Origin of the sequence: Streptomyces sp. AP-93 (assembly GCF_022808175.1) — a bacterium.
GTDB lineage: Bacteria > Actinomycetota > Actinomycetes > Streptomycetales > Streptomycetaceae > Streptomyces.
The window spans coordinates 112,858-170,528 of the sequence record NZ_JALGBX010000008.1 but is presented as its reverse complement, the minus strand read 5'-3'; the positions used below and the strand labels follow the sequence as shown (position 1 = coordinate 170,528).

General features: G+C 70.7%; 49 protein-coding genes and 2 tRNA genes (2 of these 51 only partly in view). 45 read left to right on the top strand and 6 right to left on the bottom strand.

Going from position 1 to position 57,671, the window contains the following annotated elements; all coding sequences use genetic code 11:
• The 5 genes from tig to MTF69_RS15770 form a co-directional block, all read left to right on the top strand.
• Nucleotides 1-162, top strand: partial view of a trigger factor gene (gene tig / locus MTF69_RS15790; protein WP_243334856.1) — the final stretch only. 1,233 nt of this gene lie to the left of the window's left edge; the window shows 162 of its 1,395 coding nt (coding positions 1,234-1,395); the start codon falls outside the window, past its left edge; its stop codon occupies nt 160-162.
• 309 nt (nt 163-471) lie between these two features.
• The gene (locus MTF69_RS15785; RefSeq protein WP_243334854.1) at nt 472-1,089 is read left to right on the top strand and encodes an ATP-dependent Clp protease proteolytic subunit; all 618 of its coding nucleotides are present in this window, start codon (nt 472-474) and stop codon (nt 1,087-1,089) included.
• An 86-nt stretch (nt 1,090-1,175) separates the two neighbouring features.
• Entirely contained in the window at nt 1,176-1,847 is a 672-nt protein-coding gene (locus MTF69_RS15780) for an ATP-dependent Clp protease proteolytic subunit (RefSeq protein ID WP_279345806.1), read from the top strand.
• Between the two features lie 153 nt (nt 1,848-2,000).
• The gene (gene clpX / locus MTF69_RS15775) at nt 2,001-3,287 is read left to right on the top strand and encodes an ATP-dependent Clp protease ATP-binding subunit ClpX (RefSeq protein WP_243334850.1); all 1,287 of its coding nucleotides are present in this window, start codon (nt 2,001-2,003) and stop codon (nt 3,285-3,287) included.
• 168 nt (nt 3,288-3,455) lie between these two features.
• Nucleotides 3,456-3,737: a hypothetical protein gene (locus MTF69_RS15770; protein WP_243334847.1), complete on the top strand. Its 282-nt coding sequence runs from the start codon at nt 3,456-3,458 to the stop codon at nt 3,735-3,737.
• Between the two features lie 57 nt (nt 3,738-3,794).
• Here MTF69_RS15770 and MTF69_RS15765 read toward each other — a convergent pair whose 3' ends face one another.
• Nucleotides 3,795-4,751: a hypothetical protein gene (locus MTF69_RS15765; protein WP_243334845.1), complete on the bottom strand. Its 957-nt coding sequence runs from the start codon at nt 4,749-4,751 to the stop codon at nt 3,795-3,797.
• 127 nt (nt 4,752-4,878) lie between these two features.
• Between MTF69_RS15765 and MTF69_RS15760 the strand changes: the two genes are divergently transcribed.
• Entirely contained in the window at nt 4,879-7,527 is a 2,649-nt protein-coding gene (locus tag MTF69_RS15760; protein WP_243334843.1) for a valine--tRNA ligase, read from the top strand.
• Between the two features lie 100 nt (nt 7,528-7,627).
• On the opposite strand, the gene MTF69_RS15755 is transcribed toward MTF69_RS15760, so the two are convergent.
• A complete protein-coding gene (locus tag MTF69_RS15755; RefSeq protein WP_243334842.1) occupies nt 7,628-8,209 on the bottom strand; it encodes a vitamin K epoxide reductase family protein in 582 nt (193 codons plus the stop codon).
• A 152-nt stretch (nt 8,210-8,361) separates the two neighbouring features.
• Here MTF69_RS15755 and MTF69_RS15750 point away from each other — a divergent pair, with 152 nt between their 5' ends.
• Nucleotides 8,362-9,513, top strand: a complete 1,152-nt coding sequence (locus tag MTF69_RS15750) for a sensor histidine kinase (RefSeq protein ID WP_243334840.1) — start codon at nt 8,362-8,364, stop codon at nt 9,511-9,513.
• Between the two features lie 20 nt (nt 9,514-9,533).
• Here MTF69_RS15750 and MTF69_RS15745 read toward each other — a convergent pair whose 3' ends face one another.
• Complete coding sequence (locus tag MTF69_RS15745; protein ID WP_243334838.1) at nt 9,534-10,583, bottom strand: rod shape-determining protein; 1,050 nt, start codon at nt 10,581-10,583, stop codon at nt 9,534-9,536.
• Between the two features lie 118 nt (nt 10,584-10,701).
• On the opposite strand from MTF69_RS15745, the gene MTF69_RS15740 reads away from it, so the two are divergent.
• The 20 genes from MTF69_RS15740 to galE all read left to right on the top strand — a co-directional run bounded on the left by MTF69_RS15740 (nt 10,702) and on the right by galE (nt 36,033).
• The gene (locus MTF69_RS15740; RefSeq protein WP_243334836.1) at nt 10,702-12,216 is read left to right on the top strand and encodes a folylpolyglutamate synthase/dihydrofolate synthase family protein; all 1,515 of its coding nucleotides are present in this window, start codon (nt 10,702-10,704) and stop codon (nt 12,214-12,216) included.
• Between the two features lie 3 nt (nt 12,217-12,219).
• The gene (locus MTF69_RS15735; RefSeq protein WP_243334834.1) at nt 12,220-12,579 is read left to right on the top strand and encodes a DUF4233 domain-containing protein; all 360 of its coding nucleotides are present in this window, start codon (nt 12,220-12,222) and stop codon (nt 12,577-12,579) included.
• A gap of 159 nt (nt 12,580-12,738) precedes the next feature.
• Nucleotides 12,739-13,149, top strand: a complete 411-nt coding sequence (gene ndk / locus MTF69_RS15730) for a nucleoside-diphosphate kinase (RefSeq protein ID WP_214950910.1) — start codon at nt 12,739-12,741, stop codon at nt 13,147-13,149.
• Nucleotides 13,150-13,445: 296 nt separating this feature from the next.
• Nucleotides 13,446-14,465, top strand: a complete 1,020-nt coding sequence (locus MTF69_RS15725) for a rod shape-determining protein (protein WP_069923827.1) — start codon at nt 13,446-13,448, stop codon at nt 14,463-14,465.
• A gap of 164 nt (nt 14,466-14,629) precedes the next feature.
• On the top strand, nt 14,630-15,577 hold the full coding sequence (mreC, locus tag MTF69_RS15720) for a rod shape-determining protein MreC (RefSeq protein WP_243334833.1): 948 nt from the start codon (nt 14,630-14,632) through the stop codon (nt 15,575-15,577).
• Nucleotides 15,578-15,589: 12 nt separating this feature from the next.
• The gene (mreD, locus tag MTF69_RS15715; protein WP_243334831.1) at nt 15,590-16,294 is read left to right on the top strand and encodes a rod shape-determining protein MreD; all 705 of its coding nucleotides are present in this window, start codon (nt 15,590-15,592) and stop codon (nt 16,292-16,294) included.
• Between the two features lie 13 nt (nt 16,295-16,307).
• Nucleotides 16,308-18,488, top strand: coding sequence for a penicillin-binding protein 2 (gene mrdA, locus MTF69_RS15710; protein WP_243334829.1), 2,181 nt, complete (start codon nt 16,308-16,310; stop codon nt 18,486-18,488).
• Nucleotides 18,489-18,503: 15 nt separating this feature from the next.
• The gene (rodA, locus tag MTF69_RS15705) at nt 18,504-19,706 is read left to right on the top strand and encodes a rod shape-determining protein RodA (protein WP_243334827.1); all 1,203 of its coding nucleotides are present in this window, start codon (nt 18,504-18,506) and stop codon (nt 19,704-19,706) included.
• Between the two features lie 81 nt (nt 19,707-19,787).
• The gene (locus MTF69_RS15700; protein WP_243334826.1) at nt 19,788-21,314 is read left to right on the top strand and encodes a CYTH and CHAD domain-containing protein; all 1,527 of its coding nucleotides are present in this window, start codon (nt 19,788-19,790) and stop codon (nt 21,312-21,314) included.
• Nucleotides 21,315-21,387: 73 nt separating this feature from the next.
• On the top strand, nt 21,388-23,313 hold the full coding sequence (locus tag MTF69_RS15695; protein WP_243334824.1) for a TIGR03960 family B12-binding radical SAM protein: 1,926 nt from the start codon (nt 21,388-21,390) through the stop codon (nt 23,311-23,313).
• A 158-nt stretch (nt 23,314-23,471) separates the two neighbouring features.
• The gene (locus MTF69_RS15690) at nt 23,472-23,702 is read left to right on the top strand and encodes a type II toxin-antitoxin system VapB family antitoxin (RefSeq protein WP_243334822.1); all 231 of its coding nucleotides are present in this window, start codon (nt 23,472-23,474) and stop codon (nt 23,700-23,702) included.
• A complete protein-coding gene (locus tag MTF69_RS15685) occupies nt 23,690-24,121 on the top strand; it encodes a PIN domain nuclease (protein ID WP_243334820.1) in 432 nt (143 codons plus the stop codon). Before MTF69_RS15690 ends, MTF69_RS15685 begins: the two co-directional genes overlap by 13 nt.
• A 51-nt stretch (nt 24,122-24,172) precedes the next feature.
• Nucleotides 24,173-25,252 (top strand): hypothetical protein, encoded by a 1,080-nt coding sequence (locus MTF69_RS15680; protein WP_243334818.1) that lies wholly within the window; start codon nt 24,173-24,175, stop codon nt 25,250-25,252.
• Between the two features lie 135 nt (nt 25,253-25,387).
• Complete coding sequence (locus tag MTF69_RS15675) at nt 25,388-26,179, top strand: TIGR03936 family radical SAM-associated protein (RefSeq protein ID WP_243334817.1); 792 nt, start codon at nt 25,388-25,390, stop codon at nt 26,177-26,179.
• Nucleotides 26,180-26,420: 241 nt separating this feature from the next.
• Nucleotides 26,421-30,458: an Rne/Rng family ribonuclease gene (locus MTF69_RS15670; RefSeq protein WP_243334815.1), complete on the top strand. Its 4,038-nt coding sequence runs from the start codon at nt 26,421-26,423 to the stop codon at nt 30,456-30,458.
• 490 nt (nt 30,459-30,948) lie between these two features.
• A complete protein-coding gene (gene rplU / locus MTF69_RS15665; protein WP_214950890.1) occupies nt 30,949-31,269 on the top strand; it encodes a 50S ribosomal protein L21 in 321 nt (106 codons plus the stop codon).
• 13 nt (nt 31,270-31,282) lie between these two features.
• A complete protein-coding gene (rpmA, locus tag MTF69_RS15660) occupies nt 31,283-31,537 on the top strand; it encodes a 50S ribosomal protein L27 (RefSeq protein WP_030013081.1) in 255 nt (84 codons plus the stop codon).
• A 180-nt stretch (nt 31,538-31,717) separates the two neighbouring features.
• Nucleotides 31,718-33,160: a GTPase ObgE gene (gene obgE, locus MTF69_RS15655; RefSeq protein ID WP_243334813.1), complete on the top strand. Its 1,443-nt coding sequence runs from the start codon at nt 31,718-31,720 to the stop codon at nt 33,158-33,160.
• A 129-nt stretch (nt 33,161-33,289) separates the two neighbouring features.
• A complete protein-coding gene (locus MTF69_RS15650; protein ID WP_243334812.1) occupies nt 33,290-34,912 on the top strand; it encodes a glycosyltransferase family 2 protein in 1,623 nt (540 codons plus the stop codon).
• Nucleotides 34,913-35,043: 131 nt separating this feature from the next.
• The gene (gene galE / locus MTF69_RS15645; RefSeq protein WP_243334810.1) at nt 35,044-36,033 is read left to right on the top strand and encodes a UDP-glucose 4-epimerase GalE; all 990 of its coding nucleotides are present in this window, start codon (nt 35,044-35,046) and stop codon (nt 36,031-36,033) included.
• An 83-nt stretch (nt 36,034-36,116) separates the two neighbouring features.
• On the opposite strand, the gene MTF69_RS15640 is transcribed toward galE, so the two are convergent.
• Together MTF69_RS15640 and MTF69_RS15635 are read right to left on the bottom strand one after the other, a co-directional pair.
• A complete protein-coding gene (locus MTF69_RS15640; protein WP_243334808.1) occupies nt 36,117-37,292 on the bottom strand; it encodes a glycosyltransferase in 1,176 nt (391 codons plus the stop codon).
• A complete protein-coding gene (locus tag MTF69_RS15635; RefSeq protein ID WP_243334806.1) occupies nt 37,289-40,168 on the bottom strand; it encodes a bifunctional glycosyltransferase family 2 protein/CDP-glycerol:glycerophosphate glycerophosphotransferase in 2,880 nt (959 codons plus the stop codon). Before MTF69_RS15635 ends, MTF69_RS15640 begins: the two co-directional genes overlap by 4 nt.
• A 153-nt stretch (nt 40,169-40,321) precedes the next feature.
• On the opposite strand from MTF69_RS15635, the gene MTF69_RS15630 reads away from it, so the two are divergent.
• From MTF69_RS15630 to MTF69_RS15600, 7 genes are all read left to right on the top strand, one after another.
• The gene (locus tag MTF69_RS15630; protein WP_243334805.1) at nt 40,322-41,323 is read left to right on the top strand and encodes a glycosyltransferase family 2 protein; all 1,002 of its coding nucleotides are present in this window, start codon (nt 40,322-40,324) and stop codon (nt 41,321-41,323) included.
• Nucleotides 41,323-41,781 (top strand): GtrA family protein, encoded by a 459-nt coding sequence (locus MTF69_RS15625; RefSeq protein WP_243334802.1) that lies wholly within the window; start codon nt 41,323-41,325, stop codon nt 41,779-41,781. Before MTF69_RS15630 ends, MTF69_RS15625 begins: the two co-directional genes overlap by 1 nt.
• A gap of 114 nt (nt 41,782-41,895) precedes the next feature.
• On the top strand, nt 41,896-43,023 hold the full coding sequence (proB, locus tag MTF69_RS15620) for a glutamate 5-kinase (protein ID WP_243334800.1): 1,128 nt from the start codon (nt 41,896-41,898) through the stop codon (nt 43,021-43,023).
• Between the two features lie 34 nt (nt 43,024-43,057).
• A complete protein-coding gene (locus tag MTF69_RS15615; protein ID WP_374323179.1) occupies nt 43,058-43,519 on the top strand; it encodes a hypothetical protein in 462 nt (153 codons plus the stop codon).
• Nucleotides 43,520-43,686: 167 nt separating this feature from the next.
• The gene (locus MTF69_RS15610; protein ID WP_243334798.1) at nt 43,687-44,964 is read left to right on the top strand and encodes a glutamate-5-semialdehyde dehydrogenase; all 1,278 of its coding nucleotides are present in this window, start codon (nt 43,687-43,689) and stop codon (nt 44,962-44,964) included.
• A gap of 77 nt (nt 44,965-45,041) precedes the next feature.
• Nucleotides 45,042-45,602: a hypothetical protein gene (locus tag MTF69_RS15605; RefSeq protein ID WP_243334796.1), complete on the top strand. Its 561-nt coding sequence runs from the start codon at nt 45,042-45,044 to the stop codon at nt 45,600-45,602.
• Nucleotides 45,603-45,670: 68 nt separating this feature from the next.
• Nucleotides 45,671-46,870 (top strand): hypothetical protein, encoded by a 1,200-nt coding sequence (locus MTF69_RS15600; RefSeq protein ID WP_243334795.1) that lies wholly within the window; start codon nt 45,671-45,673, stop codon nt 46,868-46,870.
• Here MTF69_RS15600 and MTF69_RS15595 read toward each other — a convergent pair.
• On the bottom strand, nt 46,854-47,981 hold the full coding sequence (locus tag MTF69_RS15595; RefSeq protein WP_243334792.1) for a M48 family metallopeptidase: 1,128 nt from the start codon (nt 47,979-47,981) through the stop codon (nt 46,854-46,856). The two genes, MTF69_RS15600 and MTF69_RS15595, sit on opposite strands and share 17 nt — an antisense overlap.
• A gap of 141 nt (nt 47,982-48,122) precedes the next feature.
• Between MTF69_RS15595 and MTF69_RS15590 the strand changes: the two genes are divergently transcribed.
• From MTF69_RS15590 to MTF69_RS15540, 11 genes are all read left to right on the top strand, one after another.
• A complete protein-coding gene (locus tag MTF69_RS15590; RefSeq protein WP_243334790.1) occupies nt 48,123-48,290 on the top strand; it encodes a hypothetical protein in 168 nt (55 codons plus the stop codon).
• An 89-nt stretch (nt 48,291-48,379) separates the two neighbouring features.
• Complete coding sequence (gene nadD / locus MTF69_RS15585; RefSeq protein WP_243334788.1) at nt 48,380-48,997, top strand: nicotinate-nucleotide adenylyltransferase; 618 nt, start codon at nt 48,380-48,382, stop codon at nt 48,995-48,997.
• 24 nt (nt 48,998-49,021) lie between these two features.
• Complete coding sequence (locus MTF69_RS15580) at nt 49,022-50,764, top strand: LCP family protein (protein ID WP_243334786.1); 1,743 nt, start codon at nt 49,022-49,024, stop codon at nt 50,762-50,764.
• A gap of 140 nt (nt 50,765-50,904) precedes the next feature.
• Entirely contained in the window at nt 50,905-51,351 is a 447-nt protein-coding gene (gene rsfS / locus MTF69_RS15575) for a ribosome silencing factor (RefSeq protein WP_243334784.1), read from the top strand.
• Nucleotides 51,348-52,022: a histidine phosphatase family protein gene (locus MTF69_RS15570; protein WP_243335086.1), complete on the top strand. Its 675-nt coding sequence runs from the start codon at nt 51,348-51,350 to the stop codon at nt 52,020-52,022. The genes rsfS and MTF69_RS15570 overlap by 4 nt, the downstream gene beginning before the upstream one ends.
• Nucleotides 52,023-52,133: 111 nt before the next feature.
• Nucleotides 52,134-52,206, top strand: a tRNA-Ala gene (locus tag MTF69_RS15565).
• A 136-nt stretch (nt 52,207-52,342) separates the two neighbouring features.
• Nucleotides 52,343-52,576 (top strand): hypothetical protein, encoded by a 234-nt coding sequence (locus tag MTF69_RS15560; RefSeq protein ID WP_007264019.1) that lies wholly within the window; start codon nt 52,343-52,345, stop codon nt 52,574-52,576.
• Nucleotides 52,577-52,761: 185 nt separating this feature from the next.
• Nucleotides 52,762-52,834 (top strand) — tRNA-Ala (locus MTF69_RS15555).
• A gap of 257 nt (nt 52,835-53,091) precedes the next feature.
• A complete protein-coding gene (leuS, locus tag MTF69_RS15550) occupies nt 53,092-55,980 on the top strand; it encodes a leucine--tRNA ligase (protein WP_243334782.1) in 2,889 nt (962 codons plus the stop codon).
• 162 nt (nt 55,981-56,142) lie between these two features.
• Nucleotides 56,143-56,829, top strand: coding sequence for a hypothetical protein (locus MTF69_RS15545; RefSeq protein WP_243334780.1), 687 nt, complete (start codon nt 56,143-56,145; stop codon nt 56,827-56,829).
• A 442-nt stretch (nt 56,830-57,271) separates the two neighbouring features.
• A protein-coding gene (locus tag MTF69_RS15540) for a DegV family protein (RefSeq protein WP_243334778.1) crosses the window boundary here: on the top strand, nt 57,272-57,671 show its beginning. The gene runs 446 nt beyond the window's last position; the window shows 400 of its 846 coding nt (coding positions 1-400); it begins with the start codon at nt 57,272-57,274; its stop codon lies beyond the right edge, outside the window.

Genomic DNA, 57,671 nt, shown 5'->3' with positions numbered 1-57,671 from the left:
GGCAAGGCCCTCGCGGCCGTCGTCGAGGCCGCCAAGGTCACCGACACCAACGGTGAGGTCGTCGACCTCTCCGACGACGAGGACGAGCTCGAGACGGCCGCCGAGACCGTCGAGAACGTCGTCCAGGCCGACGGCGAGATCGCGGCCGACGAAGCCAAGTAACACCCGGGGTCACCCCCACCCAGCAGTACCAGAGCACGGCCCGGAGGGCCCGTACGCCATCGCGTCCGGGCCCTTCGGCCTTCCCGCGGAACCCCCTCCGGGAGGCCCTCCGGGAAGGGCATGTGACCTTGCGCTCCGAGCGAACAGTTCGGGAAGCGGGATGGCGTTGTCCTAGCTGCGCGTTAGGGTCCATGAATACGAGGGCACGGGAGTACCCGACGCCGGTGGACATCGTCCGCACGGCAGGTCCGCGCCCCAGAACGAGACGCTGAGACGGCACATGGCCGTCGGAGACGAGCAGGTGGATACGTGACGAATCTGAAGCCTTACGCCGCGGGTGAGCCGTCCATCGGTGGCGGCCTCGGCGACCATGTCTACAACCGGCTGCTCGGCGAGCGCATCATCTTCCTCGGCCAGCAGGTCGACGACGACATCGCCAACAAGATCACCGCGCAGCTCCTGCTCCTGGCCGCCGAGCCGGAGAAGGACATCTACCTGTACATCAACAGCCCCGGTGGCTCGGTGACGGCGGGCATGGCGGTCTACGACACCATGCAGTACATCCCGAACGACGTCGTCACCATCGGTATGGGCATGGCGGCCTCGATGGGCCAGTTCCTGCTCACCGGCGGCACCGCGGGCAAGCGCTTCGCGCTCCCGAACACCGACATCCTGATGCACCAGGGCTCCGCCGGTATCGGCGGCACCGCCTCGGACATCAAGATCCAGGCCCAGTACCTGCTGCGCACGAAGCAGCGCATGGCTGAGATCACCGCGCACCACTCCGGCCAGACCGTGGAGACGATCATCCGCGACGGCGACCGCGACCGCTGGTACACGGCGGAAGAGGCCAAGGCCTACGGCCTCATCGACGAGATCATCTCCGCCGCGTCGCTGGTCCCGGGCGGCGGCGGCACCGGGGCCTGATCCCGGCCCCGGCATAGGGGGTCCCGTACGGGGACCCCTGCGCCCGCCCGCACCAGGCAAGCCTCAGCCCGCAGAACGCCACCAGGATGGTGAACACCCACATGCACATGAACAACCTTTCTCCCGCGAGCGGCCTCTACACCGGCGCGCCGGTGGACAACCGCTACGTCGTGCCGCGCTTCGTGGAGCGCACCTCGCAGGGCGTCCGCGAGTACGACCCGTACGCGAAGCTCTTCGAGGAGCGCATCATCTTCCTCGGCGTGCAGATCGACGACGCCTCCGCCAACGACGTCATGGCGCAGCTGCTGTGCCTGGAGTCGATGGACCCGGACCGCGACATCTACCTGTACATCAACAGCCCCGGCGGCTCCTTCACCGCGCTGACGGCGATCTACGACACGATGCAGTTCGTGAAGCCGGACATCTCGACGGTCTGCATGGGCCAGGCGGCCTCCGCCGCCGCGGTCCTGCTCGCCGCCGGCGCCCCCGGCAAGCGCATGGCGCTGCCGAACGCCCGCGTGCTGATCCACCAGCCCTCGGGCGGCACCGGCCGTGAGCAGCTTTCCGACCTGGAGATCGCGGCCAACGAGATCCTGCGCATGCGCGACCAGCTGGAGAACATGCTGGCCACGCACTCCTCGACGCCGATCGAGAAGATCCGCGACGACATCGAGCGCGACAAGATCCTGACGGCCCAGGACGCGCTGGCGTACGGCCTGATCGACCAGGTCGTCGCGACCCGCAAGACTTCGAACTGATCCTTGCCGCCAGTTGGCGCGGGCACGTCGCCGGATTGGGCGATGTGAACCACGTCAAGGGGGCCCCGTACGGGGCCCCCGGCAAGGTACCGTCGGATATGAGGCACCAGGAGCGCTGAACCAGGCGTCTCCCAGGCGAAGGGGAAGCACCTCGTGGCACGCATCGGTGACGGCGGCGACCTGCTCAAGTGCTCGTTCTGCGGAAAGAGCCAGAAGCAGGTGAAGAAGCTCATCGCGGGACCCGGTGTGTACATCTGCGACGAGTGCATCGACCTCTGCAACGAGATCATCGAAGAGGAACTCGCGGAGACCTCCGAGGTCCGCTGGGAAGAACTTCCCAAGCCCCGTGAGATCTACGAGTTCCTGGAGAGCTACGTCGTCGGCCAGGAGCCGGCGAAGAAGGCGCTCTCCGTCGCGGTGTACAACCACTACAAGCGCGTCCAGGCCGGCGAGAACGGCGGCGGGACGGGCCGTGACGACGCGATCGAGCTCGCGAAGTCCAACATCCTCCTGCTCGGCCCCACGGGCTCGGGCAAGACGCTGCTGGCCCAGACGCTGGCCCGGATGCTCAACGTCCCGTTCGCCATCGCGGACGCGACGGCGCTCACGGAGGCCGGGTACGTCGGCGAGGACGTCGAGAACATCCTGCTCAAGCTGATCCAGGCGGCCGACTATGACGTCAAGAAGGCCGAAACCGGGATCATCTACATCGACGAGATCGACAAGGTCGCCCGCAAGAGCGAGAACCCGTCGATCACGCGCGACGTGAGCGGCGAGGGCGTGCAGCAGGCCCTCCTGAAGATCCTGGAAGGCACGACCGCTTCCGTACCGCCGCAGGGCGGCCGCAAGCACCCGCACCAGGAATTCATCCAGATCGACACGACGAACGTGCTGTTCATCGTGGGCGGCGCCTTCTCCGGCCTGGAGCGGATCATCGAATCCCGCGCCGGCGCCAAGGGCATTGGCTTCGGGGCGACCATCCGCTCGAAGCGCGAGATCGAGGCGAGCAACCAGTTCCAGGAGGTCATGCCGGAGGACCTGGTGAAGTTCGGGATGATCCCCGAGTTCATCGGCCGTCTGCCCGTCATCACCTCCGTGCACAACCTGGACCGCGAGGCCCTGCTCCAGATCCTCATCGAGCCGCGCAACGCGCTGGTCAAGCAGTACCAGCGACTGTTCGAACTCGACGGCGTCGAGCTGGACTTCGAGCGCGAGGCCCTCGAAGCCATCGCCGACCAGGCGATCCTGCGCCAGACCGGCGCGCGCGGCCTGCGCGCCATCATGGAAGAGGTCCTGATGTCGGTGATGTACGAGGTCCCGTCCCGCAAGGACGTGGCCCGCGTGGTCATCACCTCGGACGTGGTCCGCTCCAACGTCAACCCGACGCTGGTCCCGCGGATCGTCCCGAAGGAACAGGGCCCGCACGAGAAGTCGGCCTAGCCGCAGGCAACTACGCGTAAGCAGAAGGGGCGCCCCCGACCGGGGGCGCCCCTTCTGCGGTCGGCCTACCTTGCGCTGTAATCAGACATAAGTTCGCCATGGCCTGGCGTGACGCGGATTTCCTTGATCGGATTTGCCTCGAACCGTTTTCGATCGAGAGGTAAGAGCGTGAAGTTGAACCGTGTCATGGGAGCCCTGGCGGTAACTGTCGCCGCCACCGTGCTGCCGATGGTGGCGGCTACGCCGGCGTCGGCTGATCAGGGTGATTGCCAGTATTACCTGCACACGGTGCGCTATGTGATAGGCCCGAAGGTGGAGTCTGCCTGCAAGGCGGGTAGCGCCAACCCCTTTTTCAACCCAGGACGCTGGGGTCAGTGCTACTACGGGTTGACAGGCATTGGAGTCAGGCAGGAACACGCCGTCACGGCGTGCAACCGCGCGGGCTGGTAGCCCGTCTGGCCGCGGCCGGCCTGCACGGAAACGAGTGCTCGTGCAGGCCGCTGGCGATCAGGCCTTAGAGCGGGCCGTGTTGTAGAGCTTCGCGGTGTAGCCCGCCGTCTGTTCGAGGGTGAAGCTCTGGGTGCCGCCCATGAGGGAGGCGAAGTCCACCATGCTTACGACGGACAGGGTGCTGTAGTCACCCCAGATGCAGACCGGGATGGTGAAGGGCTTCGTGAGCGGGCTCGTCTCCGACTTCTTCGGAGTGATCTTGAGCTCCTGGCACTTCATCACCGCACCCTTGAAGCCGGCCGGGTTCATCACCTTGGGGGAGCCGACCAGTTCCGCCTGCCCGTCGTCCTCGCTCTTCATCGAATCGGCCTTGGCCATGGCGAAGTAGGCGTCCACGGCCTTCTCCGGGTCGGCGATCTCGCCGTACACGCCCTCGAAGTTGAGAGCCTTGGCGGCCAGCGGGTTCTTCGGGTCACCGGACTGGTAGGCCTGAGCAACCTGGGTCGGGTTCTTCACGCCGACCGCCTCCGCCTCCTTGCGGTCCTTGTCGGTGAACTCCTCAGGCTTGCTCTTCGGGTCCTTCTTGAAGTCGTCCACCGCCGCCGGTGCCACCAGCTTGTAGCCCTTGGTGTCCGCGGAGATCGAGGCCGAGGCACCGCTGCCCATCGTGAAGTACCAGCCGGCGCCCGCGATCACGGCGACCGCCACGACCACGCCGATGATCACGCCCGCCTTGGACTTCTTCGGGGGCGTCCCGCCGTACGGAGGCTGCTGCTGGTAGCCGCCGTACGGGGGCTGCTGCTGGGGGAAGCCCGGCTGCTGCTGCGGGTAGCCCTGCTGGGGGACTCCCTGGGGGGCCTGCTGCGGGTATCCGTAGCCGGGCTGCGCGCCGGGCTGCTGGCCGTAGGGGCCGGGCTGCTGGCCGTACGGGTTCGGCTGCTGCGGCTGCTGTCCGTAAGGCCCCGGCTGCTGCGGCTGCTGGCCCCCGTACGGTCCCGGCTGGTTGTAGCTCATCCCGCGTCCCCCCATGAGGTTGTTTATGCGTCCCACACATCCTGGCGGAAGCCGGGGCGGCGAAAGGCCCCGGGCCCCCGGAAACCCGGTTTCATGACCGGACCGTTACGGCCCTAAACTGTGGCTCGTGACCGAGAACACGCAGACACCCAGCAGCCCCTACTCCGAACTGCCGACTTCGTACGCGCCGGCCGATGTAGAGGGGAAGCTCTACGAGCGCTGGGTAGAGCGTGGGTACTTCGAGGCGGACGAGAAGAGCGACAAGCCTCCCTTCGCCATCGTCATCCCGCCGCCGAACGTCACCGGAAGCCTCCACCTGGGGCACGCCTTCGAGCACACGCTCATCGACGCCATCACCCGCCGCAAGCGCATGCAGGGCTACGAGACCCTGTGGCAGCCCGGCATGGACCACGCCGGCATCGCCACCCAGAACGTCGTCGAGCGCGAGCTCGCCAAGGAGGGCAAGTCCCGCCACGACCTGGGCCGCGAGGCCTTCGTCGAGCGCGTCTGGCAGTGGAAGGGCGAGTCCGGCGGGCAGATCTCCGGCCAGATGCGCCGCCTCGGCGACGGCGTCGACTGGTCGCGCGAGCGCTTCACCATGGACGAGGGCCTGTCCGAGGCCGTCCAGACCATCTTCAAGAAGCTCTACGACGACGAGCTGATCTACCGCGCCGAGCGCATCATCAACTGGTGCCCCCGCTGCCTCACCGCGATCTCCGACATCGAGGTCGAGTACCAGGACGACGAGGGCGAGCTCGTCTCCATCCGGTACGGCGAGGGCGACGCCTCCATCGTCGTGGCCACCACCCGCGCCGAAACGATGCTGGGTGACACGGCCGTCGCCGTCCACCCCGAGGACGAGCGCTACAAGCACCTCGTCGGCACCGAGATCGAGCTGCCGCTCACCGGCCGCCGCATCCCGGTCGTCGCCGACGAGCACGTCGACCCCGAGTTCGGCACCGGCGCCGTCAAGGTGACCCCGGCGCACGACCCCAACGACTTCGAGATCGGTCAGCGCCACGGCCTGCCCAACCTCGCCGTCATGGACGAGCACGCCGTCATCACCGTCCACGGCCCCTTCCTGGGCCTGGACCGGCTGGAGGCCCGTTCCACCATCGTCGCCGCGCTGCGCGCCGAGGGCCGGATCGTCGCCGAGAAGCGCCCGTACACGCACTCCGTCGGCCACTGCTCGCGCTGCAAGACCACCATCGAGCCCCGCCTCTCGCTCCAGTGGTGGGTCAAGGTCGGCCCGCTCGCCAAGGCCGCCGGTGACGCGGTCCGCGACGGCCAGGTCAAGATCCACCCGCAGGAGATGGAGAAGCGCTACTTCGACTGGGTCGACAACCTCCACGACTGGTGCATCTCGCGCCAGCTCTGGTGGGGCCACCGCATCCCCGTCTGGTACGGCCCGAACGGCGAGATCGTCTGCGTCGGCCCCGACGAGCAGCCGCCGAGCGGCGAGGGCTGGACCCAGGACACGGATGTCCTGGACACCTGGTTCTCCTCCGGCCTGTGGCCGTTCTCCACGCTCGGCTGGCCGCAGCAGACCGACAGCCTGGCGAAGTTCTACCCGAACGCCGTCCTGGTCACCGGCTACGACATCCTCTTCTTCTGGGTCGCCCGGATGATGATGTTCGGCCTGTACGCGATGGACGGCACCCCGCCGTTCCACACCATCGCCCTGCACGGCATGGTCCGCGACGAGCGCGGCAAGAAGATGTCGAAGTCCTTCGGCAACGCGGTCAACCCGCTGGACTGGATGGACAAGTACGGCTCCGACGCGGTCCGCTTCACCCTGGCGCGCGGCGCCAACCCGGGTGTCGACGTCCCGATCGGCGAGGACTGGGTCCAGGCCTCCAGCAAGTTCGCCAACAAGATCTGGAACGCCACCCGCTTCGCGATGATGAACGGCGCCACGATCGAGGGCGAACTGCCCTCGGCCGAGGAGATGTCGGCGACCGACCGCTGGATCCTGTCCCGGCTGAACGAGACGGTCGCGCAGGCCGACGCCTTCTACGAGGACTACCAGTTCTCGAAGCTCAGCGAGGCGCTCTACCACTTCGCGTGGGACGAGGTCTTCGACTGGTACGTCGAGCTGTCGAAGACGACGTTCTTCGCGGGCGGCGAGCCGGCCAAGGTCTCCGCCCGGGTCCTCGGCGAGGTCCTCGACGTCATGCTGCGCCTCCTGCACCCGGTCGTCCCCTTCGTCACCGAGACCCTGTGGACCACGCTGACCGGCGGCGAGTCCCTCGTGATCGCCGACTGGCCGAAGGCTGTGTCCGTTCCTGGGGCTGACGCCCCGGGCGGCTTCCGCGACGCGGCCGCCGAGGCCGAGATCGAGGGCGTCCAGGCCCTGGTCCGTGAGGTCCGCCGGTTCCGCAAGGAGCAGGGCCTCGACGACAAGCAGAAGGTCCCGGCCCGCTTGGACCTGTCCGCCACCACGCTGGCCGCCCACGAGGCCGCCATCCGCCAGGTGCTGCGCCTCCAGCCGGAGGGCGACGCCTTCAGCGCCACCGCGACCCTGCCCGTCGGCGGTGCCACGGTCGCGCTCGACCTGTCGGGGACCATCGACATCCCTGCGGAGCGCAAGCGGCTGAGCAAGGACCTGGCCGCCGCCGAGAAGGAGAAGCAGCAGGCCGAGGCGAAGCTCGGGAACGAGGCGTTCATCGCCAAGGCCCCCGACAACGTCGTGGACAAGATCAAGGGCCGGCTCACCAAGGCGGAGGACGACATCGTCCGCCTCAAGACCCAGCTGGACGCCCTGCCCGCGGGCTGACCGCCCGCAGGCAGCACCCGTAGAGCGCAAGCGAAGGCCCCCACGCCGTCGGTCGACGTGGGGGCCTTCGCGGTATCTGTTCCCCGGAGGGGGCCCGGCGTCACAGCAGCCGGGTGCCGAACTTCGTCAGGATGAGCGCCGCGACCACCCCGTACGCGGCCAGCGGCACCAGCCAGTGCGGGATCGCCCGCAGCCGGGAGCCGGCCGGGGCCAGGTGGCGGGTGACGTACCAGAACAGCGGGATCATCACCGCCCAGACGACCATGCACCACGGGCACAGCGCCCCGATCACGTACAGGCACTGGCTGATCAGCCACACCGTGAAGGCGAACCCGGCCGCGATCCCGGCCCACAGCCCCCGCCACAGCCACTGGGGGAACAGTGCCCCGGCGACCAGGGCCGTGCCCAGCCCGGCGAGGGCCGCGAAGCCGGCGATGCCGAGCAGCATGTTGGGGAAGCCCAGCAGGTTGCCCTGCCAGGTGGTCATCACGTCGCCGCAGCTCAGCACCGCGTTGACGTTGCAGCCCGGGGTGAAGAGCGGGTCCTCCAGGGTGCGGATGCGGTCGTAGGTGAGGACGCCGGAGGCCAGGGTGCCGATGAGGCCGCCGATCAGCAGGAGCAGGGCGGTGCCCCGAGGGGTGGTGGTGCCCCGATGGGTGGTGGTTCCCCGGTGGGTGGTCATTCTCCCGACGCTACGAGCGTCCGGGCGGCCCCGGGTAGAGCGGAAGGCCTCCGGTCCGGGGGACCTCCGGCCTGTCCGAAGTGCCCTAAATCACGCGTTCTCGGGTCCTGGCGGCCCGGATCCGAGGGCGGCGACCACGGATGATGGAGGGCATGCACGTCACGCCCGCCCCCTCGGCGCCCCACCGGCTCCTGGCCTTCGGCCGCCGGCTCGCGCAGGGCTGGGCCGGTTCGCCGCGCGCGATGGACCTGCTCGCGGCTCTCAGCTGCCTGGGCCTGATGGCGCTCGACCTGCCGGGCCTGGCGGCCGCCGACAACTCCCTGAGCGGGCCCGCCGCGGCGGTCGTCCTGGCGCTCGGCTGCGCCACCCTGCTGGTGCGGCGCCGGCTGCCCTGGGTCTCGTACCTCGCCGCGCTGCTCTTCATCGGCTGGCTGCACGAGCTGACCCTGATCCAGTTCGCGCTGTACTCGGTGGGCCGCTTCCGCGGGCGCCGGGCCGGGGTCCTCGCCACCCTCGGCTACCTCGTCTTCGTGGTGTGCCTGTTCTTCTGCGTGCCGGGCTGGCCGCTGTCCCGGGCCGAGACCCTCAGCTCCTTCCTCAGCATCGTCGTGCCCATCGGGGTCCTCGCCTCGGCCGTGGGCATCGCCGCCTACCGCCACGACCTCGTGCGCGAGCTCGACACCCGGCGCGCCGAATCCGCAGTGCTGCAGGCCGTCCAGCAGGAGCGGACCTCCGTCGCCCGCGACGTCCACGACTTCGTCGGGCGCGAGCTGACCCTGCTGACGGTCCGCTCCGAGGTGCTGTCGATGCGCTCGCGCGAGACGGCGTACGGATCAGACTTCGAGGAGCTCGCCGACACCGCCCGCCGGGCCCACCTGGTGCTCAACGAGATCATCGTGCATCGCGGGGAGCGGACGGTCACCCCGGGCGTGGAAGGGCTCGCGGCGCTCGCGGAGGAGAGCGGGCGCGCGGGTTCGCCCGTACGGCTCGCCCTGGATCCGGACGTGCACGGGCTGTCGCCGCTGCGCCAGGCGGCGGTCTACCGGGTGGTGCAGGAATGCCTGACCAACGCCGCCAAGCACGCGCGCGGCGAGACCATCGAGGTGTCCATCGCGGCGGACGGCCCGCAGCTGCGGATCGCCGTCCGCAACGGGCTGGCGCAGCGCAATCCGGCGAGGGCCCCCGTCTCGGCGGGCTCGGGCACGGCGAGCATGTCCGAGCGCGTGCGCAGCCTGGGCGGCACCCTGATGGCCACGCGCACGCAGGACGCGTACGAGGTCCTCGCGACCCTCCCGAAGGGCTGACCCCGCCCCGGCCCTTCCCCCTAAGCCCGCGCCGGCGCCAGCAGGCTGCCGAGCGCGTCCATGTCCTCCACGCAGCGGCCCGAGCCCAGGGCCACGCAGTCCAGCGGGTCGTCCGCGACGAAGACCGGGATCCCCGTCGAGGAGGCCATCCGCAGGTCCAGGCCGGGCAGCAGCGCGCCGCCGCCGGTCAGGACGATGCCGTGCTCCATGACGTCGCCGGACAGTTCGGGCGGGCACTCCTCCAGGGTGGTGCGGACCGCCGCGATGATCGACTCGATCGGCTCGTCGAGGGCGGCCCGTACGTCGCGCGCGTCGAGCCGGAGCGTCTGGGGCATGCCGCCGACCTTCTCGCGGCCCCGCACCGTGAAGGTGGCGGTCTCGAGCTCCGGCCGGTCCGGCACCGGCCACGCCGAGCCGATGGCGATCTTGACGTCCTCGGCGGTGCGGTCGCCGATGAGCAGGGAGTGTTCCTTGCGGACCCAGTCGGTGATCGCGGCGTCCAGCCGGTCGCCGCCGACCCGCAGCGACTGGGAGGTGACGATGCCGCCCAGTGAGATGACCGCGACCTCGGAGGTCCCGCCGCCGATGTCGACGACCATCGAGCCGCGCGGTTCGGACACCGGGAGCCCGGCGCCGATCGCCGCGGCCATGGGTTCCTCGATCAGGTGCACGGTCTTGGCGCCGGCCCGGGTGGAGGCGTGGATGATGGCCCGCCGCTCCACCGGGGTGACCCCGGACGGTACGCAGATCACCATGCGGGTGCGGACCCGGCGGCCGGGTACGGCCTTGCGGACGAAGTGCCGGATCATCTCCTCGGCGGCCTCGTAGTCGCAGATCACACCGTCCTTGAGGGGGCGGATCGCGGTGATGGAGCCGGGGGTGCGGCCGATGGTCTCCTTGGCCTCGGTCCCCACGGCCAGTGCCGTGGTGGTGCCCGCCTTGACGGCCACCACGGACGGCTCATTGAGGACGATGCCGTGCCCCCGTGCGTAGACGAGGGTGTTGGCGGTTCCCAGGTCTATCCCTATGTCGCGGCTGGAAGCTGTCTTGTTCGTGCTGGCCTGCGGCATTTGTTCCCCAATCTCCTGCCCGCAAGGCTTGCATAACGATCCGGTCGCCCCCGCAGCCGAAGGTCCCGATGCGACCGGGCCGAAAGTCCTCCCGGTGCTCGTCCGTAGACTGGGTCCCGTGAGTGAGCAGCAGCCCGAGAGCCACGATGACAGCTTCGACGCCTTCGACAAGATCGTGGCGGAAGAGTCCGACCGCGACCCCGACCTGGCGGTGATCGAGGCGGGCAGCCGCACCCTGCGCACGCAGGCCGGTCCGCTCCAGGGCGACCCGGTACCCGAAGAGCCCGCCGACCCCGAGGTGGCCAAGGCGCTGCGGGAGGTGGAGCAGGAGCTGGCCGGCCGCTGGGGCGAGACCAAGATGGAGCCGTCCGTCACGCGCATCGCCGCGCTGATGGACGTCCTGGGCGAGCCGCAGCGCGCGTACCCCGCCATCCACGTCACCGGTACCAACGGCAAGACGAGCACGTCCCGCATGATCGAGGCGCTGCTGAACGCCTTCGAGCTGCGCACCGGGCGCTACACCAGCCCGCACGTGCAGTCGATCACCGAGCGGATCAGCCTGGACGGGACTCCGATCAGCGCCGAGCGGTTCATCGAGGCCTACGAAGACATCAAGCCGTACGTGGACATGGTGGACGCGGCCGAGGAGATCCGGCTGTCGTTCTTCGAGGTCCTCACCGGCATGGCCTACGCGGCCTTCGCGGACGCGCCCGTGGACGCGGCCGTGATCGAGGTGGGCATGGGCGGCACCTGGGACGCCACCAACGTCATCGACGGCGCGGTCGCCGTGGTCACCCCGATCAGCCTGGACCACACGGACCGGCTCGGCTCCACCACAGGCGAGATCGCGCAGGAGAAGGGCGGCATCATCAAGCAGGGCGCCACCGTGATCCTGGCGCAGCAGCCGGTGGACGCGGCGCAGGTGCTGCTGAAGAGGGCCGTGGAGGTCGACGCGACCGTCGCCCGCGCGGGCATGGAGTTCGGCGTCGTCACCCGCGAGGTCGCGGTGGGCGGGCAGCAGCTGACGCTGCGCGGCCTGGGCGGTGAGTACGACGGCATCTTCCTGCCGCTGTACGGCGCGCACATGGCGCAGAACGCGGCGGTGGCGCTGGCGGCGGTCGAGGCCTTCTTCGGGGTCGGCGCCGACCACGCGCGGGCCCTGGACGTGGAGACCGTGCGCAAGGCCTTCGCCTCGGTGACCTCGCCCGGCCGCATGGAGGTCGTGCGGCGCAGCCCGACGGTGGTCCTGGACGCGGCGCACAACCCGGCCGGGGCGCAGGTCACGGCGGAGGCGGTGACCGAGGCCTTCGGCTTCAGCCGGCTGGTCGGGGTCGTGGGCGCGAGCGAGGGCAAGGACGCGCGCGGGGTCTTCGAGGCCTTCGAGCCGATCTTCGCGGAGGTCGTGATCACCGAGAACACCAGCCACCGGGCGATGTCCGCCGACGATCTGGCGGCCATCGCGGTCGAGGTCTTCGGCGCCGACCGGGTGCAGGTGGAGCCGCGGCTGGACGACGCCATCGAGGCGGCGATCACGCTGGCGGAGGAAGAGGCGGAGTACGGAGGGGCCGGGGTCCTGGTGACCGGGTCCGTGATCACGGTGGGCGAGGCCCGCATGCTGCTGAAGAGGGGCTGAGGGATGCGCACGCTGTGTGCTTCGACGCTGATCGCCGAGTTCTTCGTGATCGGCTTCGCCGGGCTGGTCGCGATGAAGGGCGATCTGAGCCAGGCCACCGTCTGGACGGTCTGCGGGATCGCGATGCTGGTGTCGGTCCTGCTGTGCGGGATGCTCTCGCGCCCCGGGGCCGTCCAGATCGGCTGGGCCCTGCAGATCGGGCTCGTGCTGAGCGGCTTCGTCGTGCCGATGATGTTCATCCTGGGCGTGGTGTTCGCCGGTCTGTGGTGGTGTTCGATCCGCTACGGCCGCCGCATCGACGTGATCAAGGCCCGCTGGGCCGCCCAGGCGGAGGCCCAGGCCGCCGGCCCCACCGAGGCGTAGCCCGCCGGGGAGCCGGAGCCGGAGCCGGAGCCGGAGCCGGAGCCGGAGCCGGAGCCGGAGCCGGGCCCCGGGCCGGGCCAGGGAAGGCCCCGTACGGCGGGGGCCCGGGCCCCTGTAGCCTCGTCGGACCGCACCCGTATGCCGCAAGGAGTTACCCACATGACCCAGCGCACGCTCGTCCTCCTCAAGCCCGACGCCGTCCGTCGCGGCCTGATCGGCGAGATCGTCGGCCGCATCGAGCGGAAGGCCGGCTGGACCATTCCCGCGCTGGAGCTGCGCACGCTGGACCAGGAGACCCTGGAAGCGCACTACGGCGAGCACAAGGGGAAGGTGTTCTACGAGCCCCTCATGGGCTTCATGGCCAGTGGCCCGGTCGTGGCCCTGGTCGTCGAAGGGGAGCGCGTGATCGAGGGTGTCCGCCAGTTGGCCGGACCCACTGACCCGATTGCCGCCGCGCCCGGCTCCATCCGGGGTGACTTCGGTACCGTCACCCGGGAGAACCTGATCCACGCGTCGGACTCCGAGGAGTCCGCGGAGCGGGAGCTGAAGCTGTTCTTCCCGGCGCTGTGATCACTCTTTTCTGACGCAACATCAGCCGAATAGCGCTCATGACCTGGGGCGACCGAAGTAATTTCGGTCGCCCTCCGGTATTACCGGGCACATTCGGGAACGCATGGACAGGACACGACGTCACCACTATGGGGGCGGGTATCCGTTCCGGCGGGCTTGCCGGAGTCCCGTCGCGCGGTGCCCGTACTTGCGGCACTACGATGGGGCCTCCACCCACACACCCACCTCGCCGACCTGACAGCAGCCGCTATCAACTGGAAGGCCAGACGCTCCTCATGGGGAACAAGGGGAACAACATGTCGTTCATCGGCCGTGACATGGCGATCGACCTCGGGACCGCCAACACGCTGGTGTACGTGAGGGGCCGGGGAATCGTCCTGAACGAGCCGTCCGTGGTCGCCATCAACACGAACACCGGTGGCATCCTGGCGGTCGGCTCCGAAGCCAAGAAGATGATCGGGCGCACGCCCGGCAACATCGTCGCCGTGCGGCCCCTCAAGGACGGCGTCATCGCCGACTTCGAGATCACCGAGCGGATGCTCCGGTACTTCATCCTCAAGATCCACAAGCGCCGTTACCTGGCCCGCCCGCGCGTCGTGGTCTGCGTGCCCTCCGGCATCACGGGAGTGGAGCGCCGCGCCGTCATCGAGGCGTCCACGCAGGCCGGTGCCCGCCAGGTGCACATCATCGAAGAGCCGATGGCCGCCGCCATCGGTGCGGGCCTGCCCGTCCACGAGGCCACCGGCAACATGGTCGTGGACATCGGTGGCGGCACCACCGAGGTGGCCGTCATCTCCCTCGGCGGAATCGTCACGGCACAGTCCATCCGGGTGGCCGGCGACGAGCTCGACAACGCGATCATCCAGCACATCAAGAAGGAGTACTCGCTCCTCCTCGGTGAGCGCACCGCCGAGCAGATCAAGATCACCATCGGGTCGGCCTACGACCTCGACAAGGACGAGCACACCGAGATCCGCGGCCGCGACCTGGTCTCGGGCCTGCCCAAGACCGTCGTGATCTCGGCTGCCGAGGTCCGCAAGGCGATCGAGGAGCCGGTCAACGCCATCGTCGACGCCGTCAAGACCACCCTCGACAAGTGCCCGCCGGAGCTCTCCGGCGACATCATGGACCGCGGCATCGTCCTGACCGGAGGCGGCGCCCTGCTCCGCGGCCTCGACGAGCGGCTGCGCCGCGAGACGGGCATGCCGATCCACATCGCCGAGGACCCGCTCGACTCCGTCGCGCTCGGATCCGGCAAGTGCGTAGAGGAGTTCGAGGCGCTCCAGCAGGTCCTGGACGCCCAGCCGCGACGCTGATCCGGCCCGCCGCGCGGCGGTGGAACACAAATGATCCGCCGTACGGGTGCTACCGGGCCCGTGCGGCGGATCGTTGATATACAGGCAAGGTCCGGTGCGAGCCCCGGCTCCACCGGAGCGGCTTCGCCGCACGGGTAACTATGAGGAAGGCACGGCCGCCGCACGTGAGGGACACACGAGAAAGCCGGCTGCTCCTGGTACTTCTGATCGCCATCGCGTTCGCTTTGATCACGGTGGACATCAGGACGGGTGAGGAGTCTCCGGTCGACGGTGCCCGACAGGCCGCCGCAGCGGTCTTCGGACCGGTCGAGAAGGGCGTGGCGAAAGGGGTCGACCCGGTCGCCAACGCCATAGGGGCGGTACGGGACTCCGGCGAGCGGCACAACCGCATCGCGACGCTCGAGCGCGAGAACACGGCGCTCAAGGCCAAGCTGGGCAGCGACGACCAGACCCGCAGCAGGATCCGCGAGCTCGACGAGATGCTCAAGCGGGCGGGCGCGGGCCAGTACGGCATCAAGGGCGCCGAGGTCATCGCCATAGGAGCGGCCCAGGGCTTCTCCTGGACCGTCACCATCGACGCGGGCAGCAAGGACGGCATCGAGCGCGACATGACCGTCCTCAACGGGGACGGACTCGTCGGCCGCGTGGCCACCGTCGGCCCCGACACCGCCACCGTGGTGCTCGCCAACGACCCCGACTTCACCGTCGGCACCCGCCTGGAGAAGACCGGCGAACTCGGCTTCGCCACCGGTCAGGGCGACCGGGAGCTCTCCGTGCAGATGCTCAACGGCAAGGCCAAGATCAACACCGGCGACCGGCTCGTCACCTTCGGCTCGCGCGGCAACAAGCCCTTCGTGCCCGGCGTTCCGATCGGCGAGGTGATCAAGGTCGACCCCTCGCGCGGCGACCTGACCCGGACCATCTGGGTCCGCCCCTTCGTCGGCTTCTCCCGCCTGGACATCGTCGGCGTCGTCGTGATGCCCCCGCGCGTGGACCCGCGCGACGCGGTCCTGCCGCCCAAGCCCGAAGCGCCCAAGCCCACCCCGACGGTCACCGTCACGGTCACCCCGTCGCCCGGCGCGTCCGCGTCCGGCAAGCCGGCCGAGGACTAGGAGCCGATCATCATGCGTTTCAACCGGATCCTGCTCTCGGGCACGCTCGTCGTGGTCGCCCTGGTCGTCCAGGTCTCCATCCTGGGCCGCCTCCAACTCCCCGGAGCCGTCCCCGACCTGGTCCTGCTCACCGTCGTCGCCCTCGCACTCGTGTACGGGTGCGTCAGCGGCGCCCTCATCGGCTTCGCCGCCGGACTCCTCACCGACCTGGCCCCGCCCGCGGACCACGCCGCCGGCCGCTACGCGCTCGTGCTGTGCGTCATCGGCTACGTCGCCGGCCTGGTCCGCCCCGACACCGGGCGGTTCCGCTCCGCCTGGGGCCCGATGCTCACCGTCGTCGGCGCCGCCTTCGTCTCCACCCTGCTCTACGCGGGCGTCGGCGCCCTGGTCGGCGACACCGCCGCCCGCCACGTGGGGCTGACCGGACTGGTGTTCACCGCGGTCCTCTACGACTTGCTGCTCGCCCCCTTCACCGTGCCGTTCATCATGGCCCTGGCCCGCCGCGCGGAGAACGACCCGATGGCCGTCGAGGCCAACGGCGGCCCGCCCGCGGGCAAGGACATCGCCTCCGGCTGGCTGGCCGGCGGCACCGGGCTGCGGATCGGCAGCCAGCGCGGCGGACTGCGGATGAAGACGGCCCGCAGCCGGGCCAACCGGGCCGGCCGGATAAAGGGCGTCAAGGGAATCAAGGGTGTGAAGAGCGTCAAGAAGCTGTGAGGGAGGAGTCCACGTGACCAACATTCCGGAGACCGGCCGTACCTCCCGGGTGCAGATCCGGCTCGTGATCATCCAGGTTCTCGTCTGCTCGATGTTCCTCACCCTCGGCGGCCGGCTCTGGTACCTCCAGATCCGCAACGGCGCGGAGTACTACCACGAGGCGAAGAGCAACCACGTCCAGCGGGTCGTCCAGCCCGCCGTGCGCGGGACGGTCCTCGACGCCCGCGGCGTCGCCCTCGCCGACAACGAAACCCGCCTGGTCGTCTCCACCAGCCGCACGGCGCTGATGAAGATGAAGGACCGCGGCAAGGCCGTCATGACCCGCCTCGCCGGCGTCCTGGACATGACCCCCAAGGAGGTCATGGACAAGGTCCGCCTCTGCGACTCCCAGACCCCCGCGCCCTGCTGGAACGGCTCCCCGTACCAGCCGATCCCGATCACCCTCGACGCCACTACGCAGCAGGCGCTGCAGCTGCGCGAACGCCCCGAGGAGTTCCCCGGCATCACCGCCGAGCCCGTCGCCGTCCGCCGCTACCCGGCCCCCGGCGGTGCCCGTACCTCCCAGGTGCTCGGCTACCTCTCGCCCGTCACCGACGACGAGATCCAGAAGGCCAAGGACACCGACTCGCCGCACCTGCGCTCCGACCAGGTCGGCCGCTCCGGGATCGAGCGCACCTACGACAAGTACCTGCGCGGCAAGGCGATGGTGACCTCCTACGAGGTGGACAACCTCGGCCGGGTCATGCACCAGACCGAGTCCGACCCGGGCGTGCCCGGATCCACCCTCGTCACCAGCATCGACGCCCGGGTCCAGTCCGTCGCCGAGTACGAGCTCCAGCAGGCGATGAAGACGGTCCGCCAGGAGACCGACAAGATCACCGGCCGCAAGTACGAGGCCGACTCGGGCGCCGTCGTCGTCATGGAGGGCAAGACCGGCCGGGTCGTCGCGATGGCCTCCCAGCCCGACTACGACCCCAACGCCTGGGTCGGCGGCATCGCCGCCAAGGACTACGCCCGTCTCACCAGCGATGCCTCCAACTACCCGCTGCTCAACCGGGCCATCCAGGGGCAAGCCCCCGCGGGCTCCATCTTCAAGGTGGTGTCGGCCAGCGCGGCCGTCCGGGCCGGATACGCCTTCGACGACAAGTACAACTGCAGCGCCTCCTACAGCATGGGCAACCGGAGCTTCGCGAACTTCGAGTCCAAGGGACACGGTCCCATCACCCTCGGCGAGGCCCTCAAGTTCTCCTGCAACACCGTCTTCTACGCCCTCGGGCACAAGGAATGGAACCGCGACGGCGGCCTCAAGCCCAAGAAGGACGCCCACGACTGGTTCTACCGCACCGCCCGCGAGTTCGGCCTCGGCTCCGAGACCGGGATCGACCTGCCCAACGAGGTCACCGGCCGCATCCCCGACCGGGGGTGGAAGAAGGGCTTCTGGGCGGCCAACAAGGACTCCTGGTGCAAGCAGGGCAAGAAGGGCGGCACCTACGTCGAGCAGATCGCCTACGAGAGCTGCCTCGAAGGCAACCAGCTCAAGGCGTTCGACAGCATCAACTTCGCCATCGGCCAGGGCGACGTCCTCGTCACCCCCATCCAGATGGCCACCGCCTACTCCGCCATCAGCAACGGCGGCACCCTCTTCAACCCCACGGTCGGCAAAGCCGTGATCAGCGCCGACGGCAAGCACATCGAGTGGATCAAGCCCACGTCGCACGGCAGGCTCCCGATCGACGCCAAGACCGTCAAGGACCTCGACAAGGGCCTGCGCATGGTCGTCGAGCCCGGCGGCACCGCCGCCTGGCGCTTCGGCGGCTGGCCGCTGGACAAGATCCCCATGCGGGCCAAGACCGGCACCGCCCAGGTCTACGGCAAGCAGACCACCTCGTGGCTGGCGACCTACACCGACGACTTCACCATCGTCATGACCATCTCCCAGGGCGGTACCGGCTCCGGAGCCTCCGGCCCCGCCGTCCGCAACATCTACAACGCCATCTACGGCCTCGACATGGCGGGCAACCAGGACCCGAAGAAGGCGCTCCTGCTGGGTCCGGAGAAGAAGCTGCCCAAGATCCGCCCCGACGGGGGCATCGATTCCCCCGAGATCCGGCCGTACGTACCGCCGTCCCCGGAAGAACTGGCGCCGCCCGCGCTGGCCGGCCCGCAAGCCCAGCGCCCCGCGCAGCACGACTGAGTACCGAGGACCGACATGCAGACCGCCAACAAATTCTCCGTAGCCCGGTACGCGCCGGAGCAGCGGGGAGCGATGGCCAGACTCACCGCCCGCGACTCCGTGGTGCGCCGGCTCGACTGGCCGATACTCCTCTCGGCGCTCGCCCTCTCCCTCATCGGCGCCCTGCTGGTGTGGTCGGCGACCCGCAACCGGACCTCGCTGAACAACGGGGACCCGTACTACTTCCTCTTCCGGCACGCCATGAACACCGGCATCGGCCTCGTGCTGATGATCGGCACCATCTGGCTCGGCCACCGCACCCTGCGCGGCGCCGTACCGATCCTCTACGGGCTCTCCCTCGTGCTGATCATCGCCGTGCTCACCCCGCTCGGCGCCACCATCAACGGAGCCCACGCCTGGATCGTCGTCGGCGGCGGCTTCTCGCTGCAGCCCTCCGAGTTCGTGAAGATCACGATCATCCTGGTGATGGCGATGCTGCTGGCCACCCGGGTGGACGCGGGCGACCTGGCCCACCCCGACCACCGCACGGTCGTCAAGGCGCTCTGCCTGGCCGCCGCCCCGATGGGCATCATCATGCTGATGCCCGACCTCGGCTCCGTCATGGTCATGGTCGTCATCGTGCTCGGCGTCCTGCTCGCCTCCGGCGCCTCCAACCGCTGGGTGCTGGGCCTGCTCGGCTCGGGCGTCGGCGGGGCCATCCTGATCTGGCAGCTCGGCATCCTCGACGAGTACCAGATCAACCGCTTCGCGGCCTTCGCCAACCCCGAGCTCGACCCGGCCGGCGTCGGCTACAACACCAACCAGGCGCGCATCGCCATCGGCTCCGGCGGCCTGACCGGCTCCGGCCTCTTCAAGGGCTCGCAGACCACCGGCCAGTTCGTGCCGGAGCAGCAGACCGACTTCGTCTTCACGGTGGCGGGGGAGGAACTGGGCTTCGTCGGAGCCGGGCTGATCCTCGTGCTGCTCGGGGTCATCCTGTGGCGCGCCTGCATGATCGCCCGCGAGACGACCGAGCTGTACGGCACGATCGTGTGCGCCGGGATCATCGCCTGGTTCGCCTTCCAGTCCTTCGAGAACATCGGCATGACCCTCGGGATCATGCCCGTGGCCGGCCTCCCGCTGCCCTTCGTGTCCTACGGAGGATCCTCGATGTTCGCCGTGTGGGTGGCCATCGGGCTGCTCCAGTCGATCAGGGTGCAGCGGCCGATGTCGGCCTGATCCGTCGGTTCCCGGGCCGGTTTTCCGCCGCACCCCCCGTTTCCCTTCCCGCCGTCCTCCGTTCAGGACTACGTTCGATTCATGGCGGACACGAAGCGCGAGATCGAGCGCAAATTCGAGTTCAGTACCACCAAGGCCGGACGGCGCGGGGTACCCGACCTGACGGGCACGGCCGCCATCGCGGCCGTGACCGACCAGGGCACGGCCGAGCTCGACGCCGTCTACTACGACACCCCCGACCAGCGGCTGGCCGCCGACGGGCTCACCCTGCGCCGCCGCACCGGCGGCAAGGACGCCGGCTGGCACCTCAAACTGCCCGTCGCCCCCGGCGTGCGCGACGAGATCACCGCCCCCCTCGGCGACACCCTCCCGGACGCGCTGACCGCACTGCTGCGCTCCCGCGTCCGCGACACGCCGCTGGAACCACAGGTCAGGCTCCTGTCCTCGCGCAAGCTCAGCCACCTCCTCGACGCCGACGGCGCCCTCCTCGCGGAGCTGTCCACGGACGCGGTGCGCGCCGAGCGCGCCGGCGCCACCGCCGCCTGGACCGAGGTGGAGGTCGAGCTCGCCGACGGCGCCGACCCGGCGCTGCTCGACGCCGTGGAGAAGACCTTCCGCAAAGCCGGACTCCGGGTCAGCGACGCCCCCTCCAAGCTCGCCCGGGCGCTGGCCGAGACCGGCGGGGAACCTCCGGCCCGGGCGGCCGGCGCCGGCCCCGGCCTCGCCGAGGACACGGTGGGCGCGCACGTGCTCGCGTACCTGCGCGAACAGCGGGACACCCTCATCGCCCAGGACCCCGCCGTACGCCGGGGCCTGCCCGACTCCGTCCACCAGATGCGGGTGGCCACCCGGCGGCTGCGCAGCGCCTTCAAGACCTACCGCCGGGTCCTGGACACCGCCGAGACCGGCCCGGTCGGCGAGGAGCTCCGCTGGCTCGCCGCAGAGCTCGGCGTCGACCGCGACCAGGAAGTGCTGCTGGAGCGCCTCCAGACCCGGCTCGACGAACTCCCGCGCACCCTGGTGCTCGGCCCGGTGCGCGGCCGCCTCAAGATCTGGAACGTCGCCCGCCGCACCGGTTCGCGCCGCGCCGCGCTGGCCGCTCTCGACAGCAGGCGCTACGTGGTCCTGCTGGGCGCCCTCGACGCCCTGCTGGCCGACCCGCCGCTGCTGAAGGCCGCCGCCCGGCCCGCCGAGTCGGCCCTGCCCGCGGCGGTCCTCGCGGACTACGAACGCCTCACCGGCCGGATCGAGAGCGCCCTGTCCATGGACCCCGGCGAAGGCCGCGACCTGGCCCTGCACGAGGCCCGCAAGGCCGCCAAGCGCACCCGGTACGCGGCCGAGGCGGCCGCCCCCGCCCTCGGCAAACCCGCGCGCAAGCTGGCCAAAGCGGTGAAGGCGGTCCAGAGCCTGCTCGGCGACCACCAGGACGGGGTCGTCGCCCGGGAAGCCCTGCGCGGACTCGCGATCCAGGCGGCGGGCGCGGGGGAGTCGGCCTTCACCTGGGGCCTGCTCTACGGCCGCGAGGAGGCCCTGGCCGAGCGCCGCGAGCGGGAGCTGCCGCAGGTGTGGGCGGCCACCGCGCGCCCGGCCGCGGTGGTGCGCGGCTGATCGTGCGGGCGGGGGCGCGCCGGGCCCCGGGGTACGCTTGAGAGTCGCCCCCTGCCCGCTTCACGAAAGTCGCGTGATGACCGAGTCGGTCTTCCCTCAGCTTGAGGCCCTGCTTCCGCACGTCCAGAAGCCGATCCAGTACGTCGGCGGTGAGCTCAACTCCACGGTCAAGCCGTGGGAGAGCGCCGACGTCCGCTGGGCGCTGATGTACCCGGACGCGTACGAGGTCGGGCTCCCCAACCAGGGCGTCATGATCCTGTACGAGGTGCTCAACGAGCGCGAGGGCGTCCTCGCGGAGCGCACGTACAGCGTGTGGCCGGACCTCGAAGAGCTGATGCGCGAGCACAAGGTGCCGCAGTTCACCGTGGACAGCCACCGCCCCGTCTCGGCCTTCGACGTCTTCGGGCTCTCCTTCTCCACCGAGCTCGGCTACACCAACATGCTGACGGCGCTGGACCTCGCGGGCATCCCGCTGGAGGCGAAGAACCGTACGGTCGACCACCCCATCGTGCTCGCGGGCGGCCACGCGGCCTTCAACCCCGAGCCGATCGCGGAGTTCATCGACTGCGCGATCATCGGCGACGGCGAGCAGGCCGTCCTCGACATGACCGAGATCATCCGCGCGTGGAAGGCCGAGGGCCGCCCGGGCGGGCGCGAGGAGGTCCTCCTGCGCCTCGCGAAGACCGGCGGCGTCTACGTGCCGGGCTTCTACGACGTCGAGTACCTGCCGGACGGCCGCATCGGCCGCGTCGTCCCGAACCGCTCCGGCGTTCCGTGGCGCGTGTCCAAGCACACCGTCATGGACCTCGACGAGTGGCCGTACCCCAAGCAGCCCCTGGTCCCGCTCGCCGAGACCGTCCACGAGCGGATGTCCGTGGAGATCTTCCGCGGCTGCACCCGCGGCTGCCGCTTCTGCCAGGCCGGCATGATCACGCGCCCCGTGCGGGAGCGAAGCATCACCGGCATCGGCGAGATGGTGGAGCGCGGCCTCAAGGCGACGGGCTTCGAGGAGGTCGGCCTCCTCTCGCTGTCCTCAGCGGACCACACGGAGATCGCGGACATCGCCAAGGGCCTGGCCGACCGCTACACGGACGACAAGGTGGGCCTGTCCCTGCCGTCGACCCGCGTGGACGCGTTCAACGTGGACCTGGCCAACGAGCTGACCCGCAACGGCCGCCGCTCCGGTCTGACCTTCGCCCCCGAGGGCGGCTCCGAGCGCATGCGCAAGGTCATCAACAAGATGGTCTCGGAAGAGGACCTGATCCGTACGGTCGCCACGGCGTACGGCAACGGCTGGCGCCAGGTGAAGCTGTACTTCATGGTCGGCCTGCCGACCGAGACCGACGAGGACGTGCTCCAGATCGGCGACATGGCGGTCAACGTCATTGCCAAGGGCCGCGAGGTCTCCGGCCAGAACGACATCCGCTGCACCGTCTCGATCGGCGGCTTCGTCCCCAAGCCGCACACCCCCTTCCAGTGGGCCCCGCAGCTGTCGGCCGAGGAGACGGACGCCCGCCTGGGCAAGCTCCGCGACAAGCTCCGCGGCGACAAGAAGTACGGCCGCTCCATCGGCTTCCGCTACCACGACGGCAAGCCCGGCATCGTCGAGGGCCTGCTGTCCCGCGGCGACCGCCGCATCGGCGACGTCATCCGCGCCGTGTACGAGTCGGGCGGCCGCTTCGACGGCTGGCGCGAGCACTTCTCGTACGACCGCTGGATGCAGGCGGCGGAGAAGACCCTCCCCGCCCACGGCGTCGACGTGGCCTGGTACACGACCCGCGAGCGCACCTACGAGGAGGTCCTCCCCTGGGACCACCTCGACTCCGGCCTGGACAAGGACTGGCTCTGGGAGGACTGGCAGGACGCCCTCGACGAGACCGAGGTCGAGGACTGCCGCTGGACGCCTTGCTTCGACTGCGGCGTGTGTCCTCAGCTCTCGACGGAGATCCAGATCGGCCCGACGGGCAAGAAGCTGCTTCCCCTGTCGGTCGTGAAGTGACCTGCGGCTGAGGCCGGCCCGTCTATGCCCCCCACCGGGAACGGTGGGGGGCATATTCATTCGATCGCCGGATTATCGTTCCTGCGGTTGACGCCTGCGGATATCCTTGAAGGGTGCTCGGAGGAATACTCCGTGCTTGCTGCCAGGAGGTGGCCGGTATGGCCAAGACCGTGATCGACATCAACGAGGAAGCCCTCGCGCTCGCGATGGAAGCCCTCGGGACCACCACGAAGAAGGACACGGTCAACGCGGCGCTGGAGGAAATAGGAGCACGGCTCCGCAGGCAGCGAGCTCTGGAAGCCCTCATCAAGCTCGACGAAGAGGGCGCCTTCGACAAGGGGCGAGAGCCCGGATTCAAGGCGGAGGTGCGTGGGCCGTGGGGGAGCTGACCGAGGGCGACTTCCTGATCGACACCTCCGCCGCGCACCGGATCACCCTCCCGGGGCCGTTCTCCACATGGCGGCCGGCACTGGCCGCCGGACGCATCGGCATGTGCGCGGTGACCGAGGCCGAGGCCCTGTACTCCGCCCGCTCGGCGGCCCAGTACGCGCAGATGCGGCAGGCGTTCACGGACCTGTACGTGTGGCACGAGATCCCGGACGACGTCTGGGCCAGGGTCGGCGCCGCGCAGAGCGTCCTGGCCGAAGCCGGGTGTGTGCGCTCCGCGGGAGTCGTCGACCTGGTCGTGGCGGTCACCGCCGCGCGGCACCGCCTGACGGTGCTGCACTACGACCGGGACTTCGAGACGCTCGCCAAGCACATCGAGCTGCGCACCCGCTGGCTCGCGGAGCCGGGCTCCATCGACTGAAGGCAGGCCCTTTGGCGCAACGGTCCCGGGCCGTGGTGTGTCCTTAGCGGTATGGAACTGGAGAAGGCGCTGCCGGCGCCGCAGGGGGACGGCTGCCTGGTGGGGGTCGTACGGATTCCCGTCAGGATCGTGGCGGTGCTGGTCGTGCTGCCCCTGCGGGTGGTCTGGGACCTGCTCGTCGCCTTCGCGCGGATGCTGAACCGGACCGTCCTCGGGCCGCTGGGACAAGGATTGATCTGGCTGTACGAGCGGGCCGTGCTGCCGGTGCTGCGGGGGGCCGGGTGGGTGATCTCGGCCCTGTTCAAGCTGGTCTTCTACTGGCCCTGGGTGGGTCTGTGGCGGTACGTCATGCTCCCGGTGGGGCAGGCCGTCTACGCGTATCTGCTGAGGCCGGCGGGCCTGGGGCTCTGGCGGTACCTGCTGGTCCCGGTCTGGGAGTACGGGCTGCTGCCCGCCGGGCGGGGCATCGCCTGGGTGCTCGTGGGCGCGGTCCGCTACCTGCTCGTGCTGCCGGGCGGCGCGCTGTACCGGTACGTCCTCGCCCCTGTCGGGCACGCACTGCGATGGCTGGCCCGGGGGTTCGCGGCCGGCGTGGCCTGGCTGGCGAAGGCCCTGTTCGTCTGGCCGTGGGTGGCGCTGTGGCGGTATCTCGTACGCCCCGTGGTGGTGGGGTTGTGGACCTACCTGCTGGCGCCGGTCGGGCGGGGGGTGTGGGCGTACCTGCTCGTGCCGCTCTGGGGGCTGCTCGTCGGGGCGTGGCACCTCGCGGGGCGGGTGAGCCGGGCGCTGGGGCGCGGGCTGGTGTGGCTGTGGCGGTGGGCCGTCGTGCGGCCCACCGGATGGCTGCGCCGGCACGTGGTCACCCCCGTCGGGAACGTGCTGCGCGCCGGGTGGGCCGTCGGCCGTCGGGTGGCCCGGTCGGTGCACCGGCAGGCGATCGCTCCCGTCGGCCGCGCGGTCGGCGAGGTGTGGCGGACCTCCCGCCTCGCGGTGCGCGAGGCGCGGGCCGACGTACGGCGGGCATTGTTCGGGGGGCCGCCCCGGGAACCGGCGAGGTCACAGGCGCGTACTCTGGGTAGTAACAGAGCCGCAGGCGACACACCCGCCCCCGAGATCTCCCTGCGTAAGTAGCAGGGGTGAGCCGGAGGGCAGGCGAGGCCCGCAGGCCCCACAGACCTCAGGGCGACGCGCGAGCCGCGGAGCCCCGCACAAGGAGATGAACCACTGGGCAAGCGACAGCCCGAAGGCCCGCCTCCCGCACCGGTAGTGCAGCGCATCCGCCTGCGCTACACCAAGCGCGGCCGCCTCCGGTTCACCAGCCACCGGGACTTCCAGCGCGCCTTCGAGCGGGCCCTGCGCCGCTCCGAGGTGCCCATGGCGTACTCGGCGGGCTTCACCCCGCACCCGCGCGTCTCGTACGCGAACGCCGCCCCGACCGGGACCGGCAGCGAGGCCGAGTACCTGGAGATCGCCCTCGCCGAGCCCCGCGACCCCGCGGTGCTGCGCGAGCTGCTCGACGAGTCGATGCCCGTCGGCCTCGACATCATCGACGCAGTCGAGGCGCACACCTCCGGTCTCGCCGACCGGCTGACGGCCTCCGTGTGGGAGCTGCGCCTCGAAGGCGTGGAGCCCGGCGACGCGGAGAAGGCGGTGGAGGCCTTCCTCGCGGCCGAGGCCGTGGAGGTCCAGCGCCGTACCAAGAACGGCATGCGGACCTTCGACACGCGCGGCGCCGTGGTCAGCCTGGAAGTGGTTCCCGTTACGGCCACCACAGAGGCTGATAGGCCGCTGGACAATGCTTGTGCGATACTGCGGCTGGTTGTTCGGCATCTGACACCTGCCGTGCGACCCGACGACGTCCTGTCCGGTCTCCGAGCTGTGGCCGACCTAACGCCGCCGGTCCCCGCTGCGGTGACCAGGCTGGCGCAGGGGCTCTTCGACGAGGAGTCCGGCACGGTGACCGACCCGCTCGCGCCCGACCGCGAGGCTGTCACGACCGCCCCACCCACGGCGGCCGTAACCGCCGACGCGAAGGCGCCGGAAGGTCCCGCCGCGTAGGGATCGTCGTCGTCGCGCAGCCCTGGGACTCGGGAGCCACCTGGGTCGGGCCGCGCACAGACCTGAAGACTTGAAGACTTCCGCCAGGCCGTACGGACCACACGTACGGAACCGGCGGCCATTGAACTGAGCTCCCGTGTGGCGAACGCGCCCCGGAGGCCGGCTCCGCGCTCATTACGCGGAGCCGTGCCGGACCGGAAGTCAGCCGCGGCGCCCGGGAGCGTGACGGGAGAAACCCCGCATGCTCAACAACGAAAACGACAACATCAACGCCGCCGACAGTGGCAGCCCGAGCGACAACCTGCCGCCGCGCAGGCGCCGGCGCGCCGCGTCGCGGCCGGCCGGCCCGCCCGGCGGTGCCGTAGCCGCCGCCGAAGCCGCTCCCGCGCCCGTGGTGGCCGCTGCGCCCGCCGAGGAGGCCGCCCCGGCCGCCGCCCCGGCCCGTACCCGCCGCCGTGCGACCCGCGCCGTGGCCGCCCCCGAGGCGTCCGCCGTCGAGGCTCCCGTGGCGGCCCCCGTCGCCGAGGCCGTCGAGGAGTCCGCTGCTCCGGCGCCGCGTGCCCGTCGCCGTGCGACCCGCGCCGTGACCGCCCCCGAGGCGCCCGTCGTAGAGGCTCCGGTTGCCGCTCCGGCTGCCGAGGCCGCCCCGGTCGTCGAGGAGTCCGCTGCTCCGGCGCCGCGTGCCCGTCGCCGTGCGACCCGCGCCGTGACCGCCCCCGAGGCCCCGGTCGTCGAGGCCCCCGTGGCCGCTCCGGTCGCCGAGGCCGCCCCTGCCGTCGAGGAGTCCGCTGCTCCCGCGCCGCGTGCCCGTCGCCGTGCCACTCGCGCCGTGACCGCCCCCGAGGCGCCCGTCGCCGAGGCCCCGGCCGCCCAGGCCCCCGTCGCCGAGGCCGCCCCCGTCGCCGAGGCCGCCCCGGTCGTCGAGGAGTCCGCTGCTCCGGCCCCGCGTGCCCGTCGCCGTGCGACCCGCGCCGTGACCGCCCCCGAGGCGCCCGCCGCCGAGGCTCCGGCCGCGGCCGCCAAGGCCACCGTCACCGTCGCCGACGCCGTGGACTCCCCGAAGCGCGGCGGCCGCCGCCGCGCCACCCGTTCCACCACCGCTCCGGCCGCCGCCGCGCAGCCCGTGGCTCCGGCCGCCGAGGCGCCCGCCGCCGAGGCTCCGGCCCGCGGCCGCCGCGCCGGGCGTCCCGCCGTCGCCGTGTTCCAGGCCCCGGTGTTCGCCGAGCCGATGTTCCAGACCCCGGAGACCGCGGCCATGATGGCCGCGGCCGCCGCTGCCGCCGCCCCGGCCGAGGAGGTCGAGGAGGAGGAGCTCGACCTCGTCGAGGCCGAGGCCGAGGTCGAGGCCGCTCCGGCCCCGCAGCCGGCCGGCCGTCGCCGCCGCCGTGGCCGCGGCGCCGCCGCCGAGACCGCCGCACCCGTGGCTCCGGCTCCGGCCGCCGCCGCGCCGTCCGGCCCGGTCACGCTGGCCGACGTAGAGCTGGTCGAGGAAGAGGCCGAGACCGAGGCCTACGAGGACGAGACCGACGAGTCGGGCGACCGCCCGTCGCGCCGTCGCCGCCGTGGTGGCCGTCGCCGCCGTCGCGGTGAGGCCGCTGACCTCGACGAGTCCGCCGAGGAAGAGGCCGAGGCCGAATCCGCCGAGGAGGCCGACGAGGAAGAGGCCGAGGACGACGAGGAGAACGGGGCCCTCGGCTCCAGCTCCAGCCGTCGTCGCCGGCGTCGTCGCCGTCGCAGCGGTGACGGTGGTACGGACGCCGACGCGGCCGAGGACGACGGTGTGCGCACGGTCGTCAAGGTCCGCGAGCCGCGCCCGGCGCGCGAGCGCTCGGAGTTCGTCGCCGGCTCCACCTCCTCCGACGAGGTCCAGTCCATCAAGGGCTCGACCCGCCTGGAGGCCAAGAAGCAGCGCCGCCGCGAGGGCCGCGAGCAGGGCCGCCGCCGCGTCCCGATCATCACCGAGGCCGAGTTCCTGGCCCGCCGCGAGGCCGTCGAGCGCGTCATGGTCGTCCGCCAGTCCGGCGAGCGCACCCAGATCGGCGTCCTCGAGGACAACGTGCTCGTCGAGCACTACGTCAACAAGGAAGAAGCCACCTCGTACGTCGGCAACGTCTACCTGGGCAAGGTCCAGAACGTGCTGCCGTCCATGGAGGCCGCCTTCATCGACATCGGCAAGGGCCGCAACGCCGTCCTGTACGCCGGTGAGGTCAACTTCGAGGCGCTCGGCATGGCCAACGGGCCGCGCCGCATCGAGTCCGCCCTGAAGTCCGGCCAGTCCGTGCTGGTCCAGGTCACCAAGGACCCGATCGGCCACAAGGGCGCCCGCCTGACCAGCCAGGTCTCGCTGCCCGGCCGCTACCTGGTCTACGTGCCCGAGGGCTCGATGACCGGCATCAGCCGCAAGCTGCCCGACACCGAGCGCGCGCGCCTGAAGACCATCCTCAAGAAGATCGTCCCCGAGGACGCGGGCGTCATCGTGCGCACCGCCGCCGAGGGTGCGAGCGAGGACGAGCTGCGCCGCGACGTCGAACGTCTGCAGGCCCAGTGGGAGGACATCCAGAAGAAGTCGAAGCAGATCTCGACCTCTTCGCCGAGCCTCCTGTACGGCGAGCCGGACATGACCGTCCGTGTCGTGCGCGACATCTTCAACGAGGACTTCTCGAAGGTCATCGTCAGCGGTGACAGCGCCTGGGAGACCATCCACGGCTACGTGAACCACGTGGCCCCGGACCTGGCCGACCGGCTGAAGCGCTGGACCTCCGAGGTCGACGTCTTCGCGACGTACCGGATCGACGAGCAGCTCGCCAAGGCGCTCGACCGCAAGGTCTGGCTGCCCTCGGGCGGTTCGCTCGTGATCGACAAGACCGAAGCGATGATCGTCATCGACGTCAACACCGGCAAGTTCACCGGTCAGGGCGGCAACCTCGAAGAGACCGTCACCAGGAACAACCTGGAGGCGGCCGAGGAGATCGTGCGTCAGCTGCGGCTGCGCGACCTCGGCGGCATCGTGGTCATCGACTTCATCGACATGGTCCTGGAGTCCAACCGCGACCTGGTCCTGCGGCGCATGCTGGAGTGCCTGGGCCGTGACCGCACCAAGCACCAGGTCGCCGAGGTGACCTCGCTGGGTCTGGTCCAGATGACCCGCAAGCGGGTGGGCCAGGGTCTGCTGGAGTCCTTCTCCGAGACCTGCGTCCACTGCAACGGCCGCGGCGTCATCGTGCACATGGAGACCCCGACCGTGGTCGGCGGCGGTGGCAACGGCAAGCGCTCCAAGCGCCGCGGTGGCCAGGCCGGACACGAGCACGACCACGAGATCGAGGCCGTGGACACAGCCGAGGGCGATGTCTACGAGATCGAGTCCGAGGCGGAGGTGGCTGCCGAGGCCGCCGCCCCCGTGGCGCTGCCCGAGCCCCCCTTCGTCGCCGACGAGGAGCTCTACAGCAGCCCGGCCGAGGCCGAAGCCGCTGCCGGAGTGAGCGGGCGCCGCAACCGCCGTCGCGCCACCCGCAAGGCGACCGCTCCGGCGGGCGCCCCGCGCGGTGCGGCGACGGACCGTGCCCCGGCGGCCGCGGCCCCCGTGGCCGAGCCGGAGCCGGTGGTCGAGGAGGAGCTCGTCGAGGTCGCCCCGGCGGCAGAGCCCGAGGCCGTCGTCGAGGTCGTCGAGGCTGTCGTCGCGGAGCCGGTCGTGGAGGAGGCCCCCAAGGGCCGCACCCGCCGTCGTGCCACCCGCAAGGCGACCGCTCCGGCGGGCGCCCCGGCCGAGGCCGTCCAGGCACCGGAGCCGGTTGCCGAGGCCCCCGTGGCCGAGCCGGAGCCGGAGCCCGAGATCGCCGTCGAGACCGTCGAGGTCGCCGAGCCGGTCGTCGTGGAGACCCCGGCCGAGCCCGTGGCCGAGGCCGCGCCGGCCCGTCCGCGTCGCCGTGCCACCCGTAAGGCCACGGCTCCGGCCGGTTCCCCGGCGGGCGCTGAGGCGGCCGTACTGGTCGTCGAGACGCCGGTGGAGACCCCGGCCGAGGCCGAGACGGTCGTGGAGGAGGCCGCCCCGGCGGCTCCCGCCAAGAAGGCGGTCCGCAAGACGGCCGCCAAGAAGGCGACCACGACCGCGGTGAAGAAGGCCCCGGCCAAGAAGGCGGCGGCCGTGAAGAAGACCGCGGCCAAGAAGACGACGACGGCCAAGACGGCCGCGAAGAAGACGGTCACGAAGCGGGCGACGAAGAAGACCGCGGCGGCCGAGCAGCAGACGCTGCCCTCCGTCTCGGCTCCGACCGAAGCCTGATCCGCGGATCCCGCTCCACCCGGCCCCGCCCGGCACCGCATTCGGTGCCGGGCGGGGCCTTTTCCGCAGGATGACTGAGACATGGCACATACGCCCACGGCGGCTGCACGCCGCCACAAGGGCCCGGAGCCTCCCCGGTGCGGAACGGGGCCGACGCAGGGCCACGGCACGACGACGTACGCGTACACGGCCGTCGGGCGGCCTCGAACGGGTCACAGACCAGGCGGGCAACGTGCGGCCGGCCCCGGCACAGAGCCCACGGGCGGTGCCGCGGAAGGGCGGGCGGGCTCGGCGGGGCGCCGCTCCGGACCCCGGTTTGACCCCTCCGACCGGGCCCCGTAACCTAGGTCGCTGGCGTGTCTATGCGCACGCCAATCCACTGAGCACCTCACCTCCCGGACCGCCTCGCGGCTCGGGGGAGGCCGGCCTGCGGTTCCGCGGGGCCGGCTGGCTTCAGGGGTTCCCGAACTCGAGTGAGAGAGAGATCCGCGTGTACGCCATCGTGCGCAGCGGTGGTCGCCAGCACAAGGTTGCTGTCGGCGACATCGTTGAAGTTGACAAGATTCCCACTGCCAAGGTTGGCGACACGGTCGAGCTCTCGACCCTGCTCGTTGTCGACGGCGAAGCCGTGACCAGCGACCCGTGGGTCCTGGCCGGCATCAAGGTCCAGGCCGAGATCGTGGACCACCACAAGGGTGCCAAGATCGACATCCTTCGGTACAAGAACAAGACCGGCTACCGCCGTCGCCAGGGTCACCGCCAGCAGTACACGGCGATCAAGGTCACCGGTATCCCCGCGGCTGCGAAGTAAGAGGGACTGAGACATGGCACACAAGAAGGGCGCATCGTCCACCCGGAACGGGCGCGATTCCAACGCTCAGCGGCTCGGCGTGAAGCGCTTCGGCGGTCAGGTCGTTTCCGCTGGTGAGATCCTCGTCCGCCAGCGCGGCACCCACTTCCACCCGGGTTCGGGTGTCGGTCGTGGTGGCGACGACACGCTGTTCGCGCTGCAGGCCGGTTCGGTCGAGTTCGGCACGCACCGTGGCCGCAAGGTCGTCAACATCGTTCCGGCTGCCTGATTTCAGCTCCTGCTGAATCAGTAGTCCGAAGCATCCCGAGGGCGGATCTCAACTCTTCCCGGCGCGAGCCGGGAAGAGAGGTCCGCCCTCGGCGCGTTGTCACATAGACACGTTTAATGGGTAGCAAGGCCTACCCCCCGGGCTTTCCGGGATATTCCCGCTGTATCTGGAGGAACAACCATGACCACCTTCGTGGACCGCGTCGAGCTGCACGTCGCCGCGGGTAACGGGGGCCACGGCTGCGCCTCCGTTCACCGGGAGAAGTTCAAGCCGCTCGGCGGCCCCGACGGCGGAAACGGCGGCCGCGGCGGCGACGTCATCCTGGTGGTGGAGCAGTCGATCACCACTCTGCTGGAGTACCACCACAGCCCCCACCGCAAGGCCACCAACGGCAAGCCCGGCGCGGGCGACAACCGTTCCGGCAAGGACGGCGAGGACATGATCCTGCCGGTGCCGGACGGCACCGTCGTCCTCGACAAGGAGGGCAACGTCCTCGCCGACCTCGTCGGCCAGGGCACCACCTACGTGGCCGCCGAGGGCGGCCGCGGCGGCCTCGGCAACGCGGCGCTCTCCTCCGCCCGCCGCAAGGCGCCCGGCTTCGCGCTCCTCGGCGTCCCCGGCACCGGCGGCGACGTCATCCTGGAGCTCAAGACCGTCGCCGACGTGGCACTGGTCGGCTTCCCGAGCGCCGGCAAGTCCTCGCTGATCTCGGTGCTCTCCGCGGCCAAGCCGAAGATCGCCGACTACCCCTTCACCACCCTCGTCCCGAACCTGGGCGTCGTCACCGCCGGCTCGACGGTCTACACGATCGCCGACGTCCCGGGCCTCATCCCCGGCGCCAGCCAGGGCAAGGGCCTCGGCCTGGAGTTCCTGCGCCACGTCGAGCGCTGCTCGATCCTCGTGCACGTCCTGGACACCGCCACCCTGGAGTCCGACCGCGACCCGCTCGCCGACCTCGACGCCATCGAGGAGGAGCTGAAGCTCTACGGCGGCGGCCTGGAGAAGCGTCCGCGCCTCGTCGTCCTCAACAAGGTCGACATCCCCGACGGCAAGGACCTCGCCGACATCGTCCGCCCGGACCTGGAGGCACGCGGCTACAAGGTCTTCGAGGTCTCCGCGGTCGACCGTACGGGCCTGAAGGAGCTGTCCTACTTCCTCGCCGAGGTCATCGCGAAGTTCCGCGCCCGTGCGCCGAAGCAGGAGGCGACCCGCATCGTCATCCGTCCGAAGGCCGTGGACGACTCGGGCTTCACCATCACCTACGACGAGGCCGAGGACGTGTACCGCGTGCGCGGCGAGAAGCCGGAGCGCTGGGTCCGCCAGACCGACTTCAACATCGACGAGGCCGTCGGCTACCTCGCCGACCGGCTCAACCGCCTCGGTGTCGAGGCGGCGCTGAAGAAGGCCGGTGCCCGTGCGGGTGACGGCGTCGCCATCGGTTCCGACGAGGACGCGGTCGTCTTCGACTGGGAGCCGACCATGATGGCCGGCGCCGAGATGCTGGGCCGCCGCGGTGAGGACCACCGTCTGGAGGCGCCGCGTCCGGCGACCACGCGCCGCAAGGAGAAGGAAGCCGAGCGGGATTCCGCCCAGAAGGAGTACGACGAGTTCCGTCCCTTCTGACCGGACCGCCGCCAAGGGCGACGGCCGGGTCTCCGGCCGTCGTCACAGGCGGGTCACAGGTTCCGTTTATCCCCCGTCAGGGTGACGCGTCTTAAGGTCACGTTTACCCGGGTGGCCTAGGATCCATGGGTGACGAGCACCCAAACCCCCACTGTTGCCGTCGTCGTGATCGCGTACAACGATGCCGAGCTCGTCGGGCAGGCCGTTTCCTCGGCTCTCGCCCAGGGTCCGGTCGTCGCCGAGGTCATCGCGGTCAACGACGCGTCCAGCGACGGCACCGCCCAGGTGCTCGACGAGCTGGCGGCCCGCCACCCCCGCGTGAAGGTCGTGCACCGCACGGAGAACAGCGGGGGCTGTGGCACCCCCCGCAACGACGGGATCGCGGCCGCCACCGCCCCGTACGTCATGTTCCTGGACAGCGACGACGTCCTGCCCGCCGGGGCGATCGACGCCCTGGTGCGCGCGGCCGGGGAACACCGCTCGCCGGTCACGGTCGGCTCCTGTGTCCGCCGTGAACTGCCCGAGAGCCGCGACGTGCCCTGGGTGCCCGGCCTGTACACGCCGGGCGAGGTCATCGACCGCCCGGCGGACCGGCCGGAACTGGTCCGCGACACCCTCTGCGTCAACAAGCTGTACGAGCGGGCCTTCCTGGACATGCACGGGATCCGCTTCCCGGACGGCCGGTTCATCTACGAGGACTTCGTGTTCACCGCCCGCGTGCTGGCGGCCCGCCCCCGCATCGCGGTGATCGGCGAGCTCGTCTACGTGTGGCACGTGCGCCGCAACGCCGCCCAGGTGTCCATCTCCCTGGACCGCAAGGACGTCGGCAACTGGAGGGCCCGCGTGGAGGCCCACCGCGTGGCCTCCCGCCTCATGACCGTCTCCTCGGCCGAGCTGGGCCGGGCCTGCCAGGTCAAGTTCCTGGAGTACGACCTGCGCATGTACCTGCGCGAGATCGGCCAGGACCCCGGCTACCAGGCCGCCTGGTGGACGCTGACCCGTGACTACATCGCCGGGTTCTCCGACGCCGACATCGAGGCTGCGGGGGCGCACGCCCGCTGGATCGTCCGGGTGCTGCTCGCCACCGAGGCGCCGCCTGCCTCCGCCGACCTGCGGCGGCTGACCCGCTTCGCCGCCGACCCGCCCCGCCTGCTGCCCCCGTACGCGACCGGCCCCTCCGGAGTGCCGGTCTGGAGCGACACGCTGCCGGTTGAGCTGGACGGGCTGGACCAGCTGGAGACGGCCGAGCTGCCCATCACCGTCGACGCCGAACCGAACGGCTACGCAGGGCTCCGGATCCAGGTGCACGACCTGTACGGGCGCCTCGCCGCGGCCGGCCCGCGCACCGTGCAGCTGCGCTTCCAGCCCCGGGGCGACCAGGGCGAGCCGCTGGTCTCCGAACCGGTGGAGCTCAGCCCCGCCGGGGACGGCGACCGGTGGACCGCGGAGCTGCCCTTCCGGCTCACCACACTGGCGGGCATCGGGCGGGGCGAGGGCCGGCGCGGCTTGCAGGCGTGGGACGTGAAGCTGAGCGTGGAGTGCGCCGACGGGAGCTCCGTACTCACCTCCCCGCGCCCCCTCCGCCGTCTGCTCCACCGGCGGGTGCTGCCCAGCAGCCGGTACGGTGTGCTGTTGGCGCAGCCTTACCGCACGACCGGCGGATCGCTGGCGCTGAGGCTCGCGCCCGGCGCCACGGGCGTCATGAGCCTGGCCCGCCACCGGTTCAACCGGGCCCGCATAGTCCGCGGTTAGAGCGGGACCCGGCCGCCCCGGCGGCCGGGACGAGAAGGCGGACGAGAAGGCGGACGGGAAGCCGGACGAGAGCCGGCCAAGAGCCGGCCAGGAGCCGGACGAGAAGCACGAACGGGACTGAGGAGACACGCATGACGTTTCTGATCACTGGTGGTGCCGGTTACATCGGGGCGCACGTCGTCCGCGCGATGCTGCTTGCGGGTGAGGAGGTCGTGGTTCTGGACGACCTCTCCACCGGCAACGCCGACCGCGTTCCGAAGGGTGTCCCGCTGGTGGTCGGTTCCGTGCTCGACCGGCAGGTCCTGGACGAGACCTTCGCCCGGCACCGGATCACCGGCGTGGTCCACCTCGCGGGCAAGAAGCAGGTCGGCGAGTCCGTCGAGAAGCCGCTGCACTACTACGAGGAGAACGTGGGCGGCCTCACCGTCCTGCTCCAGGCCGTGGCCGCCGCGGGCGTGCGCACCTTCCTCTTCTCCTCCTCCGCCTCCGTGTACGGGATGCCGGACGTGGACCTCGTCACCGAGGACACCCCGTGCCTGCCGCTGAGCCCGTACGGCGAGACGAAGCTGGCCGGCGAATGGCTGGTCCGCGGCGCGGGCAAGGCCCACGGCATCTCCACCGCCTGCCTGCGCTACTTCAACGTGGCGGGCGCCGCGACCCCGGAGCTCGCCGACACCGGGGTCTTCAACCTGGTCCCGATGATCTTCGAGCGGTTCGGCAAGGGTGAGGGCGCCCGGATCTTCGGCGACGACTACGAGACCCCGGACGGCACCTGCATCCGCGACTACATCCACGTCGCCGACCTCGCGGAGGCCCACGTGGTGGCCGCCCGCAAGCTCGTCGAATGGGGCGCGCAGGGCGAGTACAAGGACCTCACCGTCAACATCGGCCGCGGCGAGGGCGTCTCCGTCCGCGAGATGGTCGAGCTGGTGAACGAGGCCACCGGGCACACCGATGCCGCCTACGCGCCCGCGGTCTCCCCGCGCCGCGCCGGCGACCCGGCGAAGGTCGTCGCCTCCGCCGACCGGATCTCGGCGGAGCTGGGCTGGAAGGCCCGCCACGACGTGCGCGAGATGATCACCTCGGCCTGGGAGGGCTGGGAGGCCCACCGCAAGGCCTGAGCCGGAGCCGGTACACCGTACGAAGAAGCCGCCCGCCCCGATCGATTCCGGGGCGGGCGGCTTCTTCGTACGGTGTACCGGGCTCAGCGCTCCAGGAAGGAGAACAGCTCCTCCCACCTGTCGGTGATCTCGACGCTGGAGTACCGCTGCACATTGTGGAAGGCGGCGTCGCCGAGCCGGTCGCGCAGTTCCCGGCTCGCCATCAGTCGTTCCAGCTGCCCGGCCAGCTCCATCGTGTTGCCCAGCCGTGCCAGCAGCCCGTCCTCGCCGTGCGTCACGATCTCCCGGACACCCGGTGCGCAGTCGAAGGCGGCCACCGGCACACCCGCGGCCATCGCCTCCAGCAGCGTGATCGGGAACCCTTCGGCGCGCGAGGCCTGGGCGAAGACGGAGGCTCCGTTCAGCGCGCCCAGCACATCGCCGGTGCTGCCCATCCACTCCACGGAGTCCTCCAGGCCGAGCCCGGCGGCGTGCGCCCGCAGGGTCGCCTCCTCCACGCCGGCCCCGTAGATCCGCAGGACCCAGTCGGGGTGGTGCGGGGAGGCGTCCGCCCACGCGTCGAGGAGCAGGTCCATGCCCTTCTCGAACGCGAGGCGGCCGACGCTCGCCACGACCTTCCCGGTGCGCGGGGCGGGGGAGGCGGGCATGAACGGCAGCGGGTTCGGCATGCTGGAGACGTTCTCCATGCCCGAACGGATCCAGAGGTCCGCGTCCTCGGGGGTCAGTACGAGCATGCGGTCGACCTCCCGGTAGTACCGGCGGACCCGCTGGCCCCGGGAGGACTTGGTGCTGGCCTCGAAGGACTCGTGGCTCATGCCGATGACCGTGCACCCCTTGGTGTCGGCGAGGGCCACCCACTCCATCGCCCAGACCTGCGTGACGATCACCACGGCGCCGGGGCGGGCCGCGCGCAGCAGCTCGCCCAGCTGGTCCGCCTTGGCCCGCATCGTCGCCCGGCGGGCCGCCTGGCGGCGCCGTTCGGGCGCGTTGAGCCGGCCCTTGATGCCGTGCAGCCGGCGGGCCGCCGCCGGGTGGGACGGGTACAGCGTGGTCACCGCGTAGGGGAGGTCCGCCGGGAGGTGCTGGCGGAGCTCCTCGGCGACGGGGGTGATGCCGATGACGTGGACCCGGTGTCCGCGGTCGCTGAAGAGCCGGGCCATCTGGTGCGACCAGGTGGTCACGCCGCCGAGCTCGTCCACGCTGTTGGAGACGAGGAAGACGTCACGGCCGTCCGGGGCGGTGGAAGTCTGCTGGCTCACTTGCCGCTCCTGGTGAAGAACTTCTCGACGATCCGACGGGCCGCGTCCCCACGGTCGTACTCGCCGAACTCGGCGAGGAAACGCCGGCGCGCCTCGGCGTACTTGGCATCCGCCTCGTCGAAGGCGGCGAGGGCCTGGAGCAGTTCGTCCGCGGTGGCGACCACCGGGCCGGGGGCCTTCTCCTTGAGGTCGAAGTACGTGCCGCGGATGTCGTTCGCGTACTTCTCGTAGTCGTACGCGAAGAACAGCATCGGCCGGTCCAGCACCGCGTAGTCGAACATCACGGACGAGTAGTCGGTGATCAGACCGTCGGCGAGCGCCAGCAGCGGCGTGATGTCGTGGTGCCGGGACACGTCGATGACCCGGCCCGCGACCGACGGCGGCAGCGTGACGCTGTTGAGGTAGTGGGTGCGCACCAGCAGCGTGAAGCGGTCGCCGAGCCGGTCGGCGAACTCCTCCACGTCGAAGGGGAACGTGAAGCCCTCCACCGTGCCGTCCGCCCTCGCCCGGAAGGTCGGCGCGTACAGCAGCACCTTCTTCTCCGGGTCGATGCCGAACTCGCCCGCCAGGGCTCCGCGGATCCGCTCGCCGCTGTTCGCCTCGGCGCGGTGGGCCTCGACCAGGGCGTCGTTGCGCGGGTAGCCGGTGCGCAACAGCACCTCCTCACGCAGCCGGAAACCCTTGGCGAGGGTGCGGGCGTCGTGCTCGGAGCGGATCAGGAAGTGGTCGAAGCGGTCGACGGCCGCCTGGAAGCGGCCCTGGCCGGCACGGTCCTGCGCCTTGGTGCGGGGCTCGTGGAAGCCCATCCGCTTGAGCGCCGAGCCGTGCCAGGTCTGGATGTAGGTGGTCCCCGGGCGCTTGGCGAGCGCCAGCGGGAAGCCCTGGTTGTCGATCCAGTACTCGGCCTGCGCCAGCGCCCGCAGGTAGGCCCAGCTCCAGCGCTTCACCAGGGTGGCCTCCTGGGGGAAGCCGGTGGGCTTGGCGCCCGCGTACGACCAGATCGCCTCGAACTGCACGCCGGAGCGCACCAGCTCCTCGTAGACCGCCTTCGGGCTGTCGCTGTACTGCTTGCCCATGTGGCTCTCGAAGACGACCGTGCCCTTCTTGACGGGCAGCTTCGAGAAGACCTCGTGGTAGACCTTCACCTTCTGCTCGCCCGAGCCGAGGTTGCGGCGGGCCCGCAGGGCCTTGCGCAGGCTTCGCTTGACCAGGCCGGCGGCCTTGCCGTGCATCGCGCCGTCGATCAGCGTCTGGGTGCGCACGGCGGCGGCGCCCTCGGCGGTCAGGACGTAGGAGAGGTTGCCCTTCTTGGTCATCTCCGGCTCGAAGCGGTCGGAGACCAGCCGGGTCAGCCTCGGGCGGACGCGCAGCCGGGCCGCCTTGTCCAGGTCGACCCCGCCGACGGAGACGCGGGTGTTGAGGCGGTCGTGGCCGGCCGTCAACTTCAGGCGTACGTCCCAGACCGCGTCGATGATGCCGAGGGGGCGGACGGTGCTGCCGATGTCGGCCGTCGTCTTCCACTCGATCGTGTCGCCCGCGTGACGCACGGTTGCCACCGGGAAGGTGAAGGAGCGGACGCCGATCTGCCGGCGGGCACGGAATTCCAGCGAGGCCTTCAGCTGCACGTCCGGGTGGATCCGGCCCAGCGGGTTCACCACGGCACCCGACAGGGTGACGGTGCCGCGGCCGTCGTCCTCGTACGCGGTGAGGCGGTTGCCCAGCGTGAGGGAGGCGAGCGGCGCGCCGACGTAGGGCTGGTTGGTGACGTCCAGTATCCGGCGGGCCGTGTCGGCGTCGGGGCCGTCGATGTGCCGGTCGCACCAGTAGACGCGCCCGTCGCGCTCGGCGAGAGGGGAGGTCAGCCGGCCCTGGTTGGTCATGGCGTCGGCGGCGGGCAGCAGGTTGTCCCAGTCCTCCTTGCCGAGCAGGTAGGCGCAGATGGTCTGGAGGTTGCTGACGTTGTCGTACGCGGCCGGGTCGATGCCGGCCAGGTAGCCGTTGGCGAGCCGGGCGAACTCCTGGCGGTAGGTGTCACCGAGCAGGGGCAGGTCCCGCAGGTGGAGCACCAGGTCGTGCTTGAGGAACTTGATGTCCTTCGCGGACTTGATCTCCGCGTGGCCCTTGGCCGCCAGCAGTTCGTCGACGCGGCGGTGGATCTCCATCCGGTGGACGAAGTTCTCGATCTCGTGGCGCCGGTTGCTGATCGACTTCGCCGAGGCCTTCTCGATCACGTTCCAGTAGTAGACGCGGTTCGGGATGAGCGTGATGCGGCGGGCGGCGACGTAGGCCTGCGCGGAGAAGAGGAGGTCCTCGTAGTGGATGCCCACCGGGAACTCCAGGCCCTGCTCCAGCAGGAAGGCGCGGCGGTAGCACTTGTTCGTGGAGAGGGTGTCGAAGACCAGCAGGTCCGGGTACTCGGTGATCGACTCCAGCGTGCGGGTGCGCGCGTAGATCCACGGGTACCACTCGGTGGTCTTGCCCGAACGGCTGTCGAGGTGGACCCGGACGCACATGCCCGAGACCAGGTCGGAACCGGTCCGTTCGGCGGCGTCCAGCATGTTGCGGCAGGCGTTGCGTTCCAGCACGTCATCGCTGTCCAGGAACATGACGTAGGTGCCGGTGGCCTGCTGGATTCCGTGATTGCGCGGGGCGCCGCAGCCCCCGCTGTTCTCCGGCAGCCGGAAGGCGCGTACCCTCCCCGGATGCGCGGTCTCGAGCTTCTGGGCGACCGCGTAGGACCCGTCCTTGCTGCAGTCGTCGACGATCACGACTTCGACCCCGTGCAGGGTCTGGTCCAGAACCGACTGGACTGCTGCCGGGAGACGCTCTGCGTCGTTGTAGACGATGACGACCACGGAGACGTCAGGCACGTGCACCTCGATCCCTCGTTTTCTTTGCGCTTATCCCGTCAAAGCTAGCGTGCGCCGCCCTCGCCCCCGGAGCGCTTCCACCGGCGTGCATACTTCTATGAGAGGTGAGTGGCAGGTCCGGTCGCCGTAATCCACCCGTTCGGACCGCAGGAAGTGTTCATGAAGCTGTCTGTAGTAGTCCCTTGCTACAACGAGGAAGCTGTCATCGACAGCTTCGACACGGAGATCCGCAAGGTTCTGGATGCGCTGCCCGTCGAGTACGAGGTCTGCTACGTCGACGACGGCAGCCGCGACGGGACCCTGGAGAAGCTCCGCAAGATCGCGGCGCAGTTCACCGACCAGACCCGCTACGTCTCCTTCAGCCGGAACTTCGGCAAGGAGGCCGGCATGCTCGCGGGCCTGCGCGAGGCGACCGGCGACGCCGTGGTCATCATGGACGCGGACCTCCAGCACCCGCCGGAGCTCATCGCCACCATGCTCGACTACTACCGGCAGGGCCACGACCAGATCATCGCCCGGCGCACCCGCGAAGGCGACAAGAAGCTCCGCAGCGCGCTGAGCCGCCTCTACTACCGTGGCGTCAACCGCTGGGTCGACGTGGAGCTCACCGACGGCGTCGGCGACTTCCGGCTGCTGTCCCGCCCGGCCGTGGACGCGCTGCTGTCGCTGCCCGAGTACAACCGCTTCTCCAAGGGCCTGTTCTCCTGGATCGGCTTCGACACGGTCCACTTCGACTACCGCAACGCGCAGCGCGAGGCCGGCGAGACGAAGTGGAAGTTCGGCGCCCTGCTGAACTACGGCATGGACGGGCTCATCTCGTTCAACAACCGGCCGCTGCGCATCGGTATCTGGGTGGGCGTGTCGCTGGTGGGCCTGACGGGTCTCTACGCCCTGTGGATCACCGTCATGGCGATGACCAACGGGGTGGAATCCCCGGGATACGTCACCATCGTCGGGCTGATCGCGGGCCTGGGCGGCGTTCAGATGATCATGCTGGGTCTGATCGGCGAGTACATCGGCCGCATCTACTACGAGACCAAGCGCCGGCCGCACTTCCTGGTGAAGGAGTCGCACGGCACGGACCGGACGGGCGCGCCCACGGACATCCGGGACGCGCAGGTGCCGGAGGACCGGGCCGTGATCGCGGAGCGAAGCAACTGATGTCACGCACGGGGAACGGGCAGCCGGCGACCGACCGGAAGACCCAGCTCGGCCAGATCGTCCGGTTCGGTCTGGTCGGCGGGGTCAACACCGGAACCTTCTACGTCCTCTACCTGCTCCTGCACCCGTGGATGCCGTACTTCGCCGCCTACTCCCTCGCCTTCGTGCTGGCGATGGTCGGCTCGTTCTTCATGAACACCTACTTCACCTACCGGACCCGGCCGACCTGGAAGAAGTTCCTGCTCTTCCCGCTGACCAACATCACGAACTACGTGATCCAGTCCGCCGGCCTGTACGCCCTGGTGAGCTGGGCGGGCATGAACACCAAGATCGCGCCGCTGGTCGCGGCCGTCGTGGCGATCCCCTTCACCTTCGTCCTCTCCCGCAAGATCCTCGTTCCGGGGACGGCCGGCGCGGCCGGGGCACCGGAGCAGGCCCACAGCGCGTCCACGGTCTGAAACGCAGGGCGGCCCCGCCCGGGCACCCCGTAGATTGGGCGGGCGGGTCCGCAGCTTCGTGCGCGCGCCCGTGCATGTGTGTGTTCGGCGAGGGTCAAGGATCAGGGGACAGAAGTGTCAGCGGCTAGGCAGGGTGTGCTCGACGCGCGCAGGATCGTGGTCAAGGTCGGCTCCTCCTCCCTGACCACGGCCGCCGGCGGACTCGACGCCGACCGGGTGGACGCGCTGGTCGACGTACTGGCCAAGGCGCGCAGCGGTGGCGAGAAGGAGATCGTCCTGGTCTCCAGCGGAGCCATCGCCGCCGGACTCTCCCCGCTGGGCCTGCGCCGCCGCCCCACCGACCTGGCCCGCCAGCAGGCCGCCGCGAGCGTCGGCCAGGGCCTGCTCGTCGCCCGCTACACGGCCTCCTTCGCCCGGTACGGCGTCCGCGTCGGCCAGGTGCTCCTGACCACCGACGACACGAGCCGGCGCGCGCACTACCGCAACGCCTACCGGACCCTGGACCAGCTCCTGGCCATGGGGGCGCTGCCCGTCGTCAACGAGAACGACACCGTCGCCACCGACGAGATCCGCTTCGGTGACAACGACCGCCTCGCCGCCCTCGTGGCCCACCTGGTCCGCGCCGACCTCCTCGTCCTGCTCTCGGACGTGGACGGCCTCTACGACGGGGACCCGTCCCTGCCCGGCACCAGCCGCATCGACGAGGTGCGCGGCCCCGCGGACATCGCCCACGTCACCATCGGCAGCGTCGGCAAGGCGGGCGTCGGCACCGGCGGCATGGCCACCAAGATCGAGGCGGCGCGCATCGCCGCGGCGGCCGGCATCCCGGTCGTCCTGACCTCGGCCAGCCAGGCGGCGGACGCCCTCGCCGGGCGGGAGACCGGCACCCTCTTCCACTCCACCGGACGCCGCTCGACGGACCGGCTGCTCTGGCTCCAGCACGCGTCTGCCCCGCAGGGACACCTCGTCCTGGACGAGGGAGCCGTCCGCGCGGTGACCGAACGCGGCAGCTCGCTGCTGCCCGCCGGCATCGCCGCGGTCGAGGGCGACTTCGTCGCCGGGGACCCCGTGGAACTGCGCTCGGCCGACGGCCGGGCGGTGGCGCGCGGCCTCGTCAACTTCGACGCCAAGGAGCTCCCGCAGCTCCTCGGCCGCTCCACGCGCGAGCTCGCGCGGGAACTCGGACCCGAGTACGAGCGGGAGGTCGTCCACCGCGACGATCTGGTCCTGCTGCAGGGCTGAGGTTCGGTAAAACCGCCGCGCGGTGAGCCGAGGACTGGTCAACTGTGAGGGGCGGACAGGCGTAGCGCAGACAAGGAGGCGGCTGGTGAGACGAGCGCTGACCAGCGTCGGCACCGGGGACGGTGACGTCGGCGGGACCGGGGAGGACCCGGACGCCTCCCGTCTCTGGCACATCACGCTGAGCGTCTCCGGGAAGCCCGCGCCGCTGTCCGACGTACGCCGTGGGCTGGAGCAGCTCGCCCACGACCACCCCTTCCTGCTGACCAGCCGCTACGCCGACGACCACGCGGAAATCCGCTACTGGGAGGAAGCCCGCGACCTCCACGACGCGGCCGCCGTCGCGCTGCGGCTCTGGGGGGAACACCGGTCCTCGGCGAAGCTCCCGGCCTGGGAGATCGTCGGCCTGGAAGTCATCGACCGCGCCACGTACCACCAACGCGTCGCCGAAGGCTACGGCCCGCCCCCGGCCCACCCCATGGGCGTGCACCCCTACTAGACGCGCCGCTCGCGCAGTGCGGCCCTGGCGGGCCTCACCGGCGCAGCGGGCCGAAGCCCGGGAAGCGCGCCAGCGCTGAGCGGTGCGAGGGACGCGTCAGGAAGGGAGGGCGTCTCGGGGGGTGGAACCCCATCGGCCCGGGGGTGGGCGGGGATTACCCTGGCCGCATGACCTCGCTCGATGCCACGACCTCACCCGTGATCGCCACCGCGCAAGCGGCCCGCACCGCCGCCGCGGCCATCGCCCCCCTCCCGCGGTCCGCCAAGGACAAGGCCCTGCTGGCCATCGCGGACGCGCTGGAGGCCCGTACGGCCGAGATCGTCGAGGCCAACGCCGTCGACACGGCGAAGGCGGCCGCCGCCGGGACCAGCGAGACCGTCATCGACCGTCTCACCCTCACCCCCGACCGCATCGCGGCCATCGCCTCCGACGTCCGCGACGTCGCGGCCCTGCCCGACCCCGTCGGCGAGGTCGTCCGCGGCTCCACCCTCCCCAACGGGATCGACCTCCGCCAGATCCGCGTCCCGCTCGGCGTCGTCGGCATCATCTACGAGGCCCGCCCCAACGTCACCGTCGACGCCGCCGCCCTCTGCCTGAAGTCCGGCAACGCCGTCCTCCTGCGCGGCTCCTCCTCGGCCTACGCCTCCAACACCGCCCTCGTCGCCATCCTGCGCGACGCCGTCGCATCGGCCGGCCTCCCCGCCGACGCCATCCAGCTCGTACCGGGCGAGTCCCGCGACTCCGTCCGCGAGCTGATGCGCGCCCGCGGCCTCGTCGACGTCCTCATCCCGCGCGGCGGCGCCTCACTCATCAAGACCGTCGTCGAGGAATCCATCGTCCCGGTCATCGAGACCGGTACCGGCAACTGCCACGTCTACGTGGACGCCCAGGCCGACCTGGCCATGGCCGTGGACATCCTCGTCAACTCCAAGGCCCAGCGCCCCTCCGTCTGCAACTCCGCGGAGACCCTGCTCGTCCACCGGGACATCGCCGACGCCTTCCTGCCGCTCGCCCTGGACGCCCTCGCCGACGCCGGCGTGACCGTCCACGGCGACGACCGGGTGCTCGCCTACGCGCAGGACTCCAAGGTCACCGCCCTTCCCGCCACCGACGAGGACTGGGCCGCCGAGTACCTGTCGTACGACATCGCCGCCGGTGTCGTGGACTCCCTCGACGAGGCCGTCGCCCACATCCGCCGCTGGACCTCCGGCCACACCGAGGCGATCGTCACCACCTCGCAGGCCGCCGCGCGCCTCTTCACCCAGCTGGTCGACTCGACCACGGTTGCCGTGAACGCCTCCACCCGCTTCACGGACGGTGGCCAGTTCGGCTTCGGCGCGGAGATCGGCATCTCCACGCAGAAGCTGCACGCCCGGGGCCCGATGGGGCTTCCCGAGCTCACCTCGACCAAGTACATCGTCACCGGCGACGGTCACGTTCGGTAGTCGACCGCTGAACGCGGTGTGGCCGGATTTCGGCCTACACCCTGCCCAAAGGTGTCCCTCAGGTCTACGCTGGTCTCGTGCCGGACGACGTGGGGGGCAATCCGTTCCCGGACGACGGGGAGCCCGACGACGACCGCGGAGGCGCGGACAAGGACTTCGCCTCCGTGGTGTTCGACGAGGACTTCGTCCGGAACGCCGAGATCCGTGAACCGAGCGCCGCAGAGCGCCAGCGGGCCGGCGACCGGGCGCGCGCCGAGGCGGCCGAGGCCGCCCGCGCCGCCTTCGCCGGCGGCTGGACGGGCGACGAGGACTACGACGCGTACGCCTACGGCGGCGCCGACGGATACCCCTCCGAGGACTCCGGCTGGGAGCACGGCCACGCAGCCGCCTCCGCGGAGGGCCCGTACGGCGCCTACGGCGGCAGCCTGCGCCCCTACCGCGGCCGCTCGCCGTGGCTGCGCCCGGTCGCCTGGGTGCTCGCCTTCGTGATGGGCCTCGGCATGATCGCGCTCGCTTTCAGCGCCGTGTACCGCAGCGCGGCGAGCGACGCGGAGCAGGCTCCGGCCCCCGCCAGCACCCCAATGGGTGAAGTCACCGGTGCCGGAGCGTTTATGGACCGCGTCGGCCGCCAACCCTGAAGGTACGACCCCGCTCCGCATCGCCGGAGCCGGGGGCTTCTCTGGAGCGGGGACAGCGGGGAGAAGCGATGGCCATGCCAGGAGATCCGCCCAACGGCACCCCCGAGGGTGCCGGCGGGGCCGACGACGAGTTCCGGTCCGACGAGTACCGGTCGGTGGTGTTCGACGAGGACTTCGTCCGGGCTGCCCGGCTCCAGGAGTTCTCCGCACAGGAGCGCATGGGCGAGCACGCCCGCGCCGTACGGAGCCGGTCGATCTGGTCGAACGGCGGAGGCCATCCGGGACCCCGGAGCGGCTCCGGCGGCGGGGCGGCCCGGCAGGGCCGGATCATCGTGCTGTGCATCGCCCTGGCGCTCGCCGGCGCCGTCTACATGGGGCTGCGCAATCCCTACGTGCCGCCCGCCGGGGACCCGGCCGAGGCGATGAGCAGCACCGTCGTCCCGCTCGCGCCCTCCGAGGCGGTGCCGGGCGGCCGGCCCACCGATCTGTACGCGCACAGTCCGGCGGCCCAGTACCGCGTCGGGGCGGCCGGGATCACCTTTCCCGGCGTGCGCCGTACCCGCCACTTCAGCGATGAGCAGGTCCAGACCGCGCTGAGCGTCGCCAAGGACTACCTGGTGCAGTCCTCGCTGGACCCCGACGTCCTGTCCGCCGAGGCCTCCCGTCCGGTGCGCGTGCTGCTCGACCCCGACCAGCTGACGCAGTTCGACCAGAGCATGCTCGCGCCGGCGGGCAACGGGCGGCACGCCATCACCGGCTGGCTGGTCCGCTTCGACCCGGCGACCGCCGTCGTGGCCGACACCCGGGTCCGGGTCAGCGGGGTCCTCGCCTTCGCGGAGACCGCCCCGAACGCGCTGGAGGTGACCTCCGACCACACCTTCGTCTACGCCGTGCGCCCCGCCACCGGACAGCCGCCCGTGGCGGACGGGGCCTCGCTCTTCACCGTCCGCCGGGAGCTGCGGCTGCGCTTCGACCGCGACGACCTCACGGCCCGGCGGGCGGAGCTCGTCTCGGCCTACGTGATGGCGGGCCCGCAGGCCTGCTCCGCGGACCCGGCCGGGGGCTTCCGCCCGATGCTGGCCGGCGCCGGGCCGACCACCACCGGCCCGGCGGCGACCGACCCGTACGCCAGCGGCAGTCCGCGCCGCACGGCCGGGCTGTGCGGGGTGCTCGCGCCGACGGCCACCCCGGAGCCGCCGGAGTCACCGCAGTCGCGGTCCCCGGCGTCCCCGGCCGCTCCGGGGGAGGGCGTCAGCCCTGCTCCGTAGCACCGCCCTTGCCGGTGTCCTTGTTCTCGCCGCTGCTGCTGCTGCCGCTGCCGCTGCCGGTGCCCGAAGTGCCGCTCGCACCCGTGGCACCCATCCCCGAAAACCTGTCCCGCAGCTTGCCGCCCAGGTCCGCCGTACCGCCGGCGATGTCGCCGACCAGCTTCATCAGCGGGTCCTTGCTCGTGCGCACCGTGTCGGCGTAGTGCGCGGCGGACTGCCGGAAGGAGTCGGTCACCGAGGTGTCCTTGTCGTCCTCGCGCCGCGGGTAGTGGCCGTCCATGATCCGCTGGTGGTCCCGGTTCTGCGACCACTTCTTCAGCTCGGACGCCCGCACCGTGGTGAAGGGGTGCGTCCGGGGCAGCACGTTGAGGATCTTCAGGACCGAGTCGCGCAGGTCGCCGCTCTTCTCGTACTCCTCGGCCTGGGCGAGGAACGCGTCGACATTCATCTCGTGGAGGTGGTTGCCGCCCGCGAGCTTCATCAGCCCGCGCATCGAGGCGTGCACGTCCTGCCCCACCAGCAGGCCCGCCCGGTCCGCGGACAGCTCCGACTTGCGGAACCACTCGCGCAGCGCCGTCACGAGCCCCATGATCGCCACATTGCCCAGCGGGATCCACGCGACCTTGAGCGCCAGGGTCGTCAGGAACAGCAGGATCGTGCGGTACACGGCGTGCCCCGACAGCGCGTGGCCCACCTCGTGGCCCACCACCGCCCGCATCTCCTCCTCGTCGAGGAGCTCGACGAGGGCCGTGGTGACCACGATGATCGGCTCGTCCAGCCCGATGCACATGGCATTGGGCTTCGGGTCCTGCTGGACGTACATCTGCGGGACCTTCTCCAGGTCCAGGATGTAACAGGCGTCCAGGAGCATCGCGTGCAGATGCGGGAACTGCGTCTCGCCCACCCGGACGGAGTCCGACAGGAAGAGCAGTCTCAGACTGCGCTCGGGCAGCAGCCCGCTCAGCGTTTTGAAGACCGTGTCGAAGCCGGTCAGCTTGCGCAGGGCCACGAGCGCGGACCGGTCCGCCGGATGCTCGTACGCCCGTGAGGAAATACCGGGGAACCTCTTTCGGTCCCGCGCCGGTGCCTTCTCGAATCCCGTCTCCGTCATAGCGCCCTCCCCGTTGATGTGTGCGGCTGGCCGCCCGTCTATCCTCTCCAACGCCTGAGTCGGCGTGAGCGTGCCCCAGGCCCCCGCATACGATGTGAGCGAAATCTCCGCCCGCTCCCCGACCCGATAGGTACCTGCCTGATGAGCCTCGCCTCCACCGCCCACAACCTGGTCGTCCTCGCCTCCGAGGGAGCCGAGAAGCACGGCGGCAACCACGACAGCCTGAACCCGTACCTGACCGGTGGCGCCGCCTTCTTCATCCTCATGCTGATGCTGTGGGTCACCACGCGCATGAACCGGGACCGCTGAACCCCAGAACGCCCACTCCGTCGAGTACGTCGCGTACGCACCCGTAGGCGGGTCCCTGCCGCGCCACCGGGCCAGTAGGCTCTGCGCTCATGGGAGAGCAGGAAATGCCTACCGGCCCGGTCAAGCGCAGGCTCGGGGTGATGGGCGGGACATTCGACCCGATCCACCACGGACACCTGGTGGCCGCCAGTGAGGTGGCCGCGCTGTTCCACCTCGACGAGGTGATGTTCGTACCGACCGGCGAGCCGTGGCAGAAGTCGCAGCGGGCCGTGTCGTCCGCCGAGGACCGGTACCTGATGACGGTCATCGCGACCGCTTCGAACCCGCAGTTCTCGGTGAGCCGCATCGACATCGACCGCGGTGGCCCGACGTACACGATCGACACCCTGAGGGACCTGAGCGCCCTCAACGACGACGCCGACCTCTTCTTCATCACCGGCGCCGACGCCCTTGCACAGATCCTGACCTGGCGGAACGCCGAGGAGCTCTTCGCCCTCGCGCACTTCATCGGCGTCACCCGGCCGGGCCACGTGCTCACCGACGACGGCCTGCCCGAGGGGGGCGTCTCCCTCGTCGAGGTTCCGGCGCTGGCCATTTCGTCCACGGACTGCCGTGCCCGCGTGGCCAAGGGGGATCCTGTCTGGTACCTCGTGCCCGACGGCGTGGTCCGCTACATCGACAAGCGTGAGCTGTACCGGGGAGCCTGAGCTTCCGGAGAGAGGGGCCCCGCGGTGAACGACCGACACGAGCCGTACGACCCGTATGCCGGCCAGGAGCAGCAGCTCGTCGGCTACGACGCGTACGGGCGGCCGGTGTACGGCCAGGTGCCCGCGCAGCCCGCCCCCGAGCCCGCGCCCCCCTACGAGCAGCAGCAGTACGAGCAGGGCTACGGCTACGACTACCAGGGGTACGGCGGGCAGCAGGCCCAGCAGCCCCAGCAGCAGGCCCCGCAGTACTACCCGCAGCAGCCTCAGCAGCCCCAGCAGCAGTACCCGCAGACTTCGCATGCCCCGCAGTACGGGTACGACACCCAGTCCACGCCCCAGTACGACACCCAGGCCACCCAGCAGTGGATCCCGCAGCAGGCCGCTCCCGAGGCTCCGGCGCAGGCGCCCCTGCGGGCTCCCGCACCCGAGCCGGAGTTCCGTCCCGCCGCGCAGGTCCCGGAGCCCCGCCGGGCCGGCGACGGGGCGGGCGCGCAGGGGCAGGGGCCCTCGTACCAGACCGAGCAGTTCGCTTTCATCGACCAGCCGGACGAGGACTCCGAGGACGTCATCGACTGGCTCGCCTTCACCGAGAGCCGGACCGAGCGCCGCGAGGAGGCCCGCCGGCGCGGCCGCAACCGGGTGGTGGCGCTGATCGTCGTCCTGGCGCTCTTCGTCGTCGCGGGCCTCGGCTACCTCTGGTACGCGGGCAAGCTGCCGTTCCTGGAGGGCCCCGGCAAGGCGTCGAACGGTGCGGCGGCCACGGGCCCGCAGAAGCGCGACATGATCGTCGTGCACGTGCACAACACCAGGAAGGGCGGCACCTCCACGGCGCTGCTCGTCGACAACGTGACCACGAAGAAGGGCGCCACCGTCCTGGTGCCGAACACGCTGAACGTCTCCAAGGACGACGGCACCACGGCCCAGCTGGGCAAGGCCGTCGAAGACGGGGGCTTGGGCGTACGGGAATCCCTCGACTCGGTCTTCGGCACCCGCATCGGCGGCACCTGGCGGCTGGACACCCCCTTCCTGGAAAACTTCGTCGAGCTGGTCGGCGGCATCGAGGTCGACACCGACGTGGCCGTCCCGGCGGACGACGCGGTGAAGGCGCCCGCCGTCGGCCAGGGGCCCAAGCAGAGCCTCAGCGGTGCGATGGCCGTCGCGTACGCCACGTACCGGGCGCAGGGCGAACCGGAGGCCAAGCAGCTGGACCGGCTCGGCAAGGTCCTGCTGGGCCTGCTGCGCAAGGTGCCCGGCGATCCGAAGTCGGCGGCGATGACCGTGGAGACCACCGGGCAGATCCTGGACCCGGCGCTGAACGCGCAGACGCTGGGCGCACTGCTGGCCAAGCTCGGCGAGCACGCCAAGGTGGGCGCGTACCGCACCGACGTGCTCGGGGTGAAGCCGGACGGCGGCCTCACGGACGAGGCCAACAAGAAGGTGGTCAAGGAGGTCCTCGGCGGCTCCGTCACGGACGCCCAGCCCGGTGCCCTGCCGAGGGTCGGCCTGAAGGACGCGACCGGCGACGACAAGACGAACACGGCGGCGAAGGCGGCCCTGCTCAACGGCGGCTACACCCTGGTGGACGGCGGCAAGGCCGACAAGACCGTGCCCGCGTCGCAGATCACGTACCAGGACGACGCGCAGCGGGAGAAGGCGATCGAGGTCGCCAAGACGCTGGGACTGCCCGAGACGGCCGTGAAGAAGGCCGAGAACGCGGTGAACGCGGACATCGTGGTGACGCTGGGCAAGGATTACAAACCGTCCTAGTGCCTCCGAGGCCTACTGCGGCCTACTCCGGCGGCGCCCGTCGGGCGCGGCTCCGCCCGCGCGGCACGCTGCGCGCGGGCGGTGTCGGCGGTACATGAGACCCTTGTAAGGATCTGCCCGCCAACCCGAAAGCATGGCCAGTGACCGCCACGGACCGCTCCATCGAGCTCATCACCGCCGCCGCCCAGGCCGCGGCCGACCGGCTCGCGCACGACATCATCGCGTACGACGTCAGCGACGTGCTGTCGATCACCGACGCCTTCCTGCTCGCTTCGGCCCCCAACGACCGCCAGGTCAAGTCGATCGTCGACGAGATCGAGGAGAAGCTCCTGAAGGAGCTGGGCGCCAAGCCGGTGCGCCGCGAAGGCGACCGCGACGCGCGCTGGATCCTGCTCGACTACATCGACATCGTCGTCCACGTGCAGCACAGCGAGGAGCGCGTCTTCTACGCGCTGGAGCGTCTGTGGAAGGACTGCCCCGAGATCGACCTCCCCGAGGACGCCAAGCTCACCAAGGGCAAGGCCGAGGAGCACGCTGCGCTGCGTGCCGCGCAGGGCGATGAAGACCTGGACGGTGATCTGTTCTGAGCGCGACTCACGACGGCACGACCGGCACCATCGGCCGGACCAACCGCAAGATCGTCCTGTGGCGGCACGGTCAGACCTCGTGGAACCTGGAGCGCCGCTTCCAGGGCTCCACGGACATCGAGCTGACCGAGGACGGTGTGGCGCAGGCGCGCCGTGCCGCCCGGCTGCTCGCCTCGCTGAAGCCCGACGCCATCGTCGCCTCGGACCTGATGCGCGCCGCCGCCACGGCTGCCGAGCTGGCGGCCGTCACGGGTCTGGCGGTGACGCACGACGAGGCGCTGCGCGAGACGTACGCCGGCGAATGGCAGGGCCTCACGCACGACGAGATCCTGGACAAGTACGGCGACCAGTACGCGGCGTGGAAGCGCGGCGAGGCGGTCCGCCGCGGCGGCGGCGAGCTGGAGACCGAGGTCGCCGACCGGGCCGCGCCGGTGGTGCTGGAGCACGCCGACCGGCTGCCCTCCGACGGCACGCTCGTGGTGGTCAGCCACGGCGGCACCATCCGTACGACGATCGGCCGCCTGCTGGGCCTGGAGTCGTACTACTGGGAAGGCCTGGGCGGGCTCTCCAACTGCTGCTGGTCCGTCCTGGGCGAGGGTGCGCGAGGCTGGCGGCTGATGGAACACAACGCCGGCACGCTGCCCGAACCGGTGCTCGGCGACGACGACTGAGCCCACTCGGAGCGGCTCCCACCCGGATTTCACTTTCCGGCTGGTCACAGGCTAGAGTTCTTCTTGTTCGCAGCGCAGAACACCGGAAACGGGGGGAGCGTCGCGGAGAGCGGGGCTATAGCTCAGTTGGTAGAGCGCCTGCATGGCATGCAGGAGGTCTGGAGTTCAATTCTCCATAGCTCCACAATCAAGATCCCGTCCCCAACAGGGGGCGGGATCTTTGCTTTTGTCCGCAGCTCCCTGAGCGGGCACCGGCATGGCAGAATCGGACGGCCGGAGGGGGACGACGACGGCCCGACGCGGGAGGGAGTCGCTGACGGATGGGTGCACACCGGCGGCGGTGCGACTGGTGCAACAACGGCACGCCGATCGTGCGGGACATGGAGCCGGTCAACCCCGACTACCAGTACTGGTGCGAGGAATGCGCGCGGGCGCTGATCATAAAAGGCGACCCGATCGAGACGTACCGCGAACTGGAGGGCGAGCCGATCTACGGGCGGCTGCTCGACGAGCACTGCACGCTGAAGCGGTTCTACCAGTTCGCCAGGGCGTGACGCGGGGACGCGCAATGACGTGACGCGAGACGCGCAACCAGCCGGGGCATGTGACGAATCGCCACGAAACGGACATGGCCCGGGGTCCGCGGAAACCGATTTTTGGACCAGGCCCATCACCGTGTAATGTTTGGGATGTCGCCAAGGGGAACCGGAAACGGGCCGCGAAGCGGCAGGCAAGACGAGGGGCTATAGCTCAGTTGGTAGAGCGCCTGCATGGCATGCAGGAGGTCTGGAGTTCAATTCTCCATAGCTCCACAGTGAAGAAGCGGGCCACCGGAAACGGTGGCCCGCTTCTCGTTGTGCGTCCACCGGCCGGAAGGGCAGAGCGCCCCTCGGGGCCGCTGCGGTACCCTGACGCCATGCGTGCCGTACGCCTTCTGCTTACCGAGCCGCGCTGAACAGTTCCGACCCCACGAAGCGGTCGGCCCCGGCGCGGCGCCCCCTCCTGTGCGAGGGGTTTTTTCGTTTGGGCAGCAGAACCGGCAGAGACGATCGATGGAGCTTCAGGAATCATGAGCGAGACGAACACCCCGGCCCCCGAGGCGGCCGAGGCGCACCGTTACACGGCTGCCATGGCCGCCGACATCGAGGCACGCTGGCAGGACGTATGGGACGCGCAGGGCACGTACGAGGCCCCGAACCCGACCGGTGACCTGGCCGGCACCGAGTCTTCTCAGGCTGCGGCCGTCGTGGCGCGCCCGAAGAAGTTCATCATGGACATGTTCCCGTACCCCTCGGGTGCGGGCCTGCACGTCGGCCACCCGCTCGGGTACATCGCCACCGACGTCTTCGCCCGCCACCAGCGGATGACCGGCCACAACGTCCTGCACACCCTGGGGTTCGACGCCTTCGGCCTGCCGGCCGAGCAGTACGCCGTGCAGACCGGTACGCACCCGCGCGTGTCGACCGAGGCGAACATCGAGAACATGAAGGTCCAGCTGCGCCGGCTGGGTCTGGGCCACGACAAGCGCCGGTCGTTCGCGACGATCGACCCGGACTACTACAAGTGGACCCAGTGGATCTTCCTGCAGATCTACAACTCCTGGTACGACGCGGACGCCGCGAAGGCCCGGCCCATCGCCGAGCTGGTCGCCGCCTTCGAGGACGGCTCCCGTGAGCTGCCCGGCGGAGCCTCCTGGGCCGCGCTGAGCGCGGGCGAGCGGGCCGACGTACTGAACGAGTACCGGCTGGCGTACGCCTCGGACGCGCCCGTCAACTGGTGCCCCGGGCTGGGCACCGTACTGGCCAACGAGGAAGTCACCGCCGACAACCGGTCCGAGCGCGGCAACTTCCCCGTCTTCAAGTCCAAGCTGAGCCAGTGGAACATGCGGATCACGGCCTACGCCGACCGCCTGATCGACGACCTGGACGCGCTGGACTGGCCCGAGGCCATCAAGCTGCAGCAGCGCAACTGGATCGGCCGCAGCGAGGGCGCGCGCGTCGACTTCGCGGTCGGCGACGGCGACGCCATCACCGTCTTCACCACCCGCCCCGACACGCTGTTCGGCGCCACGTACATGGTGCTGGCGCCGGAGCACGAGCTGGTCGGGAAGATCGTCCCGGCCGAGTGGCCCGAGGGCACCCACCAGCTGTGGACCGGCGGCAACGCGACCCCCGGCGAGGCCGTGGACTCGTACCGCAAGCAGGCCGCCGCGAAGTCGGACGTAGAGCGGCAGGCCGAGGCCAAGGACAAGACCGGTGTCTTCACCGGCGCGTACGCGACCAACCCGGTCAGCGGCGACCTGGTCCCCGTCTTCATCGCGGACTACGTGCTGATGGGCTACGGCACCGGCGCGATCATGGCCGTTCCGGCGCACGACAGCCGCGACTTCGAGTTCGCGCGCGCCTTCGAGCTGCCGATGCGCTGCGTCGTCCAGCCCACGGACGACCGCGACGCCGACCCGCTGGAGTGGGAGGACGCGTTCTCCTCGTACGACGGCACCATCGTCAACTCGACGGGCGAGGGCGTCTCGCTGGACGGTCTGGGCGTGGTCGAGGCCAAGGCCGCGATCACCGACTGGCTGGCCGGGCGCGGCATCGGCGAGGGCACCGTCAACTTCCGCCTGCGCGACTGGCTGTTCAGCCGCCAGCGGTACTGGGGCGAGCCCTTCCCGATCGTCTACGACGAGGACGGCGTCGCCTACCCGCTGCCCGAGTCGATGCTGCCGCTGGAGCTGCCGGAGGTCGAGGACTACTCGCCGCGCACCTTCGAGCCGGACGACGCCACCTCCAAGCCGGAGACCCCGCTGTCGCGCAACGCGGAGTGGGTCAACGTCGAGCTGGACCTGGGCGACGGGCGCGGGGTGCGCCCGTTCCGGCGCGAGACCAACACCATGCCGAACTGGGCCGGCTCCTGCTGGTACGAGCTGCGCTACCTGGACCCGAACAACGGCTCGGCCCTGGTCGACCCGGAGATCGAGCAGTACTGGATGGGCCCGCGCGAGGGCCAGCCGCACGGCGGCGTCGACCTGTACGTGGGCGGCGCCGAGCACGCGGTGCTGCACCTGCTGTACGCGCGCTTCTGGTCCAAGGTGCTGTTCGACCTGGGGCACGTTTCCTCGGTGGAGCCGTTCCACAAGCTGTTCAACCAGGGCATGATCCAGGCGTACGCGTACACCGACTCGCGCGGTGTGTACGTCCCGGCGGCCGAGGTCGAGGAGCGGGACGGCGGCTACTTCCACCAGGGCGAGCCGGTGAAGCGCGAGCACGGCAAGATGGGCAAGTCCCTGAAGAACGCCGTCACGCCGGACGAGATCTGCGAGGAGTACGGCGCGGACACCCTGCGCCTGTACGAGATGGCGATGGGCCCGCTGGACGTCTCGCGCCCCTGGGACACCCGGGCCGTGGTCGGCCAGTACCGGCTGCTGCAGCGCCTGTGGCGCAACGTGGTGGACGAGGAGACGGGCGCCGTGACGGTCGTCGACGCGGAGCCGGACGAGGCCACCCTGCGCGCGCTGCACAAGGCGATCGACGGGGTCGGCGGCGACATGGCCGGACTGCGCTTCAACACCGCCATCGCGAAGATCACCGAGCTGAACAACACCCTGACGAAGGCGGGCCGGCCGCTGGAGCGTTCCGTCGCGGAGCGGCTGGTGCTGCTGGTGGCCCCGCTGGCGCCGCACATCGCCGAGGAGCTGTGGCAGCGGCTGGGCCACGGCGAGTCGGTCGTCCACCAGGACTTCCCGGTCGCGGACCCGGCGTACGTCGTGGACGAGAGCGTCACGTGCGTCGTCCAGATCAAGGGCAAGGTCAAGGCCCGCCTGGAGGTGTCTCCGGCGATCAACGACGCAGAGCTGGAGCAGCTGGCGCTGGGCGACGAGGCGGTCGTGGCGGCGCTGGGCGGGGCGGAGATCCGCAAGGTGATCGTGCGCGCGCCGAAGCTGGTGAACATCGTCGTCTGACGTCTCTGTCTGACGTCTCTGTCTGACGTCTCCGTCTGAGGCGTCCGTCTGACGCGTCTAGGGGTATTCCCGTACGGGCAGGTTGGGGGTTCGATTGGAACCCGCGGCCTGCCCGTGGCGTTTACGGTGGAGGGAACGTAATCGGCTGGGGAAGGGACCCTCATGGAGGCGACTTTTATCATCGTGGCCCTGGTGCTGCTGTTCGCCTTTCTGGGGCTCGGTGTCTACGTGACGACGAAGGTGGTCAAGGCTGCCGCGCGCGGCGTGGACCGGACCATCACCCAGGCCCGCCGCACGGTGGAGGACACCACCCTGAAGGCCCGCAGCTTCGGCCAGGTCGGTGTCACGGGCGCGCTGGCCACGCTGCGGCTGGATCTGCGCAACTCGATGCGGGCGACGCAGCAGGCGCTCTATGCAGGGGTCCAGACGGATGCCTCGCTGAAGGAGTCGATCGGGCTGTTCGAGCGGCTGAGCGGGCACGGGCACGAACTCGACGACGAACTGAAGCGGCTGGAGGCGGAGCCCGACCGGCAGCGGATCGCGGCGGTCCTGCCGGACCTGCGGGAGCGCACGGCGCAGATCACGCAGGCGGCGGACTCGCTGCGCTGGGCGGCGCGCGACCGCGCCCGGCGCTTCGCGGAGGACGACCTGTCACACCTGTCGGCCCAGATCGACGTCGAGTCGGGCGCCCTGCGGGACTGGTCCAGAGCGCCGGCCGACGACCTCCCCCACACTCCTCCCACATGGAACACCCCCACCCCCACCCCCGAGCCCCCGGCCCTCTCCGAACCCACTCCGGCCCCCCAGTACCCCTGGCAGAAGACCCGCCGCCCGGAAGCCACGACCTGAGCCGGGTCCGGGCGGCGCGCGGAGGCATCCGCAGCCTTGCCGGCGTTTGAGGACCAGGTCCGGGCGGAGCCCGGAGGGCAATTCCAGCCTCGCCGGCGTTTGAGGCGCGGGTCCGGGCGGAGCCCGGGGAACGGTGGAAGGGCGGGTAGGGGACCCAGCCCCGCAGGGCCGATCACCTGCTGCCGGAGCCTGGCTGAAGCCCGGCCGGAGCCTGTCCGGAGCCTGGGGCAGCCTGCCCGTGGCTTGCTCGCAGCCCGGCGAAGCCACGGCGGCAGCCCAGCCGGAGCCGGGGGGCAGCCCAGCCACAGCCGGGCGGCAGCCCAGCCGGAGCCGGGCGCCAGCCCAGCCGGAGCCCGGCGGCAGCCCACTCCGAGCCGGGGCCCGAGGCCCACCGGCAGACCCGGGCTGCCGGAACACCCCCACTGCCGGTAACCTCCGCCTCATGTCCCGCCATGTCGCGATCGTCACGGATTCCACGGCCTACCTGCCCCAATCGGCCATGGCGCGGCACGGAATCATCTCCGTCCCGCTGACCGTGGTCCTCGGCGACGAGGCCCTGGAAGAGGGCACCGAGATCTCGGCCAGGAGCCTCGCCCTGGCCCTGCAGAAGCGCCGCTCGGTCACCACGTCCCGTCCCAGCCCCGAGGACTTCGCCCGGGCGTACCGCGCGGCCGTGGAGGCCGGTGCGACCGGCATCGTCAGCCTGCACCTGTCCGCGGAGTTCTCCGGTACCTACGACGCCGCCGTCCTGGCCGCGAAGACCGCCCAGGTGCCCGTCCGCGTCGTCGACACCGGCATGGTCGCCATGGCCCTGGGCTTCTGCGCCCTGGCCGCGGCGGAGG

Coding starts and splice junctions, on each gene's coding strand:
- MTF69_RS15630 (WP_243334805.1), top strand. CDS start 40,322: ATGAAGCTGTCTGTAGTAGTCCCTTGCTACAACGAGGAAGCTGTCATC.
- MTF69_RS15755 (WP_243334842.1), bottom strand. CDS start 8,209: ATGACCACCCACCGGGGAACCACCACCCATCGGGGCACCACCACCCCT.
- leuS (WP_243334782.1), top strand. CDS start 53,092: ATGAGCGAGACGAACACCCCGGCCCCCGAGGCGGCCGAGGCGCACCGT.
- rodA (WP_243334827.1), top strand. CDS start 18,504: ATGCAGACCGCCAACAAATTCTCCGTAGCCCGGTACGCGCCGGAGCAG.
- MTF69_RS15765 (WP_243334845.1), bottom strand. CDS start 4,751: ATGAGCTACAACCAGCCGGGACCGTACGGGGGCCAGCAGCCGCAGCAG.
- nadD (WP_243334788.1), top strand. CDS start 48,380: ATGGGAGAGCAGGAAATGCCTACCGGCCCGGTCAAGCGCAGGCTCGGG.
- galE (WP_243334810.1), top strand. CDS start 35,044: ATGACGTTTCTGATCACTGGTGGTGCCGGTTACATCGGGGCGCACGTC.
- MTF69_RS15610 (WP_243334798.1), top strand. CDS start 43,687: ATGACCTCGCTCGATGCCACGACCTCACCCGTGATCGCCACCGCGCAA.
- MTF69_RS15780 (WP_279345806.1), top strand. CDS start 1,176: ATGGTGAACACCCACATGCACATGAACAACCTTTCTCCCGCGAGCGGC.
- obgE (WP_243334813.1), top strand. CDS start 31,718: ATGACCACCTTCGTGGACCGCGTCGAGCTGCACGTCGCCGCGGGTAAC.
- ndk (WP_214950910.1), top strand. CDS start 12,739: ATGACCCAGCGCACGCTCGTCCTCCTCAAGCCCGACGCCGTCCGTCGC.
- rpmA (WP_030013081.1), top strand. CDS start 31,283: ATGGCACACAAGAAGGGCGCATCGTCCACCCGGAACGGGCGCGATTCC.
- MTF69_RS15750 (WP_243334840.1), top strand. CDS start 8,362: ATGCACGTCACGCCCGCCCCCTCGGCGCCCCACCGGCTCCTGGCCTTC.
- MTF69_RS15590 (WP_243334790.1), top strand. CDS start 48,123: ATGAGCCTCGCCTCCACCGCCCACAACCTGGTCGTCCTCGCCTCCGAG.
- MTF69_RS15670 (WP_243334815.1), top strand. CDS start 26,421: ATGCTCAACAACGAAAACGACAACATCAACGCCGCCGACAGTGGCAGC.
- MTF69_RS15735 (WP_243334834.1), top strand. CDS start 12,220: ATGCGCACGCTGTGTGCTTCGACGCTGATCGCCGAGTTCTTCGTGATC.
- MTF69_RS15600 (WP_243334795.1), top strand. CDS start 45,671: ATGGCCATGCCAGGAGATCCGCCCAACGGCACCCCCGAGGGTGCCGGC.
- MTF69_RS15725 (WP_069923827.1), top strand. CDS start 13,446: ATGTCGTTCATCGGCCGTGACATGGCGATCGACCTCGGGACCGCCAAC.
- MTF69_RS15745 (WP_243334838.1), bottom strand. CDS start 10,583: ATGCCGCAGGCCAGCACGAACAAGACAGCTTCCAGCCGCGACATAGGG.
- MTF69_RS15560 (WP_007264019.1), top strand. CDS start 52,343: ATGGGTGCACACCGGCGGCGGTGCGACTGGTGCAACAACGGCACGCCG.
- MTF69_RS15700 (WP_243334826.1), top strand. CDS start 19,788: ATGGCGGACACGAAGCGCGAGATCGAGCGCAAATTCGAGTTCAGTACC.
- mreD (WP_243334831.1), top strand. CDS start 15,590: ATGCGTTTCAACCGGATCCTGCTCTCGGGCACGCTCGTCGTGGTCGCC.
- MTF69_RS15625 (WP_243334802.1), top strand. CDS start 41,323: ATGTCACGCACGGGGAACGGGCAGCCGGCGACCGACCGGAAGACCCAG.
- MTF69_RS15690 (WP_243334822.1), top strand. CDS start 23,472: ATGGCCAAGACCGTGATCGACATCAACGAGGAAGCCCTCGCGCTCGCG.
- MTF69_RS15680 (WP_243334818.1), top strand. CDS start 24,173: ATGGAACTGGAGAAGGCGCTGCCGGCGCCGCAGGGGGACGGCTGCCTG.
- MTF69_RS15545 (WP_243334780.1), top strand. CDS start 56,143: ATGGAGGCGACTTTTATCATCGTGGCCCTGGTGCTGCTGTTCGCCTTT.
- MTF69_RS15595 (WP_243334792.1), bottom strand. CDS start 47,981: ATGACGGAGACGGGATTCGAGAAGGCACCGGCGCGGGACCGAAAGAGG.